This is a genomic window from Paracoccus sp. (in: a-proteobacteria) (genome assembly GCF_030538755.1).
Lineage (GTDB): Bacteria > Pseudomonadota > Alphaproteobacteria > Rhodobacterales > Rhodobacteraceae > Paracoccus.
In genome coordinates this window covers 57,133-114,803 of sequence record NZ_JAUNTJ010000008.1, presented here as the reverse complement: position 1 = coordinate 114,803, position 57,671 = coordinate 57,133, and the positions used below count along the sequence as shown (strand labels likewise).

The window sequence follows — 57,671 nt, the reverse complement described above, 5'->3', positions numbered from 1 at the left end:
GAACAGGCCGTAAACAATGGTCGGGATACCGGCCAGAACCTCGACCACCGGCTTGGCGATGCTGCGCATCCGCGGGCTGGCGTATTCCGACAGATAGATCGCCGCCAGCAGCCCGATGGGCACCGCAAACAGCAGCGCGATGAACGAGATATACAGCGTCCCCCACAGCAGCGGCAGCATCCCAAGGCGGGAAATGCCCTCGGGGCGCGGTGCGAATTGCGTGCCGAACAGGAAATCCTGCCATGAATGCAGTTGGAAGAACCGCCCGGTTTCGAAAATCAGCGACAGCACGATGCCGATGGTGGTGGCAATGGCAATCGACGAACAAAAGATCAGAACGCCGAGGATGATCTTTTCAACGGTATTGCGGGCACGGAAGGCGGCGTTGACGCGGGTCACGCCCCAGCCCAGCCCGGCAATCCCGGCGGCCAGTGCGATCACGGCGACAATCGGCATGGCACCAGCGCCAAGAACCCCCGCCATACGCAAAAGCGACGCAATCGCCATGATGACGATCGGCGGCAAAAAGGCATTCAGAGCGGCGTTCATGCCGTGATAGGTCGGGCGGCTGTGCAGTTGGCGGATGTCGTTGCCCACAGCGGCAAGCGCGCGGCTGCGCGCGACGACATAACCGGCAATCGCCAGCAGCAGGGTGGCCAACAAAGCCCAGGACATTGGCATCGGTCAAATCCTTGCTAAAGGGCGGATTGATGCGGAAAATTGCAAAAAGAAACAGGTGGCGCGGGTCTTTGCCCGCACCACCCGGTATTCATCAGTTCATGGTCGCTTCGTCGGTGACAGCCTGCTGGGTCGCGGCCAGTTCCGGGTCGGCAACCAGACCATATTGCGACAGCGGGCCGTTCGGGCCGGCAACGTCATCGGACACAAAGAATTCGACGAATTCTTTCAGACCGGCGATTTCACCCAGATGGGCTTTCTTGACGTAGATGAACAGCGGACGCGACACCGGGTATTCGCCCGAAGCGATGGTCTCGGTCGAGGGGGTGACGCCGCTCATGGTCGCCACTTGCAGGGTGTCGGTGTTGTTTTCATAGAACGACAGGCCGAACACGCCGATCCCGTTGGGCGAGCTGTTGATGCGGGCCAGCGTCTCGGTATAGTCGCCGTCGATGTCCACGGCGCGACCGTCGGTGCGCAGAACGTGGCAGGCTTCCTTGGCGTCTTCTTCGCTCAGTTCAGCTTCGAACACGGCTTTGGCGCCGGATTCTTCGCAGCCAACCATGATGACTTTTTCTTCGAACACTTCACGGGTGCCGTGACGGGTGCCCGGCACGAAGGCCATGATTTCCTGGCTGGGCAGTTCCGGGTTGATTTCGTTCCAGTTGCTGGTGGTGTTGTCCACGATCGCGCCGTCAACCACGCGGCGGGCCGCCATCGCGTTGAACCATTCGGCCGGGGTGAACTGGAAGGTGTTACCCGAAGCCAGGTTCGCGAACACGATGCCATCATAACCGATGCGCACTTCCATGATGTCGGTCACGCCATTGTCATGGCAGGTCTGCTTTTCGCTGTCGCGGATCGGGCGCGAGCTGTTGGCGATGTCGGTGGTGTTTTCACCCACGCCTTCGCAGAAGCGGCGCAGACCAGTCGAGGAACCGCCCGATTCGATGACCGGCGTGGCGAAGTCGGTGTTTTCGCCGAACAGTTCAGCAACGATGGTGGCATAGGGCAGAACGGTGGAAGAACCGGCAACCTGAACCTGATCGCGTGCGGACGCCAGCGTCGCCGAAGCTGCAAGCAGCGCGATCGCCGAGACGGTGAATTTCACGGATTTCATAGACCTCTCCTGAGTCGTTAACAGGGCCTTCGCGGCCTGCCGCCCGTCTATCGGCGGCGCGTGACGCTTATGCGAATAATACGTGACGCTTTTGTAACAACGCAGGAAGGCGCGGCCTATTCCGCGCCTGTGGGGGATATTTGCGAAAATCAGCCGATAGCGCCGCGCGCGCCGCCGGTCTGGGCGCGGTCCATCAGCAACTGATCCAGAATCACGCAGGCGGCCATCGCCTCGGCCACGGGCACGGCGCGGATGCCGACGCAGGGATCGTGGCGGCCCTTGGTGATAAGGTCGATTTCCTCGCCCTTGCGCGTGATCGAGCGGCGCGGCGTGGTGATCGAACTGGTCGGTTTGATGGAAAAGCGCACCAGAATATCCTGCCCGGTGGAAATGCCGCCCAGGATTCCGCCCGCGTGGTTCGACAGGTATTCCGGCCCGTTCGGCCCCATGCGGATCTCATCGGCGTTATCCACGCCCGTCAGGGCGGCAGCGGCCATTCCCTCGCCGATCTCGACGCCTTTCACGGCGTTGATCGACATCATCGCGGCGGCCAGATCGGTATCCAGCTTGGCATAGACCGGCGCGCCAAGGCCGGGCGGGCAGCCCTGAATCAGCACCTCGATGGCGGCGCCGACGCTGTTCTGGTTCAGACGGATCGCTTCCAGATAATCGGCCCATTCGGCGGCGGCGACGTTATCGGGCAGGAAAAACGGGTTTTCGGTGATGTCGGCGGCGTTGAAACGCGCGCGATCCAGATGTTTCACCCCCATCTGCACCATATAGCCGGTGATGCGCAGATCGGGCAGCATCTGCCGCAGCACCGCCTGCGCCACGCCGCCCGCCGCGACCCGCGCCGCCGTTTCGCGCGCGGATGACCGCCCGCCGCCGCGATAATCGCGCAGCCCGTATTTCTGATGATAGGTGATGTCGGCGTGACCGGGGCGGAACGCCTGCGCGATCTCGCCGTAATCCTTGGACCGCTGGTCGGTGTTTTCGATCATCAACTGGATCGGCGTGCCGGTGGTGCGGCCCTCGAATGTGCCCGAGAGGATGCGCACCGCGTCGGCCTCTTGCCGCTGGGTGGTGTGTTTGCTGGTGCCGGGGCGGCGGCGATCCAGAAACTGCTGGATGAATGCCTCGTCCAGCGGGATGCCGGGGGGCGTGCCATCGACGGTCGCGCCAAGCGCCGGGCCGTGGCTTTCGCCCCAGGTCGTCACGCGAAATTCGCGGCCAAAGGTGTTATAGCTCATGGCGTATCCTCGGTCATGGCTTTCAGGTCATAGATCAGGTCCAGCGCCTCGCGCGGGGTCAGGCGGTCGGGATGCACGTCTTTCATACGCGATTCCAATGGCGATTCCTTGACCTTTGCCGGGGCCACAGGCGCAGGCGGAGCGGCGCGGAACAGCGGCAGATCGTCGATCAGCGCGGCGGGGCGCGACGCGCCCTCACGCTCGCCCGATTCCAGCGCGTCCAGCACCTCGCGGGCGCGGGCGACGACGGCGGCGGGCAGACCGGCCAGCCGCGCCACCTGCACGCCATAGCTGCGGTCGGCGGCCCCGCGCCGCACCTCATGCAGGAAAATCACCTCGCCTTCCCATTCGCGCACCGAAACGGTGGCGTTTTCCACCCCGTCCAGCCGCGCGGTCAGGGCGGTCATTTCGTGATAATGCGTCGCAAACAGCGCGCGGCAGCGGTTGACGCCGTGCAGATGCTCCATCACGGCCCAGGCGATGGACAACCCGTCCCAGGTTGCCGTGCCGCGGCCGATTTCATCCAGAATGACCAAAGCGCGGTCATCGGCCTGATTCAGAATCGCCGCCGTTTCGACCATCTCGACCATAAAGGTCGAACGGCCGCGCGCCAGATCATCGGCGGCACCCACGCGGCTGAACAACTGGCTGACCAGCCCGATCCGCGCATCCCGCGCCGGAACAAAGGCCCCCGCCTGCGCCAGCACCGCAATCAGCGCATTCTGCCGCAGAAAGGTCGATTTACCGGCCATGTTCGGCCCGGTCAGCAGCCAGATCGCGGGGGTCGCCCCCGCCGTCAGGTCGCAGTCATTGGCCACGAACGCCTCGCCCTTGCGGCGCAGGGCGCGTTCGACCACCGGATGCCGCCCGCCCTGAATGGCAAAGGCACGGCTGTCATCGACGCGGGGACGGGTCCAGCCCTCGGCCAAAGCCAGATCGGCAAAAGCCGCCGTCAGGTCGATTTCCGCCAGCGCCCGCGCCGCCGCGCCAACCGGCCCGGCGCGATCCAGCACAGCATCGCGCAGCATGGCAAAGATACCGCGCTCGATTTCCAGCGCGCGGTCGCGGGCGTTCAGGATGCGGGTTTCCAGTTCCGACAGCTCCACCGTGGTAAAGCGGATCTGATTGGCGGTGGTCTGGCGATGGATAAACGTCTCGTTCAGGGGCGGGGCCAGCATCTTTTCAGCATGGGTGGCGGTAGTTTCAATGAAATAGCCCAGCACGTTGTTATGTTTGATCTTGAGGCTGGGCACCCCGGCCATCGCCGCATAATCGGCCTGCATCCCGGCGATCACGCCACGGCCTTCGTCGCGCAGGCGGCGGGTCGCGTCCAGATCGTCGTCATAGCCCGCCGCCACAAATCCGCCATCGCGCGCCAGCAAGGGCGGCTCGGCCACCAGCGCATCATCCAGCAGCGTGGTCAGATCGTCATGGCCGCGCAGGTCGCGCGCGGCGTCGGTCAGCACCTGCGGCGCATCACCCGGCAGGCGCGCGGCAATCGCGGCAGCCTGCGTCAGCCCGGCGCGGATCGCCGCCAGATCGCGCGGCCCGCCCCGATCCAGCGCCAGCCGCGACAAGGCACGGTCGATGTCGGGCACCCGGCCCAGATCGGCGCGCAAATCTGTCGCCAGCCGCGCATCCTCGGCCAGGGCGCCGACGGCATCATGGCGCGCGCGGATCACCGACAGATCGCGGCTTGGCGCGCTGATCCGCCGTTCCAGCAAACGCGCCCCCGCCGCCGTCACCGTGCGGTCGATCGCCGCCAGCAGCGACCCCTCGCGCCCGCCCGACAGCGCCTGCGTCAGTTCCAGATTGCGGCGGGTGGCGGCGTCGATCTGCATCGCGCCGCTGGCCTGTTCCCGCACCGGCGGGCGGATCAGCGGCAGTTTTCCGCGCTGCGTCAGGTCCAGATAATCGGCAATCGCCCCCATGGCCGACAGTTCCGCCCGGCCAAAGGCCCCGAACCCGTCCAGCGTTTCCACCTGAAACAGCGCGCACAGCCGCCGTGCCCCGGCAGCACTGTCGAACGCGCCCGCCGGGCGGTCGGTCAGCGCCGCGCCAACCTCGGCGGCAAGGTCGTCCAGACCCGAGCCATCGACCGCCAGCACCTCGCGCGGGGCCAGCCGCGCCAGTTCCGGGGCCAGCCGCGCGGGCGGGCAATCCATCACCCGCAGCGCGCCGGTAGACATATCGACCCAGGCCAGCGCCGATTCATCGCGCACCTGCGCGAATGCGGCCAGATAATTGTGCCGCCGCGCTTCCAGCAGCGATTCCTCGGTCAGGGTGCCGGGCGTGACCAGCCGCACCACATCGCGGGCCACGACCGATTTCGAGCCGCGCTTTTTCGCCTCGGCCGGGTCTTCCAGCTGTTCGGCGATGGCGACGCGGAACCCTTTGCGGATCAGCGCCAGCAGGTATCCTTCGGCGGAATGCACCGGCACGCCGCACATCGGAATAGGCTGGCCCTGATGCGTGCCGCGTTGCGTCAGCGCAATATCCAGCGCCGCCGCCGCCGCCACGGCATCGTCAAAGAACATCTCGTAGAAATCGCCCATACGATAGAACAGCAGCGCGCCGGGGTTGGCATCCCGGATCGCCAGATATTGCGCCATCATGGGGGTCGGTTGATCGCTCATGCCCTGGTTTCTAACCGCTTGCGCCGGGGGGGGAAATCCCTACATTTGGTGCCACCTCGGGGTGCCCTTGCGGCTGAGATGCGTCACGCGAACCCGTTGAACCTGATCCGGTTGACCCCGGCGGAGGGAAGGTTTCGCTGTCCTTTCTTTCGAAACCCTTAAGATGGAGGACAAGCGATGAAATATGCCGTTCTGGCCGCCCTGATCGCCGCGCCCGCGGCCGCGCAGGACAAACCCGTGCTGACGATCTATGCCGGCGATTACATCACCTCGGAATGGGGGCCGGGGCCAAGGATCGAGGAAGAATTCGAAAAATTCTGCAACTGCGACCTGCAATTCGTTGCGGGCGACCTGCTGCCCCGCATCCTGATGGAGGGCGCGCGGACCCAGGCCGACATCGTGTTCGGGCTGAACACCGACAACACCATGCGCGCGCGTGAAGCCGGGATTTTCGCGCCCCACGGTCAGGATACCAGCGCGCTGAACCTGCCGGTTGAATGGACGGACGAGATTTTCCTGCCCTATAACTGGGGCGAAACCGCCTTTATCTATGACGAAACCCGGCTGGAAAACCCGCCCGCCAGCTTTGCCGAGTTGCTGGACGCGCCCGACGATCTGAAGATCGTCATTCAAGACCCGCGCGCCTCGATTTCCGGGCTGGCGCTGCTGCTGTGGGTCAAGGCGGTTTACGGCGATCAGGCCGAAGAAGCGTGGCGCAAACTTGCCCCGAAAATCCTGACCGTGACCAGGGACTGGTCGGAATCCTACGGCATGTTTTCCGATGGCGAGGCAGATATGGTGCTGTCCTACACCACCTCGCCCGCCTATCACATCGCAGCCGAGGACGACACGACCAAACACGCCGCCATCTTCCCCGAGGGGCATTATTTCATGGCCGAACTGGCGGCCAAGGTCGCAGGGACCGATCAGCCGGAACTGGCGCAGCAATTCATGGACTGGATTCTGACGCCGGAATTTCAGCGCGTGATCCCGCTGGCCAACTGGTCGCTGCCGGTGAAACTGCCCGATGAGGAATGGCCGCAAGTGATGCGCGATCTGCCGCGCCCCGAAAAGACACTGTTCTATTCCGAATCCGAGGCTGAAACCCTGCGCCAGCCCGCGCTGAACGAATGGCTGACGGCGCTGTCGCGCTAAGGCCCGGCTGGCCGGGGGTCATTGCCGCCGCATCGCTGGCGGCGCTGATCCTTGGCACGCTGGGGGCCGTGGCGTGGCAGGCGGGCGGGCTGACGCGGCTTGGCCCGTGGGACTGGGCGGCGGTGCGGTTCACGCTGTGGCAGGCGGCGCTGTCGGCCACGCTGTCCGCAGTGCTGGCAGTGCCGGTCGCCAAGGCTTTGGCGCGGCGCGATTTTCCGGGGCGCGCGGGGCTGGTCACGCTGCTGGGGGCGCCGTTCATCCTGCCGGTGATCGTGGCGATCATGGGGCTGGTCGCGGTGTTCGGGCGCAATGGCATGGCGAATGCGGCGCTGACGTGGGCCGGGCTGCCAACCGTCAGCATCTATGGCTGGCAGGGGGTCATTCTGGCGCATGTGTTCTTTAACCTGCCGCTGTCGGTGCGGCTGGTGCTGCACGGCTGGCAAGCCATCCCGGCCGAGCGGTTCCGTCTGGCCGCCAGCCTTGGCTTTGCCCCCCGCGACATCGCCCGCCATCTTGAGCGCCCGATGCTGCGCGAGGTGCTGCCGGGCGTCTGGCTGGCGGTGTTTCTGGTCTGCCTGACCTCGTTCGCCGTGGCGCTGGCCCTTGGCGGAGGGCCGCGCGCCACCACGGTCGAACTGGCGATCTATCAGGCGTTCCGCTTTGATTTCGATCTGGGCCGGGCTGCGGCGCTGGGGCTGGTGCAGGTGGCGCTGTCGGTGGGCGCGATGGTGCTGGCGGCCTTTGTCGCCATGCCTGCCGCCTTTGGGGCAGGTATGGACGGGCGCGCGCAGATGGCCGGGCCGGGCGGCTGGCGGCGCATCGCTGACGCGCTGGCGATCATGGCGGCGGCGGCCTTTCTGATCCTGCCGATGGCCAGCGTCATCGCCACCGGCCTGCCGCGCATCCCCGCCCTGCCCGATCAGGTCTGGGTGGCGGCGGGACGCTCGGTCACGATGGCGCTGATCTCGGCCGCCGCCACGCTGGCACTGGCGCTGATGATTGCGCTGGCCACCGTCCGGCGCAAAGGCCGCTGGGTCGAGGGGGCAGGGATGCTGCCCATCGTCGCCTCGCCGCTGGTGCTGGGCACGGGGCTATTCCTGATCCTGCGGCCCTGGGTGACGCCGGGGCAGATCGCGCTGCCGGTGACGGTGGCGATCAATGCGATCATGGCGCTGCCCTTTGCCCTGCGCGCGCTGATCCCGGCCACGCGCGCCTTGCAGGCCGATTACGGGCGGCTGGCGGCATCGCTGGACCTGCGCGGCTTTGCGCGGCTGCGGCTGCTGGTGCTGCCGCGACTGGCGCGACCGCTGGGCTTTGCGGGCGGGCTGGCGGCGGCGCTGGCGATGGGGGATCTGGGGGTGATCGCGCTGTTCGCCGATGCCGGGCGCGCCACACTGCCGCTGATGCTGTATCAGTTGATGTCCACCTATCGGCTGGCGGATGCGGCGGCCTGCGCGGTGCTGCTGATGGGCATCAGCTTTGCACTGTTTTTCGTATTTGACAGGGGAGGGCGGCTGAATGCTTGAGTTTCAACAGGTTGCCGTCACCCTTGGCGATTTCCGGCTAAGCGCCGATTTCAGCATCACCCCCGGCGCGCGGGTGGCAGTGATCGGGCCGTCCGGTTCGGGCAAGTCCACGCTGCTGTCGCTGATCGCCGGATTCCTGCGCCCCGATCAGGGCGCGGTGCTGTGGGAAGGGCGCGATCTGGCCCCCATCGCGCCGGGCCAGCGCCCGATGTCGATCCTGTTTCAGGACCAGAACCTGTTCCCGCACCTGAGCGTGGCGCAAAACACCGGCCTTGGCCTGCGCCCCGACCTGAGGCTGAGCCGCGATCAAAAGACCGCCGTCAGCAACGCCCTTGGCCGTGTCGGCCTGTCGGGCATGGAAAGCCGCCGCCCCGCACAACTGTCGGGCGGGCAGCAAAGCCGGGTCGCGCTGGCCCGCGTTCTGCTGCGCGCGCGGCCCATCCTGCTGCTGGATGAACCCTTTGGCGCGCTTGGTCCGGCGCTCAAGGCCGAAATGCTGGGCCTGCTGGCCGAAATCGCCGCCGACACCGGCGCCACCGTGCTGATGGTCACGCATGACCCCGCCGATGCCCGCGCCTTTGCCCCGGAAACGCTGCTGGTTCAGGACGGGCGCGCCCATCCGCCCGTGCCCACCGCGCCGCTGCTGGACAACCCGCCCCCTGGCCTGCGCGATTATCTGGGCTGACGACAGCCCCGCGCGCGTGGCCAACCCGCTGATCCGTCATATATAACAACGCGGCTCATCGACCTTTGTGGTGCCATCAGTCAGGCAGCGGACCTGCCGCCCCCGACACCGCTGCCTGCCAGAGCGTAGCTGATAATGACAGGTATCGGTGCGCTGGCCACCGCCAAAACCTGAACCAGATAACGAACGAAAAGGGGCGGCGCGATGATGCGCCGCCCTTTGCGTTGGATCGGGTGATCCGCCCCGCCGCGCCGATGCGGCGTCAGTCCTGCAAGGGACGAACGCCGACTTCGCCTTCTTCGCGCGACTTGATGGCGGCAATGGCCGCGATCCCGCCCGCAGCGGTGGTGAAATAGGGGATCTTGTCATACAGCGCGACGGCCCGGATGTCGCGGCTGTCGGCCAAGGCCTGCGCGCCTTCGGTGGTGTTCAGCACCATCGAAATATCACCGTTTTTCAGCCGGTCCACGATATTGGGCCGCCCCTCGTAAACCTTGTTGACCATCTCCGCCTTGACCCCGGCATCCGACAGGAAAGATGCAGTGCCGCGGGTGGCGATCAGGGTAAAACCCATCCCGGTCAGATCGCGGGCCGCAGCGGCCATGTCATCTGTCTTGTCCTCGTCGCGGATCGACATGAACACCCGGCCATCATGCGGCAGATGGTTGCCCGCACCCATCTGCGCCTTGAGGAAAGCCCGAGGGAAGTTACGGTCCCAGCCCATCACCTCGCCGGTCGAGCGCATCTCGGGGCCAAGCAGCGGGTCGACGCCGGGGAAGCGGGCAAAAGGCAGCACCGCCTCTTTCACGGAAAACCACGGGGTGATCGGGTCGGCCAGCGTCAGCGGATCGGCGAAGGGCAGATCGTCTTCGGGACCGACACCTTCGGGATAGGGCGCGCGGGCCGGAAAGTTCGACATCGGTTCACCCGCCATCAGCCGCGCGGCGATGCTGGCAATGGCGCTGTCGGTGGCCTTGGCGACAAACGGCACGGTGCGAGAGGCGCGCGGATTCACCTCAAGCACATAAATCTCGCCGTCTTTCAGGGCGAATTGCACGTTCATCAGACCCACGACGCGCAGGGCGCGGGCCATGGCGACAGTCTGGCGTTTCAATTCGTCGATGGTGGCGGCGTCCAGCGTATGCGGCGGCAGCGAGCAGGCACTGTCACCGGAATGAACGCCCGCTTCCTCGATATGCTGCATGATCCCGGCGACGTGAACGGTTTCGCCATCGGACAGCGCATCCACATCCACCTCGATCGCGCCGGACAGATAGCTGTCCAGCAGCACCGGGTTCTTGCCGGACACCTGCACCGCCTCGGTGATATAGCGGTTGAGGTGGTCCATATCGCGCACGATTTCCATCGCGCGACCACCAAGGACATAGGACGGGCGGATGACCAGCGGGAAACCGATCCGTTCCGCGATTTCAACGGCCTGCGCCGGGCTGCTGGCGATGCCGTTGATCGGCTGGCGCAGGTTCAGGTCGTTCAGCAGTTTCTGGAACCGTTCGCGGTCTTCAGCCAGGTCGATGGCGTCAGGGGTGGTGCCCAGAATCGGGATGCCCTCGGCTTCAAGCGCGTTGGCCAGTTTCAGCGGCGTCTGGCCGCCGAACTGCACGATCACGCCATGCAGCGTGCCGTTTTGCTGTTCGGTGCACAGGATTTCCAGCACATGCTCCAGCGTCAGCGGTTCGAAATACAGCCGGTCCGAGGTGTCATAATCGGTGCTGACCGTTTCCGGGTTGCAGTTAATCATGATCGTTTCGAAACCGGCCTTGGTCAGCGCGAAACAGGCGTGGCAGCAGCAGTAATCAAACTCGATCCCCTGCCCGATCCGGTTGGGACCGCCGCCCAGAATAACCACCTTTTTCGCATCCGAGGGCCGCGATTCGCATTCCACATCGCCCATCGCCGGAGCTTCCCAAGTGGAATACATATAGGGCGTCTGCGCCTCGAATTCGGCGGCGCAGGTGTCGATCCGCTTGAACACCGGGTGAATATCCAGCGTGCGGCGGGCGCGGCGAACGTCATCTTCCGATTGGTTGGTCAGTTTTGCCAGTCGCGCGTCGGTAAAGCCCATCTGCTTGATCGCGCGCAGCGATTCGGCATCTTCGGGCAGACCGTCGGCACGCAAACGTGCCTCGGCATCAACGATTTCGCGCAGGCGGGCAAGGAACCACGGGTCGAAATGGGTGATGCGCTGAATATCGTCATCCGACAGGCCAAAACGCATCGCCTCGGCAATGACGCGCAGGCGGTCGGGGGTCTGTTTCGAAAGCGCGGCGACAATGGCGGGCTTGCCCTGTTCGGCGGCCCCTTCGATGGCGATTTCGTCCAGCCCGGTCAGGCCGTTTTCCATGCTGGCCAGCGCCTTTTGCAGACTTTCGTGAAAGCTGCGGCCAATCGCCATCACCTCGCCCACGGATTTCATCGCCGTAGTCAGTTCCGGTTTCGATCCGGGGAATTTTTCAAAGGCAAAGCGCGGGATCTTGGTCACAACATAGTCGATCGACGGTTCGAACGACGCGGGCGTGACGCGGGTGATGTCGTTGTCCAGTTCGTCCAGCGTATAGCCGACCGCCAGCTTGGCCGCGATCTTGGCAATCGGGAACCCCGTCGCCTTGGACGCCAGCGCGGAAGAGCGGCTGACGCGGGGGTTCATCTCGATCACGACCATGCGGCCATCGGCGGGATTGATCGCCCATTGCACATTGGACCCGCCGGTTTCCACGCCGATTTCGCGCAGCACCGCAATCGAGCCATTGCGCATCCGCTGATATTCGCGGTCGGTCAGGGTCAGCGCCGGGGCAACGGTGATCGAATCGCCGGTGTGAACGCCCATCGGATCGACGTTTTCGATGGAACAGACGATGATGGCGTTATCGGCGCGGTCGCGCACCACCTCCATCTCGTATTCTTTCCAGCCCAAAAGGCTTTCATCAATCAGAACCTGCGCGACCGGGCTGGCATCAAGGCCCGAGCGGACGATCCGTTCGTAATCGTCACGGTTATAGGCCACGCCACCGCCCGTTCCCCCCAGCGTAAAAGCGGGGCGGATGATCGCAGGCAGGCCAATGTCATCCAGTTCGGTCATCGCCTGCGCCACGCCTGCGGCAATGTCATATTTACCGGCAGCGTTCTTGGGGGCGCTGATGATCGTGGCGCGCGGGTTTTCCAGACCGATACGGTCCATCGCCTCGCGGAACAGCTTGCGATCCTCGGCCATTTCGATGGCTTCACGCTGCGCGCCAATCAGTTCGACGCCATGACGTTCCAGTGCACCATTATCCGCCAGCGCCAGCGCCGTGTTCAGCGCGGTCTGCCCCCCCATAGTCGGCAGCAAAGCATCGGGCTTTTCCTTGGCGATGATCTTTTCAACGATTTCAGGGGTGATCGGCTCGATATAGGTGGCATCGGCCATCTCGGGGTCGGTCATGATCGTCGCCGGGTTCGAGTTGACCAGAATCACCCGATACCCTTCTTCGCGCAGCGCCTTGCACGCCTGCGCGCCAGAGTAATCAAATTCGCACGCCTGTCCGATCACGATAGGACCGGCACCGATGATGAGGATCGACTGAATATCGGTTCTTTTCGGCATGGTCGCATCCCCGCTGTTGTGATCGGCGCAAATCGTCCGAGGTTATAGCCAAGCAGGGCGGCGACGCAAGGTCGCTGTGTCTGGCATCGCGTGGTCAGGGCCGATTTCCTTGTCACGGCACCGCCCCCACCATGCGTTTTGTCCGCAAACAGGCTCGGCCATCAGCGCGACAACAGCGTAAGCGCGGCGCTGTATGCGTTCTGGGCAGTTGAGCCTTCCTGAAGCTGCGATCTTGCCAGATAGGTTCGCACCAGCTTTTCCATGCCTTCTTCGGTTCCGAATGCCTTGAAGGGTTCCGATCCGAACATGCGTTCAGCGCGATCCTTCATCATCGTCATCTGGCGTTCGACCGGAATTTTCCCAAAACTGCTAGAAGAAAAGCCGAACGCGCCTTCAAACACCCTGCGCAGCGGCGGGTTTCCCAGAACCTCGTACCACAAGGTTGTGTCCTTGGTGTCACGTTCGGCAAAGATCGCAAGTTCGCGTTGAGCGTTCAGTGCAAGGCGCATGGATTCATCCGTCTGCCCGACACGGCGTTCCAGCTCGCGGTCGATGAACTGGCTGACCAGCTTGTCGCCAAAGCCCTGAGACTGAACCTCGTCCGCGCCTTCATTATAGTTGAAGGCCTCGGCAAGGTTCAGGAAACGCTTGTCGGACAGCCGGTTCACCAGGGACTGTTTGTCCGACAAATCTGATTCCAGAACCTTCTGAATAAAGGCTTTGCTGCCGATTTCACCTTCAAGGCCAAAAGCCCCCAGTGCGACGCTCAGCAACCGATAGTCCTTGACCAGATCGCCCGCGGACTGAACCTTGGCGATATTTTCACGAAAATACGCGCTGTTCCGGCTGACCGTGGGATCATTGGCAATCATCTGCTTTTGCTGGGCCGAGGTGCGTTTCAGCACATTCCAGCCCGCAATACCCCCCAGGCCAAGGGCGATCTGAGACATTACTGCACCCTCGACGCCATCAGCCGTGCTTCACGCGGCAGCAGATCGCGCAGCCGGCGCAGGGCTTGATATGTGTTGCCTTCGACCACGAAATGCGTCGCGTCGTTCAGCAGGTTGCGGCTGTCGCGATCTTCGAACACTTGCGTCAGTTGTTCGATGCCGCGCAGCAGTTGATGTTTGCCCTGATCGGGTTCGGCATCGCCCGACAGGATCAATTGGGCGACATAACAAACACGGGACACGGGCGTGTTCACATTTTCAGGGTGAATGGCATCTTTCAGGCGCAGCACATGTGTGTTTGGCGTCTTGATGGCAATTTTGGACCGTCGGTCACCGTTTTCGATAACAGCGCCGTTAATCAGCACCCGCTCATTGGGGGCCAGCTTGATGACCAGACCGCTCATGCCGCCACCTCGCCACGCAGGCCCTTCATGACGGACAGGTTGACGTCGATCAGGGCGTCAACGGTTGCCATGCCATTCATGACGGCGTGACCATGGCGGACGCTGAATATGGACAGTGAAATCAGACCGGCCTTGACCTCATCAGGCAAGCCGTTGTGCGGATGGGCCAGATCGGCTGCCAGAATAGTCCAGAGTTCGTTGTTCTTTTGGACGGCGTGGATGCTGTCTGCCGCGTTGCCATCTTGGGCAGATTGGCGCAACATGCGCGTCACGCGGGCAAAAACATCGTATTCGCTGTCTTTGGCGGTGCGGACGGTGTGCGATCCGTAAGGGGCATGGGCGTTCATTGGCGTAACCGCGTTCAAGGTCTTACTTCCCGATTTCTAGGATAAGGTCAGGGTGTGCAGGGCGCCCGCGCGGGGCGCCCCCACGTTCATTAACGGAACAGCGACAGGATCGACTGCGGCGCCTGGTTGGCGATGGACAGGGCCTGAATGCCCAGCTGCTGCTGGGTTTGCAGGGCCTGAAGACGCGCCGACGCCTCTTCCATGTCAGCGTCAACCAGCGCACCAATACCAACATTCAGCGAGTCAGCCATTTGCGAAACCAGTTTCGACTGGTCCTCGATCCGCTTGCCGGTCGAACCCAGCGTCGCGGCACCGACGATGGCAGCATTCAGCGCATCATCAATGGCTTTCATCGCCTCGGCGGCTTTGGCAGTGTCGCTGATGTCCAGACCGGCATCAAAGTCGAGACCCATTTCATCAATCAGGTTCACACCGGCAACAGTGATATAGTGACCCGTGTCATCGCCGACCTCGACGCCGTGGTTCGCACCGCCCAGGAATTTGAAGGTATCACCGTTCGACAGCATATTCACACCATTCATCTGCGTGGTGTCGATGGTCGATTTGATCTGCTCAAGCTTACGGTTGATTTCCTGAGTGGTCTTTTCACGTGCTCCTTCATCCATCAGGTCGCTGGTTGCACCCGATACCAGTTTCTTGATATCGGACAGGCTATTGACCACGTCTTCAGCACCGACACGAGCCGTGCTGACAACTGCCCCGGCGGCGTTCAGGTTGCTCTGGATGGTTTTGAATGCGGCAACTTCACCTTCCATCACCTTGGAAACACCCCAGATCGCGGCGTTATCTTTGGCGGTGGCAATGGATTTGCCGGTCGAGATCTCGTTCTGGGTTTTGCTCAGATTCGAGTTGATCGACTTCAGGGTTTGCAGGGCAACGATGGCGCTGTTGTTGGTCAGAATGCTGGACATATTGTCCTCCTTTTAGGTTGGGCACATTTTGGCCCGGTTTCAGATGACGGCCTTCTGACCGGCTGGGCTGATGCCCTTCACTTGCTGTGTGAGATCGTTTTACCGACGACCTCTTACGAAATAATGAATCTGCCTCCTTTTTCAAAATTCAATTCCCATTGCATTTTATTCAAAATCGACGGGGTGCCTCGGTGGTGATGGTGGCGACCTGACGACGCCCGGCGCTGTCATAGGTGCGCAGCGATTGCGCGGCCTGAATGATGTCGGCAATCTGGTCCATTGCAGCCTGCGCGCCGCTCTGGGCGGCCTGCGCCAATGTGCGCAATTCGATCAGCATGGCCTCGATCCGGTCGCGCTGATCGCTGTCGATTCTGTCGTCCTCGATCGCGCGGACAAAGGATTCGATGATATTCAGGGCTTCGGCGGGGCGGCCGTCCACGATGGCGGCACGCGCCCGGTTCAGCTTGTCAATGGCGGCGGTCATTCAGATGACTCCTTGATAAAACGTGAAAATCCCAGATCCAGCGAATCGGTCAGCACGGCGGCGTATTCGCGCGCCAGAAAGGATGCGAACTGGTCTTCGCCCGCCCCGCCGCCAAAATCGCCGCCCTGCGGTCGCGGGAAGGCGTGCTGCATCATGTTTTCGATGAAAGCCTGTTCAAGCTGCCGGGCCGCCGGGGCATGGGGCGGTGCCGATGGCACGGAAAGGGGGGAAATCTGCATGTGATCCTCTGCTTGATTAGATTTTTCATCGAATAGCAGAGAGCGGTAAATAATCAGTAACGAGTCGATCATATATAAGGTGGTAACGAATCGACAGGAGCGGACATGGACATTATCCCGCTGATCTCGCCAGCCACCCCGCTGGCACCGCCATTGCCATCAGCCGATGCGCCGCCGACAGGTGTTGCCGATTTCATGGCGCAATATCTTGGGCTGGCCCAGCAGGCCCTGGAAACCCCGGATGATACCGGGGTTGAGGATGTCTTGGCGCCACAGGAAACCGACATTGACGTGGATGACGCTGCACCGGTGGAGGCCACGCAGCTTTGGGCGGATACGCCGCCTGACAAGGGTGCCCTTGCGGCGAATGCGGGCGAATCACCCGGCGCACGGATCGAAACCATGGTGGCGCGGTGGAACGGTATGACGGCGGCAATTGACGAAACGCCGGCACCGATTCCACAAGAGTTGGCCCGGTTGATTGATCCAGTGGCCGAGCCAGTGCGGCAGGTATCAGATCAACCCACGGTCGAGCGTATGACCCCTGTCGCAACAGCGCCCCGGCATATGGCAGGTGTATCCGCCCCCCCGGCAGAGGCGCAAAATGCACAACCTGATACGCAGCCCCTGCCTGAACATACGCAGCCTGTGCCTGAACAGACGGCGGCGCAGGGCACGACAGCCCCTTTGCCCGCCACAAATCAGGTCGATCTGGCGACGAATCGGCCAGATCTGCCGCCTGAAGCTAGGGCGACAGCTGTTCGGCCCAGTCGAATCAGCGCAGTCGAAGCCCGGCTTTCTGATCGGTCAGATGCGGCACCGAAAATAACGGCAGAGACGGGCACCGGGCAGGCAGCAGCGGTTACGACTGTTGCCCCGCTTACCAGTGCGCAGCGATTGACGGCACCGGCGGCGGAGTTTGCCGCTGCGACTGACGCGGCGCCGGCAACAACCGAGGGCGAAGCAGAGCAATTGGCGCTGCCCGAAGGGGCTGGCTGGCGGGAAACCGCACCGAATCGCGCCGAATCGGCTCTGCCGATGACAATGGCCCGCGCCGCCGAGGCTCAGGCACCCGCCGTGGCCCGGCAGATCGCTCAGGCTGCCGTAAGCCTGCGCGAAGGTGAAATCGAACTGGCGCTGGCCCCCGAGGAACTTGGGCGTCTGCGCTTGCGAATCACGCGGGGCGATGCCGGTGCTGCGGTGACGGTCTGGTTCGAGCGCCCCGAAGTGTTAGAGGCCGCGCGCCGTCATCTGGATCTGCTGATGCAGGATTTGCAGGACAGCGGCTTCGAATCACCAATGCTGGATCTGCGCAGCGAATCGGACCGGGATTCTGCCGATCACGCAGATGACGACGCTCAGCCCGTCCGCGACATGACCACCATAACCCTCGCAGACGAGCCATCCCGCCCGACCCGGCTCAGCGACCGCCCCCTTGATATTCGGGTATGAAAGGAACAGACGTGACCACCTCGATCACCGCCGCAACTGCGGCCACCGCGACGACCAGCACTCAGACCAAGAAATCCGAATCGCCGCTGGGCAATGCCGATTTCGAAACCTTTCTGCGGATGCTGACGACCCAGTTGAAAAATCAGGACCCGATGAACCCGATGGAGGGGTCGGAATTCGCCGTGCAACTGGCGACATTCTCGGGCGTGGAACAGCAGGCGCAGTCGAACAAGCTGCTGACCCAGATCGCGGATCAACTGGGCGGCGGTGGTTTGACGCAACTGTCGCAATATCTGGGCAAAGAGGTGCGCACGACCGCGCCGGTCTGGTTCGGGTCCGATGCGATCACGCTGGACATCAAGCCCGATTCGCGTGCCGACAGCGTGATTCTGGTCACGCAGAACGCCCATGGACGCGAATTGAGCCGCGAAGAAATCGGCACTGGTGCGGGTCAGGTGGACTGGTTTGGCCGCGACGCCATGGGCAGCAAGCTGGCCGATGGCAGCTATGCCTTCCGCATCGAAAGCTATCTGAATGGCGAAATGATCGCCGAATCGGATGTGGGTGCCTATAGCCGCGTGACAGGGGCGGAAACCACAGCGCAAGGGGTCAAGCTGGTCCTGACCGGAGGCGCAACCGCCATGACGGATGAGGTGGACGCGATTCGCGAACCGGGCTGACCTAACCGGCAAGGCTTGGGTTCTGACGCTATGAATTGCACAGTTGCAGGGCAGAATATCGTGGGCGATCCGCCCGCGCCCCCCGCAGCGGGGGGCATTGGCTTTGAACCCGGTCAGACGTGCCGACGGAAGGGGATCATATGCTGCGCCTGTTGATCGCCACCCTAACTTGGCCATGGCGGTTGGCAGCCCTGCCTGCACCGACGAAACGCCCTCTGCGCGCCTTGCTTGACATGGGCGGCCTGGGTGCCGTGGCGATGACAGCCCGTGACACCGGCGCGTCGCACATTGGCCCCGTCAAAGGGTCAGCCCAATGCCGCCCCCAGCATCACCCCCACGGCCAACAGCGCCGCACCCAGGGCCGGCCATTGCCAGCGGGCCTTGCGGGACGGGGCGGGCGTAACTTTGGCGCGATTGGCGCGTTCCCACAGGGCATCGTCCAGAATCGCGGGCAACAGCGGGCTGTAACGGCCCAGCGTCTGCACCATGCGCACCCCGTCCCGCACTGCGGCCTTGGGGCCAAGATTGTCGCGGATATAGGCCTCGACCACCGGGCGGGCGGCCTGCCACATGTTGATATTCGGGTCCAGCGAGCGGGCGACGCCTTCCACCACGACCATGGTGCGCTGCAACAGGATCAGTTCGGTGCGGGTCGCCATGCCAAAGCGTTCCGTCACTTCGAACAGATAGGCCAGCAGATTCGCCATCGAAATCCGGCTGGCATCAGCGCCAAAGATCGGCTCGCCCACGGCGCGCAGCGCGCGGGCAAAGGCGGCTTCGTCACGATCGCGCGGAACGTAGCCTGCCTCGAAATGGACGCGGGCGACGCGGCGGTAATCGCGGCGGATAAAGCCCATCAGAATCTCGGCATAGACGCGGCGGGTGTATTCGTCGATCTCGCCCATGATGCCGAAATCATAGATGATGACGTCGCCATTGGCCGCAACCTTGAGGTTGCCGTGATGCATGTCGGCGTGGAAAAACCCGTCGCGCAGCGCATGGCCAAGAAACAGTTGCAGGATGCGCGTGGCCAGTTGATGCAGATCGTGCCCCGCCGCCGCCAAGGCGGTGGGGTCGCCCATCGGCAGGCCATCTGCCCAGTCGGCGGTCAGCGCACGGCGGCCCGACAGTTCCCAATGCGGGGCCGGGGTCTGGATGCCGGCGTCATCCTTGGTGTTTTCGGTAAATTCGGATGCCGATGCCGCCTCGAGCCGCAGGTCCAGTTCACCCAGCACCACCGATTCGAAATGGCTGACCACATCGCGCGGGCGCAGGCGGCGGGTCTGGGGCAGCAGCTTTTCCAGAAAACCGGCGGCAAAGTGAAAGGCGTCGATGTCGCGGCGAAAGGCGGCCTCGATGCCGGGGCGCACCACCTTGACCGCGACTTCTGCCCCGGTATCGGCGCGGCGCGCGCGGTGAACCTGCGCGATAGAGGCCGCCGCGACAGGTTCGGAAAACTCGGAAAACAGGGTATCGACGGGGGCGCGCAGCTCGGTCGCGACGATTTCCTGCGCCACATCGGTCGGAAAGGGCGGCAGCCGGTCTTGCAGCATCCGCAACTGGCCCGACAGTTCGACGCCCACCACATCGGCGCGGGTCGAAAGGATCTGGCCGAACTTGATATAGGCCGGGCCAAGCGCGGTGATCGCGCGTGTCAGCGGCGGCAGCGCCGGGTCTCCGGCATAGCCCATCCAGCGGAACGGCCAGACCAGCGCGCGCAGGGCGATGCGCAGCCGGGCCGGGGCCTCGACCGCATCCAGTGCGACAGTCATCGCGCCCGTCCGCTCGAACGTGGCGCCGGTGCGGATCAGGCGCAGGATGTTGTGCGGGCCGCGCATGGCTTACAGCTTCCAGCCGGAATGCAGCGCGGCGATGCCCATGGACAGGTTGCGGTATTGCACCCGGCCAAAGCCCGCCGCCGAAATCATGTCGGCGAAGCTGTCCTGATCGGGAAAGCGGCGGATGGATTCGACCAGATATTGATAGCTGTCGCGATCCCCCGCCACCGCCTGCCCCATCGCCGGAATCACATTGAAGGAATAGCGGTCATAGGCCCATTGCAGCGCCGGCACCGGAATTTGCGAAAACTCCAGCACCAGCAGGCGGCCGCCCGGCTTCAGAACCCGGTAAGCCTCGGCCAGCGCGTCGGGGATACGGGTGACGTTGCGGATGCCAAAGCTGATCGTATAGCGGTCAAAGCTGTTGTCGCCGAACGGCAGCGCCATGGCGTCGCCGACCACCCAGTTCAGCCGGTCGCCCAGACGCGCCGCCTCGGCCCGGCCCCGGCCCTCGATCAGCATGGATTCGGTCAGGTCGCAGACGGTGACGCTGGCCCCCGGCGCGCGTTCCAGAAAGCGAAAGGCGATGTCGCCGGTGCCGCCCGCCACATCCAGCAGATGCTGGCCGTTGCGCGGGGTCAGCCAGTCCATCATCGCGGTTTTCCAGACCCGGTGGATGCCCACGCTCATCAGGTCGTTCATGATGTCGTATTTCGACGCCACGCGCGAAAAAACCCCGTGAACCATGCCAGCCTTGGCATCCTCGTCCACGGTCTGGAAACCGAAATGGGTGGTTTTGCGCGTCATCTGCCTTGCCGTTCCTTGTGTCGCGGCCCAGATAAGGCCAGCCTGCATCCTGCACAATGGAACGAAAGGAACCGGATTGCCAGAACTGCCCGAGGTCGAAACCGTCCGCTGCGGCCTGCTGCCGCATCTGGAGGGCGCGCGCATCGCGCGGGTCGAGGTCCGCCGCCCCGATCTGCGCTGGCCCCTGCCGCCCGATCTGGTGCAGGTGCTGACCGGCGCGCATATCACCGCGCTGCGGCGGCGGTCGAAATATCTGCTGGCCGATCTGCAAGACCGGGGCAGCCTGCTGATCCATCTGGGCATGTCGGGGCGGATGCTGGTTCAGGGCGCAGGCATGGGCGAATTTCACCGCGACCCGGCAGTTCTGCCCCGGCACGATCATTTTGTCATACACACCGAGGCCGGGGCCACGGTCACGCTGAACGATGCGCGGCGCTTTGGTATGGTCGATCTGGTCCGCGAGGGTGTCGAACATCCGCTGCTGGCGCATCTTGGCCCCGAACCTTTGGGCGAGGATTTCACCCCTGCCACGCTGACCGCAGCCTTTGCCGGGCGGCGCGCGCCGGTGAAACAGGCGCTGCTGGATCAGCGGATCGTGGCGGGGCTGGGCAATATCTATGTGTCCGAGGCGCTGCACCGCGCGGGTCTTGATCCGCGCCGTGCCGCCGGGCAGATCGGGGGTGCGGACCTGGCCAGCCTGCACGGCCATATCCGCGATGTGCTGACCGAGGCGATCGCCGCAGGCGGATCGTCGCTGCGCGATCACCGGCAGGCCAGCGGCGAGCTGGGCTATTTCCAGCACAGCTTCCGCGTCTATGGCCGCGAGGGCGCGCCCTGCCCGACCCCCGGCTGTTCCGGCACCATTGCGCGGATCGTGCAGTCGGGGCGCTCCAGCTTTTATTGCCCGGTCTGTCAGGGCTAGGCTGCGCGCAAAAGGCCGGGCGGCGCTGGTCAGGCGGCACCGGGGCTGATAGGACAGGGCAAAGGTTTTGCCGAAAGGAAGATGACCGATGGCCTATGAGACGATCATCGTGGAAATCGAGGATGACGTGGCGCTGATCCGCCTGAACCGTCCCGAAGCTTTGAATGCGCTGAACGGCAAGTTGCTGGGCGAATTGGCGCAGGCGCTGACCGAGGCCGACCACAACGACAAGGTGCGCTGCATCGTGCTGACCGGCAGCGAAAAGGCGTTCGCCGCCGGGGCCGACATCAGGGAAATGTCGGAAAAGTCCTTTGTCGATGTGTTCACCTCGGATCTGTTCAGCGGGCCGACCGACGCCATTCAGCGGGTGCGCAAGCCGATCATCGCCGCCGTCAGCGGCTATGCCCTTGGTGGCGGCTGCGAACTGGCCATGGCCTGCGATTTCATCATCGCCGCCGACACCGCCAAGTTCGGCCAGCCCGAAATCAATCTGGGCGTCGTTGCCGGTATCGGCGGCACCCAGCGGCTGACCCGTTTCGTGGGCAAGTCCAAGTCGATGGACATGAACCTGACCGGCCGCTTTATGGACGCAGCCGAGGCCGAGCGTTCCGGCCTTGTCAGCCGCGTGGTGCCCGCTGCCAAGCTGATCCCCGAGGCCATGGCCGCCGCCGCCAAGATCGCCGCGAAATCGCAGATCGCGGTGAAGGTCGTCAAAGAGGCGGTCAACCGCAGCTATGAAACCACGCTGCGCGAGGGTCTGCTGTTCGAACGCCGCATCTTTCACGCGCTGTTCGCCACCGAAGACCAGAAAGAGGGCATGGCCGCCTTTCTGGAAAAGCGCGAGGCGCAGTTCCGCGACCGCTGACAGGGGTTTCCTTTCCCGCGCCATTGCTGTAATGGCGCGGGCTTACATGCGTGTGGGCCCGCTTTGGCAAGAATCATGGCTGTTCCTGACAGGAACGGTGCCTTGGGTCTTTTGCGCAACCGAAATGCAACTGACCCGATAGGACAAGACCCATGGCCAATACGCCCCAGTCGAAAAAACGCGCCCGCCAGACCGAGCGCCGCACCGAAGTGAACAAAGCCCGCCGTTCGCGCATCCGCACCTTCCTGCGCAAAGTCGAAGAAGCTCTGGCCAGCGGCAATGCCGACGCCGCACGCGAGGCGCTGCAAGCGGCCCAGCCCGAACTGATGCGCGGCGTCAGCAAAGGCGTTTACCACAAGAACACCGCTTCGCGGAAAATCTCGCGGCTGTCGTCGCGGGTCAAGGCGCTGGCCAAGGCATAAGCCTGTTTTACGGCGGGCAATCGCCTGCCCGTTCCCAGCCGGATGGCTGATTGGCGCGCCCTGCCCGGCGCGCCTTTTGCATTTGGGGCGATTCGCCGCTCACGCCTTTTTCTTTGCGTTTGCAGCAGTTTGGACGAAATTCCGTTGCCGATCAGAGGGATCGCAGATTCGCCCGGCGATCCACGCTGTCAAGCGCAGAGTTCGGTTGCGGGGCCATGCACGAGGTTGCTAGTTTAACCGGGCGATTCACCTCGCACCTGGGGGACAGGCAAGCGAATCCGGTTGCACAACCGGACAGCCAAGCCGGGCCAAGGGCGGTTACGCCGTCCAGCCTTTGGGTCTGCAACCGTCGGCTGCCACCGGCCAGCGCAGGCTCGTGTCTGAAGAAACAAGACGGCTGTGTGGCCATGGCTGCGGCGATTCCGCCGCAGGGATGCGCGTTGCCCTACTGTTAGCCCCAAGGCTGGTGCAATCGGCCCGGCAGGATCAACCTGCGGGCAATCGGGGACAACGGACGGGCAAGACGATGGACGATCTTTGGGGGCGGGCCTGCGCAGGGCTGGAAAAAAGCGTTGGGGCGAACAACTTCAACCACTGGATCAAACCGCTGCGCCTGACGGGCATCGACGCCGGTGTGGCGGAATTTGCCGCGCCCACCCGCTTTCTGTCGGATTGGGTGAACCGCCATTTCGCCCAGCAGATTCTGGATGAACTGATGCGCAGCGGCGCAGCGGCGGACCGGCTGCGCATCGCTGTCACCGCAACGCCCGCCCCGGCCAAGCCCGCGCAACCGCGCGCCGCCGCCCCTGCCCCGGCCCCCGCCGCGCCGGTCGATCTGGGCGCACCGCTGGATGCGCGTTTCGTCTTTGACAATTTCGTTGTGGGCAAACCGAACGAGCTGGCCCATGCCGCCGCCCGCCGCGTGGCCGAGGGCGGGCCGGTCAGCTTTAACCCGCTGTTTCTTTATGGCGGCGTCGGTCTGGGCAAGACCCACCTGATGCACGCCATCGCCCATGAATATCAGCGCAACAAACCCGCCGCCCGCGTGCTGTATCTGTCGGCCGAACAGTTCATGTATCGTTTCGTTCAGGCTTTGCGCGAACGCAACATCATGGATTTCAAGGAAATGTTCCGCGCCGTCGATATGCTGATGGTCGATGACGTCCAGTTCATCGCCGGCAAGGATTCCACACAAGAGGAATTTTTCCACACATTCAATGCTCTGGTCGATCAGGGCAAGCAGATCGTCATTTCCGCCGACCGCGCGCCGGGCGAAATCAAGGGGCTGGAAGAACGGATCAAATCACGCCTGTCTTGCGGCCTGATCGTGGATTTGCACCCCACCACCTATGAATTGCGCCTTGGCATCCTGCAATCCAAGACCGAGGCGTTCCGCGCGCAATATCCCGGCCTGCAAATCGCGCCGGGCGTGCTGGAGTTTCTGGCCCATCGCATCACCTCGAACGTGCGTGTTCTGGAAGGCGCGATGCAGCGGCTGTTCGCCTTTGCCAGCCTTGTGGGCCGCGAAATCACGCTGGATCTGACGCAGGACTGTCTGGCCGACATCCTGCGCGCCAGCGACCGCAAGCTCTCGATCGAGGAAATTCAGCGCAAGGTGGCGGAACATTACAACATCCGGCTGGCCGATATGATCGGCCCGAAACGGGTGCGCACCGTTGCCCGCCCGCGTCAGGTGGCGATGTATCTGGCCAAGCAACTGACCAGCCGCAGCCTGCCCGAAATCGGCCGCCGATTCGGGGGCCGCGACCACACCACGATCATGCACGGCGTCCGCAAGATCGAGGAACTGACCCATCAGGATCAGGGTCTGGCCGAAGATATCGACATGCTGAAACGCCTGCTTGAGGTATAAGCGACGCCAGTGCGATGAAATCCTTGTGACCGGCCCGCCGGGCAGCTAAAACGCAGTCCACACATAGGGACGGGGAAAGGCGATGAAGTTTTCCATCGAACGCGCAGTGCTGGTCAAGGCGGTCAATCAGGCGCAATCCGTTGTCGAACGGCGCAACACCATCCCGATTCTGGCCAATATCCTGATCGAAGCGACGCCCGATGGCGTCAGCCTGCGCGCCACCGATCTGGACACCGAGGTGGTGGACCGCGCCCCCGCGCAGGTCGAACGCCCCGGCGGCACCACGGTCAGCGCCGCCTTGCTGAACGAAATCGCCCGCAAGCTGCCTGATGGCGCGCTGGTCAATATCAGCGTCGATGCCGCTGCCGGGCGGCTGAACGTGCAGGCCGGGCGCTCGAATTTCAGCCTTGCGACGCTGCCGCGCGAAGATTTCCCGGTCATGGCCAATTCCGAATACAGCGCCAATTTCAGCGCCCCGGCCCCGATTCTGCGGCGACTGTTCGACAAGTCGAAATTCGCCATCTCGACCGAGGAAACCCGCTATTATCTGAACGGCGTTTATCTGCATGTGACGCAGGCGGATGGCGCGCCGGTTCTGCGCTGCGTGGCGACCGACGGGCACCGGCTGGCGCGCGTGGATGCGCCCTTGCCCGAAGGGGCGGCGGATATGCCGGGCGTGATCGTGCCGCGCAAGACGGTGAACGAATTGCGCAAGCTGCTGGATGACGACGAAGCCGCCATCGCCGTGTCTGTCAGCGAAACCAAGGTGCGCTTTGCCACGCCGACGCTGACCCTGACCTCCAAGGTCATCGACGGCACCTTCCCCGATTATTCGCGCGTCATCCCCACCGGCAACACCCGCAAACTAGAGGTGGACGCCAATGATTTCGCCCGCGCCGTGGACCGGGTGGCCACCGTGTCGTCGGAACGGTCGCGCGCGGTCAAGCTGGCGCTGGATCAGGACCGGCTGGTGCTGTCGGTCAACGCCCCCGATTCGGGTGCCGCCGACGAAGAACTGATCGTCGCCTATGCCGATGATCCGCTGGAAATCGGCTTTAACGCCAAATATCTGCAAGAAATCGCCGCGCAGGTGGATCACGATAACGCCGTGTTCCTGTTCAACGGCTCCGGCGATGCCGCCCTGATCCGCGAGGGTGGCGACACCAGCGCGGTTTACGTCGTCATGCCGATGCGGGTGTGATCCTTTCGACGCTTAGCCTTGCCCAGTTCCGGTCATGGCCGCGCCTGACGCTGGAGCTTGGCGGGCGGCCCGTGGCGCTGCATGGGCCGAACGGATCAGGCAAAACCAACATCCTTGAGGCGCTGTCGATGCTGGCCCCCGGTCGCGGCTTGCGCGGCGTGCCCGCGCCCGAACAGGCGCGACAGGGCGCGGCGGCGGGCTGGCGCATCCGGGCGCAGATCGGGGATCACGCGGTGGAAACCGGCGCGCCGCCAGATCAGGGCCGCCACGTCATCATCGACGACAAACCCGCGCCGCAGGTCCGGCTGGGGGCGCTGATCCGCGTCATCTGGCTGACCCCGGCGATGGACCGGCTGTGGACCGACACGCCGGAAACGCGGCGGCGCTTTCTGGATCGCGTGACGCTCAGCTTTGCGCCCGCTCATGCCGAGGCCGCGCTGGCCTATGACAAGGCGATGCGCGAACGCAACCGCCTGCTGCGCGATCAGGTCGGCGATCCGCATTGGTATCGCGCGCTGGAATCGCAGATGGCCGAGGCCGGGGCGCAGATCACCGCCAACCGCACCGCTGCGCTGAACCGGATCGCCGCTGCGCAGGCGCAGGGCGGCGATGCCTTTCCCGCCGCGCGCCTGACCCTGCTGCCGGGCGAGGGGTTTGCCGACGACCCCGATCCGGCCAGCATCGCCGCGCGTCTGGCCGCCACCCGCCCCCGCGATCTGGCCGCGGGCCGCAGCCTGACCGGTCCGCACCGCGCCGATCTGGGGGCGCATTGGGGGCCGCAGGATATGCCCGCCGCACTGTCCTCGACCGGGGAGCAAAAGGCGCTGCTGCTGTCGCTGATCCTGGCCAATGCCCGCGCCCTGGCCGATCAGCCGGTGCTGCTGTTGCTGGACGAGGTGGCCGCCCATCTGGATGCCGCCCGCCGCGCGCTGCTCTATGCGGAAATCACCGCCCTGCCCGCTCAATCCGTGCTGACCGGCACCGGCCCCGAACTGTTCGACACGCTGAACGGCGAGGATCTGGCGGTGGTCAAAACCGATGGCACATCGAGGATCGCCCCATGACCGCCGTATCCCCCGACATGCGCGCCCGGCCGCAGGGCCAGTTCCCGCGCAAACCGCAAAATCTTGTGGCTTTCCCGTGACATTCCCCCGCCTTGCCCCTATAAGATGCGGGTCTAAGGCAGGATAAGAAACGCATGACCGAAGCCGCCCCTCAGCCCACCGAATACGGCGCCGATTCCATCAAAGTCCTCAAGGGGTTAGAGGCTGTCCGCAAGCGGCCTGGCATGTATATCGGCGACACCGATGACGGCTCGGGCCTGCATCACATGGTTTATGAGGTCGTGGACAACGGCATTGACGAGGCGCTGGCCGGTCATGCCGACTATGTTCACGTCAAAATCCACGCCGATTCCAGCGTCTCGGTCCGCGACAACGGGCGCGGCATCCCGGTCGATATGCACCCGACCGAGGGCGTTTCCGCCGCCGAAGTCATCATGACCCAGCTTCACGCTGGCGGGAAATTCGATTCCAACAGCTACAAGGTGTCGGGCGGTCTGCACGGCGTCGGCGTGTCGGTGGTGAACGCGCTGTCCGACTGGCTGGAACTGCGCGTCTGGCGCAACGGCAAGGAACATTACGCCAAATTCGCCCATGGCGAGACGGTCGAACATCTGCGCGTGGTCGGCGATGCCGCCCCCGGCGAAAAGGGCACCGAGGTGCGCTTTCTGGCCTCATCCAAGGCGGATGGCGGCGATGGCACCTTTTCCAACCTCGATTACAGCTTCAAGACGCTGGAAAACCGCCTGCGCGAACTGGCCTTTCTGAACAGCGGCGTCCGCATCATATTAGAGGATGAACGCCACGCCGAAATGCTGCGCAGCGAGCTGTTCTACGAAGGCGGGGTGCGTGAATTCGTGAAATTCCTCGACCGCAGCAAGACCCCGGTTCTGGATGACCCGATCTTCATTTCCGGCGAACGCGGCGGCATCGGGGTCGAGGTGGCGATGTGGTGGAACGACAGCTACCACGAAACCGTGCTGCCCTTTACCAACAACATCCCGCAGCGTGACGGTGGCACCCATCTGGCCGGATTCCGCGCCGCGCTGACCCGTGTCATCAACAACTATGCCCAGTCCAGCGGCATCGCCAAAAAGGAAAAGGTCGATTTCACCGGCGATGACGCGCGCGAGGGGCTGACCTGCGTGCTGTCGGTCAAGGTTCCCGACCCTAAATTTTCCAGCCAGACCAAGGACAAGCTGGTCTCGTCCGAGGTGCGTCCGGCGGTGGAAAACCTGACCGGCGAAAAGCTGGCCGAATGGTTCGAGGAAAACCCCGGCCCGGCCAAGGCCATCGTCGGCAAGATCGTCGAAGCCGCATTGGCGCGCGAGGCGGCGCGCAAGGCGCGCGAGTTGACCCGGCGCAAGACCGCGATGGATGTCGCCAGCCTGCCCGGCAAGCTGGCCGATTGTCAGGAAAAAGACCCCTCGCTGGCCGAACTGTTCATCGTCGAGGGTGACTCGGCCGGTGGTTCGGCCAAACAGGGCCGCGACCGGAAAAATCAGGCCGTGCTGCCGCTGCGCGGGAAAATCCTGAACGTGGAACGGGCGCGGTTCGACCGGATGCTGTCCTCCGACCAGATCGGCACGCTGATTACCGCGCTTGGCACCGGCATTGGCCGGGACGAATTCAATCTGGACAAGCTGCGCTACCACAAGATCGTCATCATGACCGATGCCGATGTGGATGGCGCGCATATCCGCACGCTGCTGCTGACCTTCTTCTTCCGCCAGATGCCGGAACTGATCGAGGCCGGGCACCTGTATATCGCGCAGCCGCCGCTGTATAAGGTCGGGCGCGGCCGGTCCGAGGTTTACCTGAAGAACGAGGCCGCGCTGGATGATTACCTGATCCAGCAGGGAATCGACGGCGCGATTCTGCGGCTTGGCTCGGGCGAGGAAATTTCCGGTGCCGATCTGGCCCGTGTCGTGGACGAGGCGCGCATGGCCCGCCGCCTGCTGCGCGCCTATCCGACGCATTATCCGCCGCATATCACCGAACAGGCCGCCATCGCCGGGGCGCTGGTGCCGGGCCGGATTGACGCCGATGCGCAGGGCGTGGCCGATGCCATCGCCGCGCGGCTGGATCTGGTGGCCGAAGAATACGAACGCGGCTGGACCGGACGCCCGACGCAGGACGCCGGCATCCGCCTGTCGCGTTTTCTGCGCGGGGTCGAGGAAACGCGCAATCTGGATGGCCAGATGCTGCGCAGCGCCGAAAGCCGCCGTCTGGCCGATCTGACCGCGCCGATGCAGGAAGTCTATGGCCAGCCCGCCCGGCTGGTCCGCAAGGATCGCGACGTCGCCATCTTTGGCCCGCTGGGTCTGTTGCAGGCGATCTTCCTGGAAGGCGAAAAGGGTCTGTCGCTGCAACGCTACAAGGGGTTGGGCGAAATGAACCCCGGCCAGCTTTGGGAAACCACGCTGGACCCGGTGGCGCGCACCATGCTGCAAGTCAAGGTCGAGGACGTCGCCGAGGCCGAAGACCTGTTCAGCAAGCTGATGGGCGATGTCGTCGAACCGCGGCGCGAATTTATCCAGCAAAACGCGCTGTCTGTCGAAAACCTGGACATCTGATCCAGTCATTATGTGCTTTTCATGCCGCGCGCCTGTTCTTTTTGGCAGGTGCGGCAACGGGATGTTTGCGCAACCGCCCACCGGCGGCTAAGGCAGAGGAAATTCGTATGATCCCGCTGATGGAGCCTGTGATGATCCGCAATCTGCGCCTTGCCGCCCTTGTTACCGTTGCCCTGCCCGCCGCCGCGCTGGCTGGCGGCTATACCCCGCCCGTGGTCGAAGCACCGATCGTCATCGCCCCGTCCGAACAGGTGGCCGCGCCGCTGTGGGCCGGTGCCTATGTCGGCGGTGCCCTGGGTTATGCGTTCAACGGCGATGATCGTGTGGGTATTGAAAACGTCGCTGGCGGTGTGGCTGCCGGTTCCGTGACGCCCTCGGGCCACAGCCTCGATGTCAAAGGTCCGGCGGCATCGCTGGCGCTTGGCTATCGCTGGCAGCGCAACAACTTCGTTTTCGGCCCGGAACTGAGCGTCGATTTCGGCAAGGTTGAGGACGATTACGAAGCCGTCGCAGGTGGCAGCACCTTCACCGATGGCGGCAAGTCCGAAGTGAACCACATCATCTCGCTCAAGTTCAAAGGCGGCACGCTGATGAACGAACAGACGCTGGTTTACGGTCTGGCCGGTGTCGCCTATGGCGATTTCACCTATACCCAAGGCACCGGCGCGGGCGCGCAATCGGTTGATTACGACGCCACCCGCTATGTTCTGGGTGCCGGTGTCGAACGCAAGATCAACGACCGCCTGTCGGTGTTCGGCGAATGGAACTATTACAACTTCGGCAAGACCGACGTATTCTTCCCGGCCAGCGAAGGCAGCGATTCGGGCGTGCAGACCGTCGCAACGCCGGAACACCACCTGATCAAAATCGGTCTGAACTATCAGTTCTGATCTGAGTGGTTGCACGAAACCGGGCCGGGGCCGCCATCTGCGCGCCCCGGCTTTTTCATGGCGCGCCGGGCGGTGATATAGTCGCGCAGCAGGGCCACCCGCCGGGGGCGGAAACTGTCGCCGGTCAGGCTGGCGCCATTGATGCGGTTGACGTGAAAGGTGCGGAAATCATCCCGCAACCGGCAATGCGCCAGCAGCATCAGCGCCCGGTCGGAATAGGACAGCGCCAGCGGCCAGATCACCCGCTGCGTCTGCGCCCCCTGCGCATCGCAATAGCGGATCGACAGCGCCTGTTCATCCCAGCACCCTGCCGGATCAGGGCCAGCGGCACCTGCGGCGGGTCACGCATGGGCGTCGGGACAAAGGTTTTCATGATCGCGTGCATCGCCTGCTGCGCCTGCCGTTCAGGCAAGGTCGCGATCATGCGGGACAGGGCATCACGGGCGGCTTGGGTCAGATCGGCGTCACCGATGGCGGGCAGCGCCTCGACCGCCAGACGCAGCGCCTCGATTTCCAGCCGCGAAAAGGATTGCGGCGGCAGCGCGGGATCTTCGGTCAGGGTATAGCCAACGCCCGCTTCGCCGTCGATCAGCGCACCACCCGCACGCAAAGTGGCAATGTCGCGATACAATTGCCGCAGAGAGACCCCGGTTTCCTCGGCCAGCCGCGCCGCCGTGACCGGCGCGGGCAAGCAGCGCAAACGGTCGATCAGCCGCAGCAGCCGGTCGGATCGGGCCATGCTGTCACCTTCTGTCAGGAGCCATGGCCTAGATCATGCCCATCACATCGGAAGGAGCAAGACATGCTGACCCTGTATCACGCCCCCGCCAGCCGCTCGACCTCGGTCGTGCAATTGCTGCATGAAATGGCCGTTACCGATCAGGTGCGGATCGAGCAGGTCACGATTTCCCGGCAGGATGGCTCGGGCCAGCGCGACCCCGCCAACCCGCATCCTGAAGGCAAGGTGCCCTATCTGACCGACGGCACCGACCATCTGCGTGAACGGGCGGCGATCATCCTGTATCTGACCGACCGCTTTGACAGCCCGCTGGGGCGTCCGGTCGGGCACCCGCAGCGCGGCGCCTATCTGCCGTGGCTGATCTGGTATCAGGGGGTTTTCGAACCCGTCGCGATCCTGATGTGGGCCGGGATCAACCACCCCACCATTACCGCCAGCCTGCGCGATTACGACACCGCCCTTGCCCGGCTGGACGAAGTGCTGACGCAGCAGCCCTATCTGCTGGGTGATGATTGCAGCGCGGCCGATCTGCTGTGCGTGGGGCCGTTCGCATGGGTTGGCGATCAGATGCCCACGACGCCAGCGGTCAGGAACTGGGTTGCCCGCTGTCAGGATCGCGATGCCGCGCGCCTGCTGCATACAACCGAAGGGAGCCAGGCATAAAACCTGTCTTTGGACAGGTCGCACCTGACACTGTGAACTGGCTATGGTCAGGGTCGCTTTTGCCACTTTCCGACCACCGGGCAACCGCGCCACACACCGCTTGCAGTTGTGCCCTGCCCCAGCACCGCCGCGCCCGACCCGGCGCGGCGTGCATCGCGGAACGCAATAACCGCACGGCAGCGGCTCAGTTCTTTATGATATAGGCCCTCCGATATTTACCGCAGCGCGAAATGCACAGATCGCAACAGATCGCGGCAAGACTGAAAAACTAAACTGATTTTCAAAAACAGCGCGTGCGGTAATAAAGCACCCGGCGATAAGCGAAACGCCGCCGAGGCATATTTCCGACGAATCGTTCAGTTACGCGGCAGGAATGGTGCAAAGCTACCGCAAGCCGCCATCGCACCACGACGGACACCCGAATGGCAATGCCATACATCCATCTGAAATTGCATAATTTTATCTGAAAACTGAACCGCTTTGAAAAATTCGAGGCCCGCCAGACACCCGCCACAGGCAGCGCGAATCACCTGACGCAAGCCGTCTCGGCGGATCGGCGCCTGCGGACAAAAAATATTAAGCCAATTTACCATCCCAAGTTGTGGAAATGTGCGGACTTTATGCAGTGTCAGCAGGATGCCCGCCAGAAACAGAGAAAACTGAACCGAAATTATTAAATTTTCACATGAACTTTAACTGCCGTTGCGTTAGGTTGTCCTCGGTGGAACAGGGATCAGACAAAAGGTTCTGCCGCACCCCGTATTGCGGGGCGCGGCAGCCCGGTGATGGCCCGCTTCTTCTGTAGTTTATATTGCTCGCCGGTCGTTCCGGTGGGGTGGTTTACTTTTGCCTTATGTCAACAGGCAGTCCGGCACTCAGGAGGGACAACAGTGACGTATTACTATAGCACCACAAAAACCTATACATGGACGGCTTTCACCGAAGCCGATCTGCTGGCCAACGGCAAGAACGGATCGGATTTTGGCCGGGGCGACACCTTCGTGATGCCGAAAGCGCCCACCGTCACCATGTCCACCAAGGACGATGACGGCGCGCTGAGCGGCGGTTCCAAGAACTGGTGGACCGGCCGCACCCAGTCCAGCGACCGTTCGGGTCAGGACGCCACCCTCAACGGCACCGGCACCGGCTGCAAGATGTATGCTGACAAATACCATGTGCTGAAAGGTTCGGACGGCAAGTCCTATTACCTGATCGACATCATCGTCGAAGGCCATGATTCCCCCGGTGCGGGCAACGGCTATTTCACCTTCTATGGCGCCACCCCTCCGGCCGGTGTCAGCCTGTCCGTCGTGCAGACCTGCGCGGTTTCGGGTTCGTGGATCAACTACAACTGCCTGGGCGCCGGTTCCTCGGCCCCGCCGAACACCCCGCCGACCTTTACCAACGTCCCCAAGGACGGCGTGTTCTGCGTTGACGAAAACAACAAGCTGGTCATCAAGCTGAACGCCACCGACGCGGACGGCGACTCGCTGACGTTCAAGATCGTGGGCGGCACCGATGCCGGTTCGTTCACCATCGACGCCAAAACCGGCGAGCTGAGCTTTGTAAAGGCCCCCGATTACGAAACCCCCGGTTCCAAGGCCGGCACCAACACCTATAAGGTGATCGTGGCCGTGGACGACGGCAAGGGCGGCGTCGCCAACAAAGAGCTGAGCGTTTGCGTCAAGGACGTGGACGAAGGCACCCCCGCCTGTCAGGTCATCGAAGCTGAATCCATGCAGCTGTGCAACATGCGCGTCGGCACCACCTCGGGCGCGTCGGAAGGCAAGGTCATCGGCCTGACCGGTTACAGCGGCTATGCCTATACGACCTACAAGGGTCCGGCGGGCGAATTCGACATGACCCTGCGCTATACCGATACGGCGGGCAGCGGGTCGATCCGGGTTTATGTCAACAACAAGCTGGTCCAGACGGTCAGCCTGAACAAAGACAACAACCGCTGGAACGAGGTGACGATCGAGAACCTCGACCTGAAACCCGGCGATGTCATCAAGCTGAGCGCCGAAGGCAAATATTGCGAATATGCCAAGATCGACAAGCTGACCCTGTGCCCCAGCGGTCCCAGCGTCGGCGCACTGGAAGGCCGTGTGTTCATCGACCAGAACAAGGACGGGCTGGACAACAGCGAACCCGGCGTGCAGGGCGTGACCGTGCAACTGCTGGACGCCAACGGCAACGTGGTCGGCACCACCACCACCGCCGCCGATGGTTCCTATCTGTTCAGCAACCTTCAGCCGGGCAACTATACCGTTGTGTTCCCGACCTCGGTCAACGGTCGTGTGCTGACCCAGCAGAACGTCGGCAATGACGACACCATCGACAGCGATGCCAATGTCTCGACCGGCCGCACCGGTGCCTATGCCGTCGTCGCGGGCGAAACCACCAGCGATGTCGATGCCGGTCTGAAAGACCCCGGCACCGCCTCGCTGGAAGGCCGTGCGTTCCTTGACCAGAACAAGGACGGGCTGGACAACAACGAACCCGGCATCCCCGGCCAGACCGTGCAACTGCTGGACGCCAACGGCAATGTCGTTGCCGTGACCGTGACCGGCGCCGATGGTTCCTACAAGTTCGACGGTCTGGACGCGGGCAGCTATACCGTTGTCTTCCCGACCGATGCGGATGGCCGCGTGCTGACCGACGCGAATGTCGGCAACAACGACACCATCGACAGCGACGCCAACCCCTCGACGGGCCAGACCGGCAGCTATACGGTGAATATCGGCCAGAACGTCAAGGACGTGGACGCCGGTTACAAGGATCCGGGCACCGCTTCGCTGGGCGATTACGTCTGGGTGGACAGCAACCGCAACGGCATTCAGGACAATGGCGACACCGGCCGCGCCGGCGTGACCGTGACCCTGTATAACGCCGCGACCGGCGCCGTGGTGGCGACCACCACCACCGACGCGAACGGCAAATACCTGTTCACCGGCTTGCAGGCTGGCGATTATCAGGTCGGCTTTGCCCGCCCCGATGGTTACAGCTTTACCACCGCGAATGCTGGCAGCGACGACGCCATCGACAGCGACGCCGCACAGGCCACCGGCCGCACCGGCACCATCTCGCTGGCGGTCGGTGAAGCCAACCTGACTGTCGATGCCGGTCTGGTCCTCGACAACCGTGCCCCGGTTGCGAACAACGACAGCGCCCACACCTGCGCCGACAAACCCGTGACCGTGGACGTGCTGGCCAATGACACCGACGCAGACGGCGATGCGCTGAGCATCACCCATGTGGCGGGCCGGGCGATTGCCGATGGCCAGACGCTGACCCTGTCGGATGGCGTCCGCGTCACCCTGACCAGCGGCCAGCTTGTGTTCGACGCCTCGGGCACCAGCTACGAAGATCAGATCGTCGGCACCAGCACCACCGTCAACTATGGTTATTCCATCAGCGACGGCATGGGCGGCACCGCCAGCGCGGCGGTCAACATGAAGTGGTGCGGCGTGACCAACACGCTGGAAAGCATCGCGGCCAGCCTGCCCGACAGCGGCGTGCTGCGTGTGACGCTGGATCGTTCGTCCGACGGCTCTTTCTACACCGCCACGGTGACGGGCACCGGCGACGATCGTCTGGACGGCAAGACCTTCGACATCGCCTATTGCGTGTCCGCCTATGACAACCTGCCGCTGAGCACCAACCTGCCGGTCAATATCTATCTGGCCGACGCCGACTCGGTTCCCAGCAGCACGCAAATCCCGCTGCCGCAGAACCTGGACAAGGTGAACTGGATCCTGAATCAGGACTTTGGCTCGATGGACAACGGCGAAGGTGGCACCTACACCGAAGCCGAAATTCAGGGCGCCATCTGGGGTCTGACCGACGGTATCGTGTTCGTGCAGGATGACTATAACTACGGCACCACGGCCAATGCGCAGGAAATCTACGACATGGCCATGGCGCAGGGTAACGGCTTTGAAGCGGGCGAGGGCGACATCATCGGCCTGATCCTTGAGCCGACCGGCCAGAACGGCGACCACGAACAACCGTTCATTATCGGTGTAAATTGGAATGATCTGGCACTGGATTGCCTGTGCTGATCCAGGCTAAAGCGCGGGGCCGGGCCTGTCTGGCCCCGCGTTGCAATCCCGGTTGTCCATGGACCGGGATCTGGATCACCACCCGGTGATCCTGTGTCGTGTGTGAACGGGTCTCCTGGACGCTCGTTCGTTGTTACGGAGCTATGTAGCATGAAGAAGTTCGCATTTGGTGGCGTTGCCGCCGCTCTCTCCTCGATGATCGCCTCGACCGCTCAGGCGGCCGGTGGCTGCACTGGTCCGGGCTGCGACCCGACGCTGGTGCCGGAAATCAGCGCGCTGGAAGGCACTGCGGCAATCGCCGCTCTGGCCGCCGTCGTGCTGCTGACCTGGGAACGCCGCCGCCGCGCGGCCTGATCTCATTGAGGTCTGAAACATTGGCAGGTCCGCCCGCAAGGCGGGCCTGCCGCCATAAAGAGGAAGGGTTTACCATGTTTGCGACCGCACAGACCAATCCGCGCCCCCGCATCCGGCCGCTGATCTTTGCCGCCGCGCTGCTGGCCATGCAACTGCTGGCCATCGGGCTGGTGTTCAAACATGGCATCAATTTTTACTGTCTTGATTACTGGCCTGCTGCGGCCTGTGGCGGGGCCAGCCGGGCACTGGCGGGCATTTACTGCGCCGCCGCCGCGATTGGCCTGTTTGCGCTGCTGCGGCGCAACCTGTTTGCCGATCTGCTGTCGGATACGGGCCGCGATCTGCGGCCGCTGGCGCTGAACGCCCTTGGCTTTGCGCTGACCTTTGTGCCGGTGCTGTTCCTGCGCGAAACCGCCGAGGCGCGGTCGATGGTGCTGCCCTCATTCGCCTTCTGGGTCGGCGGCATGGCGCTGATGCTGGCCGGGCTGGCGCTGTATCTGGCCCCCGCCGCCCGCTGGGGCCGCTTTTTGCGCGCGGCAGGCCCCGCCCTGCCGGTGGCGGCCATCGCCGGTATGCTGACGCCGCCGCTGGCGATGAAGCTGCAACCGATCTGGCATCTGGACACGGTGGCCGACATCACCTTCCGCGCGGTGGTGGCCATCGTCGGCGGCTTTGGCTATCCGATCACGCCGGAACCGGAAACCAAAATCCTGTGGGGCGAAAACTTTGCCATCTCGATCGCGCCGGTCTGTTCCGGGGTCGAGGGTATCGCGCTGGTCACGCTGTTCGTCACGCTTTACCTGTGGCTGTTTCGCGCCGAAATCCGCTTTCCCCATGCGTTGATCCTGTATCCGCTGGGTATTCTGGCCAGCGCCATTCTGAACGTGGTGCGGATCGCCGTGCTGATGATGATCGGGCTGGAGGGGCAGCCCGAACTGGCCGCAGGCGGCTTTCACAGCCATGCCGGCTGGATCATGTTCACCCTGATTGCACTGGGGATTATCGGCGTCGCCCGCAATATCCCGTGGCTGCGCAAGGATTACGGAACCGTCACGGCGGATGCCGCCCCCCGGCAATTCGTCGCCCCGCCGCCCCTGCGCCACGACCCGCAGGCGGCGCGCATCCTGCCCTTTGCGGTGTTCATGCTGACCGCCGTTGTCGTACCCGCCATCACGCAATCGCCCGCCATGTTCTATCCGGCGCGCGTGCTGTTGCTGGCCGCTGCCGTGGCGCTGTTCTGGCCGTTCATCCGCAGCCTTGACTGGCGCATCTCGCCCTTGGCACTGGCCGTGGGGGCGGCGGTTGGCATCGGCTGGGTGATGGTCCCGGTCGAACCGGCCGAGGTGGCGCCCTATGGCGCGCTGACCGGCGGGGCCTTGGTGCTGTGGTATCTGTTCCGGGGCATCGGCACCGTGCTGCTGGTCCCTCTGGTCGAAGAGCTGTTCTTCCGCGATTATCTGGAAAGCCGCATCCGGGGCAGCGCGCCAGATCAGCCCGCGCCGCTGTGGCGGGTGCTGGTGGCGGCGCTGATAACCGCCGCTCTGTTCGCCGCCCTGCATGATCGCTGGGTCGAGGCGCTGATCGCCGGCCTGGCCTTTTCCTGGGTCACGCGGCGCAGCGGGCGGATTTCGGATGCGATCCTGGCCCATGCGGTGGCCAACCTGATCGTCTTTGCCGTTGCGGCCATCACCGGGAACCTTGCGATCATCTGAGGTGTTGGCAGGGGGCGACTGTTGTGCCCCCGCCCTAGCCTCTGGTGATCCATGCCCGATCCGACCACCCCGTTCGACCTGTCCCGCGCGCGGGTCTGCGTGATCCTGAACGCGGGGTCCGGCAAGCAATCCGGCGACGACATCGCCATCTTGCTGGAACGCGAACTGGCCCCGCGCGCAGCCGAATTTTCGCTGATCCGCACCGCGCGCGGCGATGACCTGCCGCGACTGGCGCGGCAGGCGGTCAGCGACGGGTTTTCGCTGATCGTCGCGGTGGGCGGCGACGGCACGCAATCCGCCATCGCGGGCGCGCTGACGGGCAGCGACGTGGTGATGGGGGTGATCCCCGGCGGCACGTTCAACTATTTCGCCCGCGATCTGGGGGTGGGCGAAACGCCGGAACAGGCGCTGGAAACGCTGCTGGGCGGGCGGACGGGCCGCATCCATGTCGGCACGATCAACGGGCAGGTGTTTCTGAACAACGTCAGCTTTGGCGCCTATCCCGACATTCTGAAACAGCGCGAGGATATTTATCGCCGCTGGGGCCGCAGCCGCATTGCCGCCTATTGGTCGGTCATCGTGGCGCTGCGCAACCTGCGCCGTCCGATGCGGCTGACCGTGGGCGAGCGTGTCTTTACCACCGCACTGGCCTTTGTCGCCAACAACCGCCTGCAAATGGAGCAGTTCGATCTGGACGGCAAAGAGGCGATCGAGGCGGGCAAGTTCGCGCTGATGATCGCCCACGCCAGCCGCCCATGGCCGCTGATCGGTGCGGCGCTGCGGCTGGCCTTTGGGCGCTCGGCGCGGGGCAGCGACTTTGACCTGATCGTGACGGATCAGATCACCATCGAAACCCGGCCCGCGCGGCAACTGGTGGCGCATGACGGCGAAAAGAGCCGCATGGACGGCCCGTTCCGCCTGCAAGTCCACCGCAACGCGCTGACCGTCCTGCTGCCCGCCGCGTCACAGGATCAGGCATGACACGTCTGGTCTTGCTGTCGGATCTGCATTTCGGGATGCACCGCGCCGCCCTTGTTCCGGCGCTGCTGGCGCAGGTGAACGATGCGCGGCCCGATCTGATCGTGGTGGCGGGCGATGTGACCCATCGCGGCCGCAGCGCGCAATTTGAGCAGGCCCGCCGCTTTCTGGACGGGCTGGCCGCGCCTCTGGTCGTCGTGGCGGGCAACCATGATGTGCCGCTGTATCGGCTGCTTTCACGGCTGGCGCGGCCCTATCGCAACTGGCGGCGCTATATGGGGGGCGATCTGTCGCCGCTGCGCGATGCGGGGCGGTTGCGGGTGATCGGCGTCAACTCGGTCGATCCGCTGGCATGGCAGCGCGGGCAGATCACCACGGCCGCGCGTGAACGGGCCGTGGCGGCACTGTCGCCGGATCTGACAAATATCGTGATGCTGCACCATCCGCTGGAACAATTGCCGCAGGTGGACAAGCAACTGGCCCGCGGCGCGCCCGAAGCCCTGGCCGCCTTGCAGCAGGCGGGGGCGCAGATCGTCATCAGCGGGCATCTGCACATCTGGCAGGCCGCCGCGTTTGAGGGGCGGCCCTTGCTGCAAATTCAGGCCGGCACGGCGCTGTGCGACCGCCCCGGCGACCGCCAGAACGAATTTGCCATCCTCGATCTGGATGGCGACGCCCTGACCATCACCCGCCGCATCAGCCCGATGAGCGGCCCGGCCGAGTTTACCGAAACCGTCATCCAAGGTTTTGACCGCAGCGGCGGGGTCTGGCGACGGGTTCAGGCCATCGCCACCTCGGGCGGCTGATCCTGTGATTGCAGGAACAGGAAACCGCTGCCCGGCAGGCTGATCTGCCCGCCCTTGACCGACCCAAGGCCGGGGCCAATGGCCGTCACCGCCGTCCCGGCCACCGTCAGCGCGACCGGCGCGGGCGACAGGTTGAACAGGCAGGTCACGGTCTGGCCGTTCAGGCTGCGATGAAAGGCCAGCACGGGTTCGGGCAGGTCGATAAAGGCGATGTCGCCCTGCCGCAGACAGGGCTGGCTGCGGCGAAAGGCGATGGTATCGCGATAAGCCGCCAGCACCCCGTCATCCCCCTGCTGCGCCACCGCCTGTTCCGCCTGCGGCGGTTTGACCGGCAGCCACGGCTTGCCGGTGGAAAAGCCCGCGTTCGGCTGGTCTGCATCCCAGACCATCGGCGTGCGGCAACCGTCACGGCCCTTGACCTCGGGCCAGTAACGCAGCGCCTGCGCGTCGGTCAGCTCGTCATAGGTCATCACGGTTTCGGTCTGGCCCAGTTCCTCGCCCTGATAGATGCCGATGGTGCCCGGAAAGGCCATCAGCATCGCCACGCTCTGCCGCGCCAGCGCCACGCGCGATGTGCCGTGCTGCGCCCAGCGGCTGACGTGGCGGGGCACATCATGGTTGGAAAAGCTCCAGCAGGAATGGCCGTCGGGGGCACCGTCGCGCACCCCCTGTATCACCCGGCGGAAATGCGCGGCGGTGAAATCCGGCCCCAGCATTTCAAACGAATAGCACATGTGCAGCATGTGATCGCCCGCCGTATATTGCGCCATCAGCCGAATACCGGTGTCGCCCGCGTCGCCCACCTCGCCCACCATCATGCGGCCGTCGAATTCGTCGGTCAGCGCCCGCAGCCGGGCCAGAAAGGCGATGTTTTCCGGCTGGTTCTTGGAATGGACGTGATCCTGAAAATCGAACGGCTGGTTGATCGGGCTGTTATCCTTGCGCTGCCGCGGCGGGTTGTCGCGCAGATCGCGGTCGTGGAAGTAATAGTTCACCGTATCCAGCCGGAACCCGTCCACGCCGCGATCCAGCCAGAACCGCATCGCGCCCGTCACCGCATCCTGCACATCCGGGTTGTGCATGTTCAGATCCGGCTGCGAGATCAGAAAGTTGTGCATGTAATATTGCTGGCGGCGCGGTTCCCATTCCCAGCCCGGCCCGCCGAACACCGACAGCCAGTTGTTGGGCGGCGTCCCGTCGGGATTGGGATCGGCCCAGACATACCAGTCGGCCTTGGGGTTGTCGCGGCTGGTGCGGCTTTCGTCGAACCACGGGTGCCGGTCGCTGGAGTGGCTGATAACCTGGTCGATGATGACCTTCAGCCCCAGATCATGCGCCCGCGCGATCAGCGCATCGAAATCGGCCAGCGTCCCGAACAGAGGGTCGATGTCGGTATAGTTCGACACGTCATAGCCCATATCCTCCATCGGCGAGGTAAAGATCGGCGACAGCCAGATCGCATCGGCCCCCAGTTCGGCGATATGGTCCAGCCGCGACGTAATGCCGCGCAAGTCGCCGATGCCATCGCCGTCACTATCTTGATAACTGCGCGGATAGACCTGATAGATCACCGCATCACGCCACCATTCCCGCATGTTTGCCCCCTTTATCGGCCGGTTTTCCACGATTATCGCTGGCAAGGCGCGCGGGCAAGCGTTAGCGTTAACCGGCATTGGGCGGGATTCGGCCGGGGGGGACAAAAGCAACGCCATGACAGACCAGAAAGCGCCGTCTTTTCTGACGCAGGATGACATCGCCCTATTGAACACGGGGCGGCATCCTGACCCGTTTTCCCGGCTTGGCCTGCATGACGATGGCGGCACCACATGGCTGATCGCCCTGTCGCCGGACACCGCCGAACTGACCGCGCTGACCGGCGATGGCGATGTAAAGCTGAGCCGGATCGCGGGCGATCTGTTCGCCGCGCCGCTGGCATCGGGGGATTACCGCCTGCGCGCCACCTATGGCGATGGCCAGTCGCAGGATTATGACGACCCCTATCGCTTTGCCCCGGTGCTGGGCGAAACCGACCGCTATTTGCTGGGCGAAGGGACGCATCGGCAATTGTGGCGGGCCTTGGGCGCGCATGTGATGGAACATCAGGGCGCGCAGGGCACGCATTTCGCGGTCTGGGCACCCAATGCGCAGCGGGTTTCGCTGGTGGGGGATTTCAACCGCTGGGACGGGCGGCGGCACCCGATGCGGCGGCTTGGTGCCGCAGGGGTGTGGGAAATCTTTATGCCCGGCCTGCATGACGGCACGCTGTATAAATACGAAATCATCGACGCCGATGGCCACCCGCTGCAAAAGGCCGATCCGGTCGGCTTTGGCGCGCAGCATCCGCCGGAAAAGGCCAGCGTGGTGCGCGATATTTCCGGCTATGGCTGGCACGATGGCGACTGGATGGCCACGCGCGCCGATCACAATGCGCGCAGCGCGCCAGTGTCGATCTACGAGGTGCATCTGGGGTCGTGGCGGCGCAAATGGGATCAGGGCGGACGCCCGCTGTCCTACAAGGAACTGGCGCATGATCTGGTGAACTATGTCCGCGACATGGGCTTTACCCATATCGAGCTGTTGCCGGTGTCCGAATTTCCCTTTGACGGATCATGGGGTTATCAGCCGGTGGGGCTTTATGCGCCGACGGTCCGCTTTGGCCCGCCGCATGAATTCCGCGATCTGGTCGATGCCGCACACCGTGCCGGGCTGGGGGTGCTGCTGGACTGGGTGCCGGGGCATTTCCCGACCGATGCGCATGGGCTGGCCCGGTTCGACGGCACCGCGCTGTATGAACATGCCGACCCGAAAGAGGGGTTCCATCAGGACTGGAACACCCTGATCTATAACTATGGCCGGACCGAGGTGCAGAACTTTCTGATCGCCAACGCGCTGTATTGGCTGGAGGAATATCACATCGACGGGCTGCGGGTGGATGCGGTCGCCTCGATGCTGTATCGCGACTATTCCCGCAGCGAAGGCCAGTGGGTGCCCAACCGCGACGGCGGGCGCGAAAATTACGAAGCCATCGCTTTTCTGCAAAACATGAACATCGCCGCCTATGCCGAAACCCCCGGCATCATGACCGTGGCCGAGGAAAGCACGTCCTTTCCCAAGGTGTCGGCCCCGGTCGATGCGGGCGGGCTGGGGTTCGGTTACAAGTGGAACATGGGCTGGATGAACGACACGCTGCGCTATATGCAGCGCGATCCGGTGTATCGAAAGCATCACCACAACCAGATGACCTTTGGCCTGATCTACGCCTTTTCGGAAAACTTCATCCTGCCGATCAGCCATGATGAAGTCGTGCATGGCAAAGGCTCGATGCTGCGCAAGATGCCGGGCAGCGAATGGGATCAGTTCGCCAATCTGCGCGCCTATTACGGCTTTATGTGGGCGCATCCGGGCAAAAAGCTGTTGTTCATGGGCTGCGAATTTGCCCAGCCCGAGGAATGGAACCACAATGGCGAGTTGAACTGGCACGCCGCCGACCAGCCCTTGCACAAGGGGATGCAGCGGCTGGTGCGCGATCTGAACACGCTCTATCGCGGCGAACCGGCGCTGCATCTGCATGATTGCGACGGCGCCGGGTTCCAGTGGATCGCCACCAATGCCGATGAATCGACGTTTTCCTTTATCCGCCGTGGCGGGCCGGACGATGCGCCGGTGGTCGTGGTGTGCAACTTTACCCCGGTGGAACGGCCCGCGTTTCGTGTCGGGGTGCCGCAGGCCGGGTTCTGGCGCGAGGCGCTGAACACCGACGCGGAAATCTATGGCGGGGCCGGGCGCGGCAATCTGGGCGGGGTCGCGGCAACCCCTGACAGCCACGACGGCCAGCCCGCGCGGCTGGAAATCACCCTGCCGCCGCTGTCGGTGGTGATCTTTGTCGCAAATACCGATGCAGACGCAACGCAAGGGGAAAGCCATGCCTGACAGCCGCCAATTGACACGCCGCGCCATGGCCTTTGTGCTGGCCGGGGGCCGGGGCAGCCGGTTGCACGAACTGACCGACCGGCGCGTCAAACCCGCCGTCTATTTCGGCGGCAAGACCCGGATCATCGACTTTGCCCTGTCGAACGCGATGAATTCCGGCATCCGCAAGATTGCCGTGGCGACGCAATACAAGGCCCACAGCCTGATCCGCCACCTGCAACGCGGCTGGAACTTTTTCCGCGCCGAGCGCAACGAATTTCTGGACATCTTGCCCGCATCGCAACGGATGAGCGAAGATCACTGGTATCGCGGCACCGCCGATGCCGTGGCGCAGAATATCGACATCGTGGACAGCTATGACGTGGATTATGTCGTCATTCTGGCGGGCGATCACATCTACAAGATGGATTACAGCCAGATGCTGCGCGAACATGTGGAAAACGCCGCCGATGTGACCATCGGTTGCCTGACCGTGCCCCGCGCGCAGGCGTCGGCCTTTGGCGTGATGGCGGTGGATCAGGGCGGGCGGATCACCTCGTTTCAGGAAAAGCCCGCCGACCCGCCGCCGATGCCGGGCAACCCGGAGATGTCGCTGGCCTCGATGGGGATCTATGTGTTCAACTGGGCGTTCCTGCGCGATCTGCTGATCCGCGATGCCGATGACTCGCAATCCAGCCATGATTTCGGCAACGATCTGATCCCGCAGATCGTGCGGCACGGCAAGGCGATGGCGCATCGGTTCGACACGTCCTGCGTGCGTGCGCCCGGCGCGCCGACCTATTGGAAGGACGTGGGCACCGTCGATGCCTTTTGGCAGGCCAATATCGACCTGACCGATTTCACCCCCGAACTGAACCTGTGGGATCGCGACTGGCCGATCTGGACCTATTCCGAAAGCGCCCCACCCGCCAAATTCATCCATGACGAGGCCGACCGGCGCGGCAGCGCGGTGTCGTCGATGGTGTCGGGCGGCTGCATCATCTCGGGCACGGAAATCCGCAACTCGCTGCTGTTCACGCAGGTGCAGACCAACAGCTATGCGGTGCTGGACCACGCCGTTGTGCTGCCCTATGTGACGGTCCACCGCCGCGCCCGGCTGAAACGGGTGGTGATCGACCGGGGTGTCACCATCCCCGAGGGGCTGATCGTCGGCGAGGATGCGCAGGAGGATGCGAAATGGTTCCGGGTCAGCGAAGGGGGCGTCACCCTGATAACGCAGAACATGCTGAACCGGCGGGCCGAGGGTCTCTGATCCGGGTTCTGTCGGTCGCCTCGGAATGCGCGCCGCTGGTAAAAACCGGCGGCTTGGCCGATGTGGCCGGTGCCCTGCCCGGCGCGCTGCTGGCGCAAGGGGTGCAGATGCGCACGCTGATCCCCGGCTACCCCGAGGTGATCGAGGCGCTGGACGGCGCGGGGCCGGTGGCCGCGTTCGAGCATCTGTTCGGCGGGCATGGGCGGGTGCTGGCGGGCACGGCGGCGGGGCTGGATCTGCTGGTGCTGGATGCGCCGCATCTGTTCGCGCGGGGCGGCAACCCCTATCTTGACCCGGACGGGCGCGACTGGTGGGACAATCCCGAACGCTTTGCCGCGCTGTCCTGGGTGGCGGCGCAGATCGCGCGGCAGGGGCTGGCCGATGGCTGGCGCCCCCATGTCTTGCACGGCCATGACTGGCAGGCCGGGCTGATCCCCGAATATCTGCACAATCTGGGCCGGGGCAACACGCGCGTGGTGATGACGGTCCACAACATCGCCTTTACCGGCCCGGCGGACGCCAGCCGCATCCCGGCGCTGTGGCTGGACCCGGCGCGCTATCATTCCGGCGCGTATGAGTTTTACGGCCATGTCTCGGCGCTCAAGGCCGGGCTGATGGGGGCGGACCGGATCACCACCGTATCACCCGCCTATGCGCGCGAACTGATGACGCCGGAATTCGGCATGGGGCTGGACGGCGTGATCCGCCACCGCCAGGCCGATCTGATCGGTATTTTGAACGGCATCGACACGGATGTGTGGAACCCCGCCACCGACCCGCTGATTCAGCCCTATGCCGACGCCCATGGCAAAGCCGCGAACAAGACGCTGCTGCAACGCGAATTCGGCCTGCCCCAGGATGCGCCGGGGCCGCTGTGCATCGTCGTATCCCGGATGTCACATCAAAAGGGGCTGGACCTGCTGATTCAGGCGCTGCCCGCGCTGCTGGAACAGGGCGGGCAGCTGGCGCTGCTGGGGTCGGGCGAGGCATCGCTGCAAGACGCTTTTCGCGCTGCTGCCGCCGATCACCCGAATGTCGCCATCCGCATCGGCTATGACGAGGCGCTGTCGCATCGGATGATGGCGGGGGGGGATGCCATCGTGATCCCCTCGCGCTTTGAACCCTGTGGGCTGACGCAGATGTATGGGCTGCGCTATGGCACCTTGCCGGTGGTGGCGCTGACCGGCGGGCTGGCCGATACGGTCATCAACGCCTCGCCCGCGGCGATGGCGCGCGGCGTGGCAACCGGCATCCAGTTCAGCCCCGTGGGCGCGCAGCCGCTGCGCAATGCGTTAGGCGATCTGGCCGCGCTGTATCGCCAGCCCGGCATCTGGGCGCAGATGCAGGCCAATGCCATGGCGCAGCCGGTGGGCTGGGATCAGTCGGCCCGCGCCTATGCCGCGATCTATCGCGACCTGCTGCCCGGCACCCCGGCATGAGCGCGGCGCTGTCCCTGACCGCAGGCCGCCCGGCCCCGCTTGGCGCCAGCTTTGACGGCGGCGGGGTCAACTTTGCGGTGTTTTCCGAACATGCCAGCCGGGTCGAGCTGTGCCTGTTCGACGCGGCTGGCCGCGAAACCCGCATCGACCTGCCGGAACGGGATGGCCATGTCTGGCACGGCCATATCGCCGGGCTGCACCCCGGCCAGCGTTACGCCTATCGCGTCCACGGCCCCTATCGCCCCGAGGACGGCCACCGTTTCAACCCCAACAAGCTGCTGCTCGATCCCTATGCCCGCCGCCTGACCGGGCATCCGCGCTGGAACGATGCGCTGTATGGTTATCGCCCCGGCGACCCATTGGGCGATGTCAGCTTTGACGCGCGCGACAGTGCGCCCTTCATGCCCCGCTGTGTCGTCACCGACCCGGCCTTTTCATGGGGCGATGACCGCGCCCCCGCACGCCCGCTGTCGGAAACGGTGATCTACGAGGCGCATGTCAAAGGCATGACCGCGCAGCGCAGCGATATTGCGCATCCGGGCACGTTTCAGGCCATGGCATCCGATCCGGTGCTGGATCACCTGACCCGGCTGGGGATCACCGCCATCGAACTGCTGCCGGTGCAGGCCTTCATCAACGACCGCTTTCTGGTGGACCGGGGGCTGCGCAACTACTGGGGCTATATGACCATGGGCTTTTTCGCGCCCGACCCCCGGTATCTGTGCGGCGACAGCATCGCGGAATTTCAGCAGATGGTCGCCCGCTTTCACGCCGCCGGGATCGAGGTGATTCTGGATGTCGTCTATAACCACACCGCCGAGGGCGACCAGCTTGGCCCGACGCTGAACTTTCGCGGGCTGGACAATGCCAGCTATTACCGCCTGACCGAAGATCGACGGTTCTATGTCAACGATGCCGGCACCGGCAATGTGCTGAATTTCGACAACCCCTTTGTGCTGCGCATGGTTATGGATTCGCTGCGCTATTGGGTGCAGGTGATGCGGGTGGACGGGTTCCGCTTTGATCTGGCCCCGGTGCTGGCGCGCACCGGCGGCATGTTCAGCGCGCAGGCGCCGTTCTTTCAGGCCATCCGCCAGGACCCGGTGCTGGCGCAGGTGAAACTGATCGCCGAGCCGTGGGACATCGGCGATGACGGCTATCAGCTTGGCAATTTTCCCGCGCCCTTTGCCGAATGGAACGACCGTTTCCGCGATCAGATCCGCAGCTTTTGGCGCGGCGATGCCGGGCTGACCGGCAAGCTGGCCAAGCGTATCGCCGGATCTTCGGCGCGGTTCGATCGCGACGGGCGGCTGGCGACGTCCTCGGTGAACTTTGTCACCGCGCATGACGGCTTTACGCTGATGGATACGGTCAGCTACGCCCATAAACACAACGACGCCAATGGCGAGGATAACCGCGACGGCCACGACCACAACCTGTCGGACAATATGGGAACCGAGGGGCCATCGCGCGATCCCGCCCTGACCGCCCGGCGCGAAAGGCGGCGGCGCAACCTGCTGGCCACGCTGATGCTGTCGCAGGGCACGCCGATGATGCTGGCGGGCGACGAGCTGGGCAATTCGCAGCAGGGCAACAACAACGCCTATTGTCAGGACAACCCCATCGGCTGGCTGGATTGGGGCCGGGCCGACCGGGGCTTTCTGACCTTTTGCCGCGCGCTGATCGCCTTTCGCCGCGCCCATCCGATCCTGCGGCAGCGCCGGTTCCTGCATTCGCAGCCCCGCCCGCAGGACGGCCTGCCCGATCTGTTCTGGCGCCGCGCCGATGGCGCCCCGATGGAAACCGCCGATTGGACCGACCCCGACCTGCGCCTGCTGGCGGTGGAAAAGCGCATGGCATCCGGCACGCCCGATTATGCCGCCCGCGAAGGCGCGCTGTTTCTGGTGTTCAACGCGGGCGAGGCCACTCAGGTGCGCCTGCCCGACCCGCCGCCGGGCCTGCGCTGGCAGCGCGCGCTGGACACCGCCCGCCCCGATGCCTTTGCCGCCGCCCCCGCCGGCGCATCCGAATCCATCGCCGCCGACAGTGTGGCGGCGTTTCATTTGAGCCCCGAGGTTCGTAACCAATGACTGTTCAATCCGACGCATCCGCCCCCACGCCCGGCCCTGCCTCTGCTCAGGCCAAGGGCAACGACATCTTCGATCTGCGCATGGCCCGCAGCGCGCCCGATCTGTGGCCGATGCTGGAACGGCTGTATGGCCAGCGCGCCGATTTCGCGGAATTCTGCACCAGGCTGGATCAGCTGCTGCGCGACAACTGGCGCGCCCGCCCGCCCGCGCTGAAACGGCTGGATCTGGTCCGCGATCTGGAACCCGACTGGTTTCAACGCCCGCGCATGGTGGGCTATGTGTTCTATATCGACCGCTTTGCGGGCAAGATCGCCGATATTCACAACCGGCTGGATTACCTGCAATCGCTGGGCGTGACCTATGTTCACCTGATGCCCTGCCTGATGCCGCGCCCCGGCGACAGCGACGGCGGCTATTCGGTGATGGATTACACCCGCACCAACCCCGATCTGGGCAGTATGGCCGACCTGACCAAGCTGGCCACCGCACTGCGCGAACGCGGCATGTCGCTGTGCATTGATCTGGTGCTGAACCACACCGCCAAGGAACACGACTGGGCGCGCAAGGCGGCAGGCGGCGACCGCGAATATCAGGACATGTATCTGATGTTCGACGACGACACCCTGCCGCGCCGTTACGAACAATCCCTGATCGAGATTTTCCCCGACACCGCGCCGGGCAGCTTTACCCATTACCCTGAATTCGGCAAATGGGTCTGGACCACCTTCAACGAACATCAATGGGATCTGAACTGGGCCAATCCGCGCGTTTTTCTGGAAATCGTGCAGATCATGCTGAATCTGGCGAACAAGGGCGTCGATGTGCTGCGGCTGGATGCGGTGGCCTTTATGTGGAAACGCATGGGCACCACCTGCCAGAGCCAGCCCGAGGTTCACGCCATCCTGCGCGCCCTGCGCGCCTGCACCCGCATCGCCGCCGGTGCCGCCATCCACCTGGAGGAAGCCATCGTCGGCCCGGCCGAGATGCTGACCTATTTCGGGCGTGGCGAACATGACGGGCACGAAGGCAACCTTGCCTATCACAACAGCCTGATGGTGCAATATTGGGCCGCGCTGGCCACGCGCGACACCCGGCTGATGACCCATGTGCTGCGCACACATTTCCCCGCGCGGCTGACCAATGCGACCTATGCCAATTATATCCGCTGTCACGACGACATCGGCTGGGCCATCACAGACGAAGACGCGGGCGCACTGGGGATTTCCGGTTCGGGCCATCGCGGGTTCCTGTCGAATTTCTATGACGGCAGCTTTCCCGGCAGCTTTGCCAGCGGGGCGCTGTTTCAGGTGAACCCCGAAACCGGCGACAAGCGGATTTCCGGCAGCTTTGCCTCGCTCGCGGGGCTGGAGAGGGCGGCGGACGATCACAAACGGCAACTGGCGGTGAACCGCATTCTGATGGGCACCGCGCTGATCGCGGCATGGGGCGGGATTCCGCTGATCTATATGGGCGACGAAATCGGGCTGCTGAACGATCACGCCTATCTGGACCGGCCCGACCACGCCCATGACAGCCGCTGGATTCACCGCCCCGTCATGGACTGGGACCGCGTGGCCCATGCCGAGGCCGCCCCCGATTCGCCCGAGGGCCAGATCCTGCACGGCACCCGTGCCATCATGGCCCGCCGCGCCGCGACGCCCGGCCTGCACGGCGGCATCGCCACCGATGTGCTGGATGCCGGAAACCCGGCGATCTTTGCCTTTGCGCGGCGTTCCCCCACCGGCACTATTCTGTGTCTTTTCAATTTCACCGAAAACTGGCAACAGGTGCCCGGCCACTGGTTGCGCTATCATGGCGTGCAGGACATGCGGGATCTGCTGTCCGATGCCGTGGTCACGCTGCACGGCGGCAACCTTGCCCTGCCGCCTTATGGCCGCGTTTGGATGACCTGAAGCATTGTTGGAGTCATTGAAATGACTGATCCCCTGACCGCGCCGACCACTGATGATCTGGTCCGTCAGATTCAGCACCACCTGACCTTTACCATCGGCAAGGATGCCGAACACGCCAGCACCTATGACTGGCGGATGGCTGTCAGCCACACCATTCGCGATCTGATGGTCGGCCCATGGTTTGCCGCCACCCGCGCCACCTATGACCAGCAGGCCAAGCGGGTTTACTATCTGTCGATGGAGTTTCTGATCGGCCGTATCCTGGGCGATGCGATCATCAACCTTGGTCTGGATCAGGAAATGGACGCCGCCTTTGCCAGCCTTGGGCTGGACCGCGATGCGGTGCTGTCGGATGAACCCGATGCGGCGCTTGGCAATGGCGGCCTTGGCCGTCTGGCCGCCTGTTTCATGGAATCGCTGGCATCGCTGCAATGCCCGGCCTATGGCTATGGCATCCGCTATGAACACGGGCTGTTCCGGCAGCGGTTCGAAGGCGGCCGTCAGGTCGAATCGCCCGAAGATTGGCTGGACCAGTCGCACCCGTGGGAATTCACCCGCCCGGAATCGGCCTATGTCATCGGCTTCAAGGGCCATGTCGAACATGTCGATGGCCGCGCCGTCTGGCACCCTTCCGAAAGCGTCGAGGCGCGGGCCTATGATACCCCGGTCATCGGCTGGGGCGGGCATTGGGCCAACACGCTGCGGCTGTGGGGGGCGCATCCGACGACGCTGTTCGACCTGCACCGTTTCAACGCCGGCGATTACACCGCCGCCGCCGCCCCCGAGGCGCTGGCCCGCACCCTGTCGCGCGTGCTGTATCCCGACGACACCACCGAACAGGGCAAGGAACTGCGGCTGAAGCAGGAATATTTCCTGACCGCCGCCGCCCTGCATGACATCCTGCGGCGCTTCATGGGCGAACATGGCGATCTTCGCCTGCTGCCGGAAAAGGTGGCGATCCAGTTGAACGACACCCACCCCGCCATCGCCGGGCCGGAACTGATCCGGCAGTTGATGGACGACCACCGCTTTGACTTTGCCGAGGCCCGCGACATCGCGCGCGGCACGCTGAACTATACCAACCACACCCTGCTGCCCGAGGCGCTGGAACGCTGGCCGACATGGCTGTTCGGTCGCGTCCTGCCGCGTCATATGCAGATCGTGGAAATGATCGACGCCGATCACCGTGCCGCCACCGGCGGCGGCGACAGCACCGCCATCGTGCGCGACGATCATGTGCATATGGGTGAACTGGCCTTTATCATGGCGGGCAAGGTCAATGGCGTGTCGGCGCTGCACACCGATCTGGTGCGCTCGACCGTGTTTGCCGATCTGCACCGGCTGCACCCCGACCGCATCCTGAACCAGACCAACGGCGTCACCCCGCGCCGCTGGCTGCGGATGGCGAACCCGCCGCTGGCACATCTGCTGGATGATAGCATCGGCACCGGCTGGACCACCGATCTGGCCGAACTGTCGCGGCTGGAAAACCACGCCGATGACGCCGGTTTTCAGGATCGCCTGCGCGCGGCCAAGCGGCAGAACAAGGTCGCGCTGGCCGAAAACCTGCTGGCCGGGCTGGGGGTCAAGGCCGATCCCGACGCCATCTTTGATGTGCAGGTGAAACGTATCCACGAATACAAGCGGCAGTTGCTGAACATTCTGGAAACCATCGCCCTGTGGCAGAAAATGCACGACGCGCCGAACGCCGACTGGACGCCGCGCGTCAAGATTTTCGGCGGCAAGGCCGCGCCGGGTTACTGGCTGGCCAAGGATGTGATCTATCTCATCAACTCGGTCGCGCGGGTGGTGAACAACGATCCGGTCACGAAACACCTGCTGCAAGTGGCCTATCCGCCGAACTATAATGTCTCGATGGCGGAACGGCTGATCCCGGCGGCGGACCTGTCGGAACAGATCTCCACCGCCGGGAAAGAGGCATCCGGCACCGGCAACATGAAATTCACCATGAACGGCGCGCTGACCATCGGCACGCTGGACGGGGCGAATGTGGAAATCCGCGAACTGGTCGGGGCAGAGAACTTTTTCCTGTTCGGCATGGATGCGGAACAGGCACAGGCGCAGGTCGCGCAGCCCGGCCATGCCCGCGCGGCGATCGAATCCAGCCCGGAACTGAAAGCGGCGCTGGTGGCGATCGCGACGGGGCGGTTCTCGGACGGGGCAACGGATCGCTTCAACACGCTGCTGGACCGGACGTGGAACGACGATCCCTTCCTTGTGGCATCGGATTTCGACAGCTATTTCGCCAGCCAGCGGCAGGTGGATGCCGCCTATGCCGACCATGCCCGCTGGGACCGGATGGCCACGCTGAACATCGCGCGGTCGGGGTTCTTTTCGTCGGACCGCACGATCCGCGGCTATATGGACGACATCTGGGGCGCGAAAGCGGTCAAGCTGGGCTAAGGCGGTCAGCCCGCCTCTGCGGCCTCGGGCGGCAGCAACTGGAAAAAGGTCACATCGGCGGCGGCAGCGCCGCCTGTGGCCCTGATCTCATCCAGCACGCGCGGCAGCAGATCGGCGGCGGGTTCGCCCGCAGCCGTTGCCGCCACCGGCGCAACCAGCGGATCACGGCTGACCAGCGCAACGATCAGTTGCGGTTCGGGCAACGCGCCGGGCTGCGCCGCCATCGCAAAGGCAAAGGTCATCCGGCCATCGGGATGCGCGGTCAGCCGCGCCGACAGGTCATGCACGGTGCCGTCAGCCGCCACCAGAAACAGCCACAAAAACCGCCCGCGCAGATCGCGCAGGCTGCCCGCGACGGTGCCGGTGCCGCCCGCCACCGCCTGACTGTCCAGCGTCAGAGCCGGGGCCAGCTCGGCCCGGCCCTGAAGTTCTTGCACGAAATCCAGCGCCGGGCATTGGGCCTGTGTCACCCGGTTGTCCAGCAGGGCGGGGCTGGCGCCAAAGGCGGTCTCGTATCCCGCCAGCAGCGGGGCGAAATCGACCGGGCCTGCCGACAGCGCCGACAAGCGCCCGGCATCCAGCCCCGACGTCAGCCGGTGAACCTGCACGCAGGAACCAAGGTCGAACCCGGCCAGAAAGCCGTCGCGCGTCGCCATATCGCGCGGCGGCAGCGCCGTTGCCGACGGCGCGGCAGCGGGGACCGAGGGCGGCGGCACCGGCTGATCCCCGCCGCGCAGCGCCAGCCAGCCGGCGGTCAGCGCCACAGCCACCACGCCTGCCGCCCCGGCCAGAACCCGCGCGCGGCGGCGCGGCGGCGACAGGGGCAGCGCGGCAGGTGCAGCCGGGGCCGGGTGATCGGCCACCGCCGCAGCCCCCCACAGCGGATGGCGATAATGCTGCGGAATCCGCGTCGGATCAGCCGCCATCGCCGCCACATCCGACATGCTGGCCGGGCGCGCCGCCGGGTCAGGCTCCAGCATATATTGCAGCAGCGGATAAACCTCGTGCGGGATGCCGCTCAGATCAGGGATCTGCCGCCGCGCCGCCGTTGCTTCTTCGGCCGAGGCGCCCATGTCCAGCGGCGTGCCGCGCAGCACCGCCGCGATCATCAGCGCCATGCCATAGATGTCGGCGCGCGGCCCCACCTCGCCGCCGTAATGGCCAAGCTGTTCGGGCGCGATATATTTGAACTTGCCCGCGAACCGGCCCGCCAGCACGCCTTCGCCCATATCGGTGGCGCGGGCGATGCCAAAGTCGATCAGAACCGGCTGGTTCAGATCATCGCCGCGCAGCATCACATTGTCGGGCGACAGATCGCGGTGCGTCACGCCACGGGCATGGGCCTTGGCCAGCCCCTCGGCCAGCCGCGCGATCAGGTTCAGCGCATCACGGGCGCGGATCGGGCCATGAACATCGACGTGATCCCAGATGGTGGTGCCGTCGATGAACTCCATAATCAGGCAATAGCGGCCAAGCCCCTGATCCAGAACAAAATTGTGATAGCGCACGATGGCGTCATCGGTCAGCTGCCCGAGAATCCGCGCCTCGCGCATGAACATCTGGATGATGCCGTCATCGCTGGCCAGACTGGACAGCACGATCTTGAGCGCGACAGGATCGCCGGTGAACACGTTCTCGGCCCGGTAAACCTCGCCCATCCCGCCCTGAGACAGCATCTGCTGCACGCGGTAGTTGTTGTTAATCAGCACACCGGGCGCGACCGGACGGGCGGGCGACAGCGGCGGAATGGTCACGGCGGGCGGCGCGGCGATGACGGTGCGATCCTCGGCCCCGGCGGGGGCGATCAGCGTGACATGGGTGGCGTCGCGCCGGTCCCCGTTGTTGTCGCCGGGCCGGGTCATGGCTGATCCCCGGCTTCATCGTCGGTGGGCAGGCAGCGCAGCACGATGGTGGTGACGTTATCGCGCGCCCCGCGCTGCAAGGTTTCGGCGATCAGCGCATCCGCCACCGCCTGAGCCGACCCCTGCCCGGCCAGCAGGGCGGTCAGGTCGGGGTCGGGCAGATGCTCGGTCAGCCCGTCGGTGCACAGCAGGAACACATCGCCCGGCATCACCATGCCGGTGACGGTTTCGAGATGCGGCCCGTCATGGATGCCGATGGCGCGGGTGATGACATTGCGGCGCGGCCATGTCCGCGCCTGTTGCGCCGTCAGGCGTCCGGCGTCGATCAGCTCTTGCACCTCGGAATGGTCGGTGGTCAGCCGCGACAGCCGCCCGGCGCGCAGCAGATAGATGCGGCTGTCCCCCGCCCACAGGCAGGCAAAGCCGGTTTCAAAGATCAGCAGCGCCGCCACGGTCGCGCCAACGGTGGCAAGCCCCATCTCGCGCGAATGGGCGGTGATGCGGTGATGTGCGCGCCCCAGCCGTTCCGCGACGCGGGCGCGCTGATCTTGGGTGGATACGGCGATGCCGACGGATTCGATTTCCTCGGCGATGATGGCGGCGGCGACATCGCCCGCATCATGCCCGCCCATGCCATCAGCCACCATCCACACCCCGGCGGCGGGCAGCGACAGCAGGCTGTCTTCGTTATGCGCACGCACCAGCCCGGTGTCGCTGGCCGTGCCGGTGTCATAGCGGAAAGGCGGCAAGGGCAGGATCATGCCGATCTCTGCCCGCAGGGTGCCGGTGGCGTGATCCGCCGTGTCATCGCCGCTCCTTTTTTTCAGAATTGCAGCCGCATCTGCGCCGTCATGCCGACACTGTCCAGCGACGCCCCGCTCCGCCCGTCCAGACGCACCGAGGCGCTGAACTGTTTGGGCCGGCCATCGCCGCCGGGTTGCAGCACGCGCGTATAGGCGGCACCGATCCCCACTTCGCCATACACGCCAAGGTTGTCGGATGCCAGATCCTCGCGCAGTTCAAGGCTGCCATCGGCGCGATATTTGCTGAACTCGGATTGGACGCGACCGGCGAAATCGCGGTAAATCGTGCCGGTGGCATAGTAGTTCACCGCCTCGACCCCCGAGGGCAGCACCGTCCCGCGCGACAGCGTGGCCCCGGCAAAGCCCACGCGGCTGCTGCTGTCGCGGACTTCCAGCCGCGATCCATCGTCGAAATGCACCGCGCTGGTGCGGGTGTTGGAAAAGGCAAAGCCCGCCGTGGGCACCACCTGCCAGCCATCGGCCAGCGGCACCGCATAAGACAGCGACCCGCTGAGCGTCCAGGCGTTGCTGCTGAAATCCGCATCCGTCAGCCCCAGCCCGTCGCTGCCCTGAATCAGCGGGGTGTTGTTCAGCGTGAACCGGGTCCGTTCGCGGCGCAGTTGCAGATCGGCGCTGATATTGTCGCGCGCGGCGGTCACATAGACGCCGCCATAGACCTGCCGGAAATCGGCCCGGTTGACCGAGCCGCGCTGCCCGGTCTGGTTCCAGGTGCTGCCGTCCCATTCCAGCAGATAGACCGGCTGGGTCGTGCTGCCGTCGTTCATGCCGCCGATGGCGCCAAAGGCCATGTTCCAGCCGTCGAAATAGCCGTCAAAGCAGGCCAGATCGCCGCCGAACTGCATCCCGCGATAGCTGGCCGAAATGCTGCTTTCGACGCTGTAGGTCCGGGCCGAGCTGGCCCCGCCCGCATCGGCGCGCCCGCCGGTGACGCGGGTCCATGCACCGGGGGAACAGCGGCTTTCGCCCTCGGCCACGGCATAGCCGGTGACAAAGGGGCTGGTCGGGCGGTTCACCACCGACCCGATCAGGCTTTGCGTCAGCACCACATTGGCACTGATCCCGCCGATGGTGGCGTTGGTGCCGTAACTCAGCAACAGATCCCCGACCGAGGTTTTTTCCAGCCCATACACCAGCTTTTCCGTCCCCACCGGCAGATTCGCCGCCGAATAGGTATAGCTGTTATGCGCCGCATAGGCATCATCGGCATCAACCAGCAGAACACCCAGATCCAGCGGCGATTCCAGCGGCATATTGACGATGTTCAGGTCCAGATTCAGATGGCCCGTCACCGCGCCGCCGCTGACCTCGATCCGGTCGGCGCGCGGCCCGGCTCCGCTGGGGTCAAGGTTCACGTCCAGCGCATAGGTGCCGTTGCCCGACAGCCCGCCCACGCGCAGCACCCCGCCCGCCGCGCCGTTGCGCAGATCGACGGTGCCGTCATTGGCCAGCCCGCCGCTGATCCGTCCGCCACCGGCCGAGGTCAGGATCGCACCTTCGTCATTGCTGACCGCGCCCTGCACAAGGCCGGTCGCCGCAAGGCTGGTCTGCCCGGCGTTCGTCAGATCGCCGTCGATGGTGCCCGACAGCTCCAGCATCTGTTCGGCCCGGTTGATAACCTGCCCCGCACCAAGGCGGGTGCCGTCCGCAATGGCGATGCTGCTGTGCAGATCCACCGTGCCGCCGACATTCAGCGTATCGGCCAGACGCAGGCTGCCCCCGGCATAGGTCAGGTCGCCGCTGATCGAGCCGCCCAGATCGGCGCTGCCCTGCGTGTGCAGCGACCCGTCCAGCGCGCCGGTCACGGTGATCGCGCCGTTATTCACCACATCCGCCGCCAGCGTGCCGCTGACCGTGATCTGGCCGCCGCTGTTGTTGTCCACCCCGCCGCTGGCCGTCAGGCGGTGCCCCTGACGCACGTTCAGCCCCGAAACCGCCGCCGCCAGCGTGCTGTCCGCAGCCAGAGTCATTGCCTGCGCATCGGTGGCGGCGTTGGCGGGGGCCGGGGCGTTGGTCAGCGTGCCGGTAATCAGTGCATCGCCCGCCGTCACAATCGTGCCGCGGTTATTCAGCAGATCGCCCCGGATCGT

At 64.4% G+C, this 57,671-nt stretch carries 45 protein-coding genes and 1 riboswitch (2 of these 46 only partly in view); of the genes, 25 read left to right on the top strand and 20 right to left on the bottom strand.

All coding sequences use genetic code 11. The annotated features are described in order from the left end of the window. From pstC to mutS, 4 genes are all read right to left on the bottom strand, one after another. On the bottom strand, positions 1–681 hold the 5' portion of the coding sequence (gene pstC / locus Q4G14_RS07110) for a phosphate ABC transporter permease subunit PstC (RefSeq protein WP_303361037.1). 525 nt of this gene lie to the left of the window's left edge; only the first 681 of its 1,206 coding nucleotides appear in the window; it begins with the start codon at positions 679–681; the stop codon falls past the left edge of the window. 91 nt (positions 682–772) lie between these two features. Then, positions 773–1,798: a substrate-binding domain-containing protein gene (locus Q4G14_RS07105; RefSeq protein ID WP_303361036.1), complete on the bottom strand. Its 1,026-nt coding sequence runs from the start codon at positions 1,796–1,798 to the stop codon at positions 773–775. Between the two features lie 149 nt (positions 1,799–1,947). Beyond that, the gene (aroC, locus tag Q4G14_RS07100; RefSeq protein WP_303361035.1) at positions 1,948–3,048 is read right to left on the bottom strand and encodes a chorismate synthase; all 1,101 of its coding nucleotides are present in this window, start codon (positions 3,046–3,048) and stop codon (positions 1,948–1,950) included. Beyond that, on the bottom strand, positions 3,045–5,684 hold the full coding sequence (mutS, locus tag Q4G14_RS07095) for a DNA mismatch repair protein MutS (RefSeq protein WP_303361034.1): 2,640 nt from the start codon (positions 5,682–5,684) through the stop codon (positions 3,045–3,047). The genes aroC and mutS overlap by 4 nt, the downstream gene beginning before the upstream one ends. A 47-nt stretch (positions 5,685–5,731) precedes the next feature. After that, positions 5,732–5,830, top strand: a riboswitch (TPP riboswitch). 31 nt (positions 5,831–5,861) lie between these two features. Here mutS and Q4G14_RS07090 point away from each other — a divergent pair. From Q4G14_RS07090 to Q4G14_RS07080, 3 genes are read left to right on the top strand one after another with little or no spacing between them, the layout of a single operon-like run. Continuing rightward, complete coding sequence (locus Q4G14_RS07090; RefSeq protein WP_303361033.1) at positions 5,862–6,839, top strand: thiamine ABC transporter substrate binding subunit; 978 nt, start codon at positions 5,862–5,864, stop codon at positions 6,837–6,839. Further along, positions 6,815–8,365, top strand: a complete 1,551-nt coding sequence (locus tag Q4G14_RS07085; RefSeq protein ID WP_303361032.1) for a thiamine/thiamine pyrophosphate ABC transporter permease ThiP — start codon at positions 6,815–6,817, stop codon at positions 8,363–8,365. Before Q4G14_RS07090 ends, Q4G14_RS07085 begins: the two co-directional genes overlap by 25 nt. Next, complete coding sequence (locus tag Q4G14_RS07080) at positions 8,358–9,050, top strand: ATP-binding cassette domain-containing protein (protein ID WP_303361031.1); 693 nt, start codon at positions 8,358–8,360, stop codon at positions 9,048–9,050. Before Q4G14_RS07085 ends, Q4G14_RS07080 begins: the two co-directional genes overlap by 8 nt. A 262-nt stretch (positions 9,051–9,312) precedes the next feature. On the opposite strand, the gene carB is transcribed toward Q4G14_RS07080, so the two are convergent. The 7 genes from carB to Q4G14_RS07045 all read right to left on the bottom strand — a co-directional run bounded on the left by carB (position 9,313) and on the right by Q4G14_RS07045 (position 16,007). Next, positions 9,313–12,651 (bottom strand): carbamoyl-phosphate synthase large subunit, encoded by a 3,339-nt coding sequence (carB, locus tag Q4G14_RS07075; protein ID WP_303361030.1) that lies wholly within the window; start codon positions 12,649–12,651, stop codon positions 9,313–9,315. Positions 12,652–12,812: 161 nt separating this feature from the next. Then, a complete protein-coding gene (locus tag Q4G14_RS07070) occupies positions 12,813–13,601 on the bottom strand; it encodes a DUF1217 domain-containing protein (protein WP_303361029.1) in 789 nt (262 codons plus the stop codon). Further along, a complete protein-coding gene (flbT, locus tag Q4G14_RS07065; RefSeq protein ID WP_303361028.1) occupies positions 13,601–14,005 on the bottom strand; it encodes a flagellar biosynthesis repressor FlbT in 405 nt (134 codons plus the stop codon). The genes Q4G14_RS07070 and flbT overlap by 1 nt, the downstream gene beginning before the upstream one ends. Beyond that, positions 14,002–14,352 (bottom strand): flagellar biosynthesis regulator FlaF, encoded by a 351-nt coding sequence (flaF, locus tag Q4G14_RS07060; protein ID WP_303361027.1) that lies wholly within the window; start codon positions 14,350–14,352, stop codon positions 14,002–14,004. The genes flbT and flaF overlap by 4 nt, the downstream gene beginning before the upstream one ends. A gap of 89 nt (positions 14,353–14,441) precedes the next feature. Continuing rightward, a complete protein-coding gene (locus Q4G14_RS07055) occupies positions 14,442–15,284 on the bottom strand; it encodes a flagellin (RefSeq protein ID WP_303361026.1) in 843 nt (280 codons plus the stop codon). Positions 15,285–15,453: 169 nt separating this feature from the next. Next, a complete protein-coding gene (locus Q4G14_RS07050; protein ID WP_303361025.1) occupies positions 15,454–15,768 on the bottom strand; it encodes a hypothetical protein in 315 nt (104 codons plus the stop codon). Beyond that, positions 15,765–16,007, bottom strand: coding sequence for a chemotaxis protein chel (locus Q4G14_RS07045; RefSeq protein WP_303361024.1), 243 nt, complete (start codon positions 16,005–16,007; stop codon positions 15,765–15,767). The genes Q4G14_RS07050 and Q4G14_RS07045 overlap by 4 nt, the downstream gene beginning before the upstream one ends. 105 nt (positions 16,008–16,112) lie before the next feature. Between Q4G14_RS07045 and Q4G14_RS07040 the strand changes: the two genes are divergently transcribed. Further along, a complete protein-coding gene (locus Q4G14_RS07040; protein WP_303361023.1) occupies positions 16,113–17,459 on the top strand; it encodes a flagellar hook-length control protein FliK in 1,347 nt (448 codons plus the stop codon). A gap of 11 nt (positions 17,460–17,470) precedes the next feature. Further along, entirely contained in the window at positions 17,471–18,139 is a 669-nt protein-coding gene (locus Q4G14_RS07035; RefSeq protein WP_303361022.1) for a flagellar hook capping FlgD N-terminal domain-containing protein, read from the top strand. A 305-nt stretch (positions 18,140–18,444) separates the two neighbouring features. On the opposite strand, the gene ubiB is transcribed toward Q4G14_RS07035, so the two are convergent. Further along, a complete protein-coding gene (gene ubiB / locus Q4G14_RS07030) occupies positions 18,445–19,977 on the bottom strand; it encodes a 2-polyprenylphenol 6-hydroxylase (RefSeq protein ID WP_303361021.1) in 1,533 nt (510 codons plus the stop codon). Positions 19,978–19,980: 3 nt separating this feature from the next. After that, positions 19,981–20,724, bottom strand: a complete 744-nt coding sequence (ubiE, locus tag Q4G14_RS07025; protein WP_303361020.1) for a bifunctional demethylmenaquinone methyltransferase/2-methoxy-6-polyprenyl-1,4-benzoquinol methylase UbiE — start codon at positions 20,722–20,724, stop codon at positions 19,981–19,983. Between the two features lie 76 nt (positions 20,725–20,800). Here ubiE and mutM point away from each other — a divergent pair, with 76 nt between their 5' ends. The 8 genes from mutM (at position 20,801) to Q4G14_RS06985 (ending at position 30,534) form a co-directional block, all read left to right on the top strand. Then, on the top strand, positions 20,801–21,646 hold the full coding sequence (gene mutM / locus Q4G14_RS07020) for a bifunctional DNA-formamidopyrimidine glycosylase/DNA-(apurinic or apyrimidinic site) lyase (RefSeq protein WP_303361019.1): 846 nt from the start codon (positions 20,801–20,803) through the stop codon (positions 21,644–21,646). Positions 21,647–21,734: 88 nt separating this feature from the next. Further along, positions 21,735–22,511, top strand: a complete 777-nt coding sequence (locus Q4G14_RS07015) for an enoyl-CoA hydratase (RefSeq protein WP_303361018.1) — start codon at positions 21,735–21,737, stop codon at positions 22,509–22,511. 152 nt (positions 22,512–22,663) lie between these two features. Next, positions 22,664–22,933 (top strand): 30S ribosomal protein S20, encoded by a 270-nt coding sequence (gene rpsT / locus Q4G14_RS07010; protein ID WP_303361017.1) that lies wholly within the window; start codon positions 22,664–22,666, stop codon positions 22,931–22,933. A 526-nt stretch (positions 22,934–23,459) separates the two neighbouring features. Then, a complete protein-coding gene (gene dnaA, locus Q4G14_RS07005) occupies positions 23,460–24,806 on the top strand; it encodes a chromosomal replication initiator protein DnaA (protein WP_303361016.1) in 1,347 nt (448 codons plus the stop codon). A gap of 82 nt (positions 24,807–24,888) precedes the next feature. After that, positions 24,889–26,007 (top strand): DNA polymerase III subunit beta, encoded by a 1,119-nt coding sequence (dnaN, locus tag Q4G14_RS07000; protein ID WP_303361015.1) that lies wholly within the window; start codon positions 24,889–24,891, stop codon positions 26,005–26,007. Further along, a complete protein-coding gene (gene recF / locus Q4G14_RS06995) occupies positions 26,004–27,071 on the top strand; it encodes a DNA replication/repair protein RecF (protein ID WP_303361014.1) in 1,068 nt (355 codons plus the stop codon). Before dnaN ends, recF begins: the two co-directional genes overlap by 4 nt. Before the next feature lie 134 nt (positions 27,072–27,205). Beyond that, positions 27,206–29,644 carry a DNA topoisomerase (ATP-hydrolyzing) subunit B gene (gyrB, locus tag Q4G14_RS06990; protein ID WP_303361013.1) on the top strand — a complete coding sequence of 813 codons (2,439 nt, stop codon included), beginning with the start codon at positions 27,206–27,208 and terminating at the stop codon, positions 29,642–29,644. A gap of 107 nt (positions 29,645–29,751) precedes the next feature. Next, entirely contained in the window at positions 29,752–30,534 is a 783-nt protein-coding gene (locus tag Q4G14_RS06985) for an outer membrane protein (RefSeq protein WP_303361012.1), read from the top strand. On the opposite strand, the gene Q4G14_RS15055 is transcribed toward Q4G14_RS06985, so the two are convergent. Both Q4G14_RS15055 and Q4G14_RS06980 read right to left on the bottom strand, forming a co-directional pair. After that, positions 30,525–30,815: a helix-turn-helix transcriptional regulator gene (locus tag Q4G14_RS15055; RefSeq protein ID WP_368661330.1), complete on the bottom strand. Its 291-nt coding sequence runs from the start codon at positions 30,813–30,815 to the stop codon at positions 30,525–30,527. The genes Q4G14_RS06985 and Q4G14_RS15055 overlap by 10 nt on opposite strands. After that, on the bottom strand, positions 30,773–31,273 hold the full coding sequence (locus Q4G14_RS06980; protein WP_368661328.1) for a helix-turn-helix transcriptional regulator: 501 nt from the start codon (positions 31,271–31,273) through the stop codon (positions 30,773–30,775). The genes Q4G14_RS15055 and Q4G14_RS06980 overlap by 43 nt, the downstream gene beginning before the upstream one ends. A 63-nt stretch (positions 31,274–31,336) precedes the next feature. Here Q4G14_RS06980 and Q4G14_RS06975 point away from each other — a divergent pair, with 63 nt between their 5' ends. Then, positions 31,337–31,936, top strand: coding sequence for a glutathione S-transferase family protein (locus tag Q4G14_RS06975; RefSeq protein WP_303361011.1), 600 nt, complete (start codon positions 31,337–31,339; stop codon positions 31,934–31,936). 356 nt (positions 31,937–32,292) lie between these two features. Here Q4G14_RS06975 and Q4G14_RS06970 read toward each other — a convergent pair whose 3' ends face one another. Beyond that, positions 32,293–32,529: a hypothetical protein gene (locus tag Q4G14_RS06970; RefSeq protein ID WP_303361010.1), complete on the bottom strand. Its 237-nt coding sequence runs from the start codon at positions 32,527–32,529 to the stop codon at positions 32,293–32,295. Between the two features lie 297 nt (positions 32,530–32,826). Here Q4G14_RS06970 and Q4G14_RS06965 point away from each other — a divergent pair, with 297 nt between their 5' ends. The 5 genes from Q4G14_RS06965 to Q4G14_RS06945 all read left to right on the top strand — a co-directional run bounded on the left by Q4G14_RS06965 (position 32,827) and on the right by Q4G14_RS06945 (position 39,850). Then, a complete protein-coding gene (locus tag Q4G14_RS06965; protein WP_303361009.1) occupies positions 32,827–36,000 on the top strand; it encodes an SdrD B-like domain-containing protein in 3,174 nt (1,057 codons plus the stop codon). Between the two features lie 150 nt (positions 36,001–36,150). Beyond that, complete coding sequence (locus Q4G14_RS06960; RefSeq protein WP_303361008.1) at positions 36,151–36,354, top strand: hypothetical protein; 204 nt, start codon at positions 36,151–36,153, stop codon at positions 36,352–36,354. A 74-nt stretch (positions 36,355–36,428) separates the two neighbouring features. Beyond that, entirely contained in the window at positions 36,429–38,066 is a 1,638-nt protein-coding gene (gene xrtE, locus Q4G14_RS06955) for an exosortase E/protease, VPEID-CTERM system (protein WP_303361007.1), read from the top strand. Between the two features lie 51 nt (positions 38,067–38,117). Then, positions 38,118–39,047, top strand: a complete 930-nt coding sequence (locus Q4G14_RS06950; protein ID WP_303361006.1) for a diacylglycerol kinase family protein — start codon at positions 38,118–38,120, stop codon at positions 39,045–39,047. Then, complete coding sequence (locus Q4G14_RS06945) at positions 39,044–39,850, top strand: metallophosphoesterase (RefSeq protein ID WP_303361005.1); 807 nt, start codon at positions 39,044–39,046, stop codon at positions 39,848–39,850. Before Q4G14_RS06950 ends, Q4G14_RS06945 begins: the two co-directional genes overlap by 4 nt. Here the strand turns inward: Q4G14_RS06945 and Q4G14_RS06940 are convergent. Beyond that, positions 39,823–41,445 carry an alpha-glucosidase family protein gene (locus Q4G14_RS06940; protein ID WP_303361004.1) on the bottom strand — a complete coding sequence of 541 codons (1,623 nt, stop codon included), beginning with the start codon at positions 41,443–41,445 and terminating at the stop codon, positions 39,823–39,825. The genes Q4G14_RS06945 and Q4G14_RS06940 overlap by 28 nt on opposite strands. Before the next feature lie 115 nt (positions 41,446–41,560). On the opposite strand from Q4G14_RS06940, the gene glgB reads away from it, so the two are divergent. From glgB to Q4G14_RS06910, 6 genes are read left to right on the top strand one after another with little or no spacing between them, the layout of a single operon-like run. Beyond that, a complete protein-coding gene (glgB, locus tag Q4G14_RS06935) occupies positions 41,561–43,780 on the top strand; it encodes a 1,4-alpha-glucan branching protein GlgB (RefSeq protein WP_303361003.1) in 2,220 nt (739 codons plus the stop codon). Then, the gene (gene glgC, locus Q4G14_RS06930) at positions 43,773–45,032 is read left to right on the top strand and encodes a glucose-1-phosphate adenylyltransferase (RefSeq protein WP_303361002.1); all 1,260 of its coding nucleotides are present in this window, start codon (positions 43,773–43,775) and stop codon (positions 45,030–45,032) included. Before glgB ends, glgC begins: the two co-directional genes overlap by 8 nt. Beyond that, the gene (gene glgA / locus Q4G14_RS06925; RefSeq protein WP_303361051.1) at positions 45,029–46,471 is read left to right on the top strand and encodes a glycogen synthase GlgA; all 1,443 of its coding nucleotides are present in this window, start codon (positions 45,029–45,031) and stop codon (positions 46,469–46,471) included. Before glgC ends, glgA begins: the two co-directional genes overlap by 4 nt. Then, on the top strand, positions 46,468–48,561 hold the full coding sequence (gene glgX, locus Q4G14_RS06920) for a glycogen debranching protein GlgX (RefSeq protein WP_303361001.1): 2,094 nt from the start codon (positions 46,468–46,470) through the stop codon (positions 48,559–48,561). The genes glgA and glgX overlap by 4 nt, the downstream gene beginning before the upstream one ends. Next, entirely contained in the window at positions 48,558–50,474 is a 1,917-nt protein-coding gene (locus Q4G14_RS06915; RefSeq protein WP_303361000.1) for an alpha-amylase family glycosyl hydrolase, read from the top strand. The genes glgX and Q4G14_RS06915 overlap by 4 nt, the downstream gene beginning before the upstream one ends. 21 nt (positions 50,475–50,495) lie before the next feature. Next, positions 50,496–52,898, top strand: a complete 2,403-nt coding sequence (locus Q4G14_RS06910) for a glycogen/starch/alpha-glucan phosphorylase (RefSeq protein WP_303360999.1) — start codon at positions 50,496–50,498, stop codon at positions 52,896–52,898. A gap of 5 nt (positions 52,899–52,903) precedes the next feature. On the opposite strand, the gene Q4G14_RS06905 is transcribed toward Q4G14_RS06910, so the two are convergent. From Q4G14_RS06905 to Q4G14_RS06895, 3 genes are all read right to left on the bottom strand, one after another. Then, positions 52,904–54,760: a serine/threonine-protein kinase gene (locus Q4G14_RS06905; protein ID WP_303360998.1), complete on the bottom strand. Its 1,857-nt coding sequence runs from the start codon at positions 54,758–54,760 to the stop codon at positions 52,904–52,906. Beyond that, positions 54,757–55,521 (bottom strand): PP2C family serine/threonine-protein phosphatase, encoded by a 765-nt coding sequence (locus Q4G14_RS06900; protein ID WP_303360997.1) that lies wholly within the window; start codon positions 55,519–55,521, stop codon positions 54,757–54,759. The genes Q4G14_RS06905 and Q4G14_RS06900 overlap by 4 nt, the downstream gene beginning before the upstream one ends. 62 nt (positions 55,522–55,583) lie before the next feature. After that, positions 55,584–57,671: the 3' portion of a hypothetical protein gene (locus Q4G14_RS06895; RefSeq protein WP_303360996.1), read on the bottom strand. It continues 4,572 nt past the right edge of the window; only the last 2,088 of its 6,660 coding nucleotides appear in the window; the start codon falls outside the window, past its right edge; its stop codon occupies positions 55,584–55,586.

What these genes read in the sequence shown, in the direction of transcription:
- ubiE (WP_303361020.1), bottom strand. Translation starts at nt 20,724, where the DNA reads ATGACGCGCAAAACCACCCATTTCGGTTTCCAGACCGTGGACGAGGAT.
- Q4G14_RS06905 (WP_303360998.1), bottom strand. Translation starts at nt 54,760, where the DNA reads ATGACCCGGCCCGGCGACAACAACGGGGACCGGCGCGACGCCACCCAT.
- Q4G14_RS06915 (WP_303361000.1), top strand. Translation starts at nt 48,558, where the DNA reads ATGACTGTTCAATCCGACGCATCCGCCCCCACGCCCGGCCCTGCCTCT.
- Q4G14_RS07070 (WP_303361029.1), bottom strand. Translation starts at nt 13,601, where the DNA reads ATGTCTCAGATCGCCCTTGGCCTGGGGGGTATTGCGGGCTGGAATGTG.
- Q4G14_RS06945 (WP_303361005.1), top strand. Translation starts at nt 39,044, where the DNA reads ATGACACGTCTGGTCTTGCTGTCGGATCTGCATTTCGGGATGCACCGC.
- Q4G14_RS07090 (WP_303361033.1), top strand. Translation starts at nt 5,862, where the DNA reads ATGAAATATGCCGTTCTGGCCGCCCTGATCGCCGCGCCCGCGGCCGCG.
- glgC (WP_303361002.1), top strand. Translation starts at nt 43,773, where the DNA reads ATGCCTGACAGCCGCCAATTGACACGCCGCGCCATGGCCTTTGTGCTG.
- Q4G14_RS06950 (WP_303361006.1), top strand. Translation starts at nt 38,118, where the DNA reads ATGCCCGATCCGACCACCCCGTTCGACCTGTCCCGCGCGCGGGTCTGC.
- glgX (WP_303361001.1), top strand. Translation starts at nt 46,468, where the DNA reads ATGAGCGCGGCGCTGTCCCTGACCGCAGGCCGCCCGGCCCCGCTTGGC.
- Q4G14_RS07055 (WP_303361026.1), bottom strand. Translation starts at nt 15,284, where the DNA reads ATGTCCAGCATTCTGACCAACAACAGCGCCATCGTTGCCCTGCAAACC.
- glgB (WP_303361003.1), top strand. Translation starts at nt 41,561, where the DNA reads ATGACAGACCAGAAAGCGCCGTCTTTTCTGACGCAGGATGACATCGCC.
- aroC (WP_303361035.1), bottom strand. Translation starts at nt 3,048, where the DNA reads ATGAGCTATAACACCTTTGGCCGCGAATTTCGCGTGACGACCTGGGGC.
- Q4G14_RS06970 (WP_303361010.1), bottom strand. Translation starts at nt 32,529, where the DNA reads ATGGTAAATTGGCTTAATATTTTTTGTCCGCAGGCGCCGATCCGCCGA.
- gyrB (WP_303361013.1), top strand. Translation starts at nt 27,206, where the DNA reads ATGACCGAAGCCGCCCCTCAGCCCACCGAATACGGCGCCGATTCCATC.
- Q4G14_RS06910 (WP_303360999.1), top strand. Translation starts at nt 50,496, where the DNA reads ATGACTGATCCCCTGACCGCGCCGACCACTGATGATCTGGTCCGTCAG.
- ubiB (WP_303361021.1), bottom strand. Translation starts at nt 19,977, where the DNA reads ATGCGCGGCCCGCACAACATCCTGCGCCTGATCCGCACCGGCGCCACG.
- dnaN (WP_303361015.1), top strand. Translation starts at nt 24,889, where the DNA reads ATGAAGTTTTCCATCGAACGCGCAGTGCTGGTCAAGGCGGTCAATCAG.
- rpsT (WP_303361017.1), top strand. Translation starts at nt 22,664, where the DNA reads ATGGCCAATACGCCCCAGTCGAAAAAACGCGCCCGCCAGACCGAGCGC.
- Q4G14_RS07050 (WP_303361025.1), bottom strand. Translation starts at nt 15,768, where the DNA reads ATGACCGCCGCCATTGACAAGCTGAACCGGGCGCGTGCCGCCATCGTG.
- flaF (WP_303361027.1), bottom strand. Translation starts at nt 14,352, where the DNA reads ATGAACGCCCATGCCCCTTACGGATCGCACACCGTCCGCACCGCCAAA.
- Q4G14_RS06975 (WP_303361011.1), top strand. Translation starts at nt 31,337, where the DNA reads ATGCTGACCCTGTATCACGCCCCCGCCAGCCGCTCGACCTCGGTCGTG.
- carB (WP_303361030.1), bottom strand. Translation starts at nt 12,651, where the DNA reads ATGCCGAAAAGAACCGATATTCAGTCGATCCTCATCATCGGTGCCGGT.
- Q4G14_RS06980 (WP_368661328.1), bottom strand. Translation starts at nt 31,273, where the DNA reads ATGGCCCGATCCGACCGGCTGCTGCGGCTGATCGACCGTTTGCGCTGC.
- Q4G14_RS07045 (WP_303361024.1), bottom strand. Translation starts at nt 16,007, where the DNA reads ATGCAGATTTCCCCCCTTTCCGTGCCATCGGCACCGCCCCATGCCCCG.
- Q4G14_RS07015 (WP_303361018.1), top strand. Translation starts at nt 21,735, where the DNA reads ATGGCCTATGAGACGATCATCGTGGAAATCGAGGATGACGTGGCGCTG.
- xrtE (WP_303361007.1), top strand. Translation starts at nt 36,429, where the DNA reads ATGTTTGCGACCGCACAGACCAATCCGCGCCCCCGCATCCGGCCGCTG.
- Q4G14_RS07105 (WP_303361036.1), bottom strand. Translation starts at nt 1,798, where the DNA reads ATGAAATCCGTGAAATTCACCGTCTCGGCGATCGCGCTGCTTGCAGCT.
- dnaA (WP_303361016.1), top strand. Translation starts at nt 23,460, where the DNA reads ATGGACGATCTTTGGGGGCGGGCCTGCGCAGGGCTGGAAAAAAGCGTT.
- flbT (WP_303361028.1), bottom strand. Translation starts at nt 14,005, where the DNA reads ATGAGCGGTCTGGTCATCAAGCTGGCCCCCAATGAGCGGGTGCTGATT.
- Q4G14_RS06960 (WP_303361008.1), top strand. Translation starts at nt 36,151, where the DNA reads ATGAAGAAGTTCGCATTTGGTGGCGTTGCCGCCGCTCTCTCCTCGATG.
- mutS (WP_303361034.1), bottom strand. Translation starts at nt 5,684, where the DNA reads ATGAGCGATCAACCGACCCCCATGATGGCGCAATATCTGGCGATCCGG.
- Q4G14_RS06940 (WP_303361004.1), bottom strand. Translation starts at nt 41,445, where the DNA reads ATGCGGGAATGGTGGCGTGATGCGGTGATCTATCAGGTCTATCCGCGC.
- Q4G14_RS06985 (WP_303361012.1), top strand. Translation starts at nt 29,752, where the DNA reads ATGATCCCGCTGATGGAGCCTGTGATGATCCGCAATCTGCGCCTTGCC.
- Q4G14_RS07085 (WP_303361032.1), top strand. Translation starts at nt 6,815, where the DNA reads ATGGCTGACGGCGCTGTCGCGCTAAGGCCCGGCTGGCCGGGGGTCATT.
- Q4G14_RS07040 (WP_303361023.1), top strand. Translation starts at nt 16,113, where the DNA reads ATGGACATTATCCCGCTGATCTCGCCAGCCACCCCGCTGGCACCGCCA.
- Q4G14_RS07080 (WP_303361031.1), top strand. Translation starts at nt 8,358, where the DNA reads ATGCTTGAGTTTCAACAGGTTGCCGTCACCCTTGGCGATTTCCGGCTA.
- Q4G14_RS06900 (WP_303360997.1), bottom strand. Translation starts at nt 55,521, where the DNA reads ATGATCCTGCCCTTGCCGCCTTTCCGCTATGACACCGGCACGGCCAGC.